We start from the raw sequence: 50,822 nt of genomic DNA, 5'->3' as shown, positions 1-50,822 counted from the left end.
ACCGGCCTGGCTGCAGTCCCTCGCGGCGTTCCTGCCCACGGACGCCGCGTTGAGCACGTTCCGCAACGCGGTTGCCGGGCAGGTCACCGAGACCTTCGTGAGCATGGTTCCCCTGGTCTTCTGGACGTTCGTGGCGTTCGCCGCGACCGCCTACCTCACCGAGCGCGCCCGCGTCGTCCCCGTGCGTGAGTTCCGCACGGAACCGGGGGAACCGGTGCTCCGGCTCCACCCGAGGAGTGCCTGAGGAGGTCTCCCCGCGGCGGCTCAGACCTGATCGGAAGCCCGCCCCGCAGCCCCGGCCGGCTGAAGGCACGGACGCGGGCCCTCGTCGGCCGCGGCGGTCTCGCGCTCGCCGCGACGCACGAAGCCGTAGCGGCGGTACAGCGCATGGGCGGCGGTCATCTGCGGGCTGGAACGGATCTCGACCGCCTCGTACCCCCAGCGCCGGGCGAGTTCGACGCTGTGATGGACGAGTTGCCAGTCGAGGTCGAGACCGCGCCCGGCCTCACCGACCCCCAAGGCGTCGAAGGTGAAGTACGGGCCGTGGTGGTGCTGGGGCTTGGGAGTCAGGACCGCGCCGAGGACGCGCCCTGGCTCGGCGGCCACCCACACGTGATGGGTGGCCGACCTGGCCTCGATCTCACCGGGTCCGGCGAGATCGCCGGTCCTCGCCCCACCTCCGGCGGCAAACGCCTCCCGCAGCACCCGTGCGACCTCGTCGAACTCGTCCGTGTCCGCCAGGCGTAGCACCCGGCGGGATCCCAGGTCCCAGCGCAGCAGGTCGTCGGGGATGTATCGGGCGTCCTGGTCGCTCGCTGTCGTGGTCTTCGTCCTCACAAGGGCCTCACAACAGGTGCCACAACTCGTAGGAGCCACCACCGCCAGGGCCGGAGTACAGCGGCGAACCGGTCAGCGTCTCCCTGCCGTGGGGCCGGCGCCAGGCGGCGAGGTCGTCCGCGGGATCAGGCAGGGGGTAGCCGTCGGGGACGAAACCTCCGGCGAGGTGGTCACCCGACGGCCCCGGCACGAGCCCCAGGAAGTACTGCTCGTGCTCGTCGGCGAACCCGTTCGCGAACAAGTCGCGGGCGTAGGCCCACAGGTTCGGGTAGTCCTGCAGGTGGGCGGTCTCCTCCTCACCGAGAATGGTGGCGATCCGGGGCCGGTAGCTGCGCTCGTAGGACGACAGGGTCTGGAACAGGCGCACGTCCGAGTCGGTCAGCCGGTCGCCGAACAGGTAGCGCCGGGATGCCAACCGGAAGTCGTAGTCGGCCAGACGGGCCTCGAAGATTCCCTTCGCCGCAGCCGCCGCTCCCGGGTTCGTGGCGAAGATCACCTTGTAGGTGCCGTTGTTGATGTCGTCGAAGAGTTGCTGGTTGAGCAGGTCGATCTCGGGACGCAGGTCTTCCGGGTACAGGTCGGGCGCTCCCGGCGCATGGAAGGGCTTCCAGGCGGTTTCGAGGTCGAGCCCCAGGAGGTGGTAGTTGTTCGTGACCACCAGGCCGGTCTCGCGGTCGATGACCGTCGGGGACGTGCCACGGCCTCGGTAGCCGGGATCGGTCCGCTCGTAGAAGCTGTTGAGCTGGTCACTGCCGAACCTGTCGATCAGGTCGTGGCCGTGGGCGGCCAGCCGCCAGCCCTGCTCGTCACGGCCCGTGAGCAGCACGTAGGGCAGGGCCTCGGTGAGCCCGAGCAGCCGCCGGATGATGAGCTGGCGGCGGTTCCAGCCGCACCCCGTCGACCCCAGCAGGTAGTACCGGCCCGGCTCGGGACGCACCTGCCCCGGCCCGTCGCCGAACCTCTTGGTGAACCAGTTGCGCTGACGCCGGAACGCACCGTCCGGGGTCTGCTCGGTGTTGACCTCCGGGAACGTGCCCGTGGCGACGGGCGCGGGGCGCTCCTTGAGGTCCGCTTCGATCTGGGCCGTGATGCTTGTCATGTTTGTCTCCTCGGGGGTTTTGGTCGACCGGGTCGAGACGACGGAGAATTGTCAGCCGTCCCGCCGGCCCGTTCGGGTATCGCAGGTCGCATGTCATAACCGCAGGAGATTCGGATGGAGAAGGCGGAAGAACTGCTCTTCGCGCGTCCCCTCATCACGACGCTCCGCACCGTGGGAAACCACACCCGTATGCCCTTCTGCCCGGTCGAACAGGTGCACTCGCAGAGCAGCGCAGCCGGTGTCGGGGGTTTCAGCGAGCCAGGGAAATGCCTCGGGCGAGCGGAGAATCGTGCCGGATCAGCAACAACACCTGGAGGAGAGCGCGGCCACGGAAACGCCCCTGACAGCAGGGAACCGCGCGGTGCCGGTCATGTCGATCCTCCGAATCGGTGTATTGGCAAGAAACGTAACCGCACCTTGCGCACGGATCAACGCCGTCACGGCATTCTTGGGAATTTCGTCCGCCTGCGCTCACGCGGCGATCGCGGACCGCTGCCGGGCGTGATAGGCCACGTAGTACAGCGGAATCCCCACCAGGACCACGACCGCCAGCAGATCGAAAAGGCGGCGGTAGCCGAGGGTGGGGATGACCAGGCCGAGCAGATAGGGGCCGACGCCCAGCGTCAGGTCGAAGAAGATGAAGTAGGTGGAGTTGGCCTGCCCCAGCCGACGCAGCGGCGTGGTGCGGGCAATGGCGGTCTGGAAGGCGGACTGGATGTTGCCGAAGCCCAGCCCGCACAGGGCCGCCGCGACGAGCAGTACCGCCCCGGTGGCCGCCTGGCCGATGAGGACGAGCCCGCAGGCGAAGACGGCCATGGCGGGATAGACGATGTGGTGCTCGGTGCGTGCGTCCATCAGCCTGCCCGCCCACGGCCGCGAGGCCAGGACGATGATCGCGTAGACGAGGAAGAAGACGCTGGAGTACGCGTTCAGGCCACGTTCGGCGGTCATCAGGGCGAGGTCGACGTTGATGGCGGCGTAGCCGAACGACACCCACATCATGACGAACGACAGCGGCAGGGTGGCCGGCTCGATCATGGTGGTCAGCCAGCCTTCGGGCTGAACGGGTTCCTGCGCGGACGGGCCCGGGATCGAGCCCGGGCGCACGGACCACACCGCGAGCAGGCCGGCCACCGCGACGAAGACCTCGATCCAGAAGAGTGGCCGATAACCCAGCGTGTGGACGATCAGCAAGGCCCCGAACGGCCCGATGGCGGTGGCGACGATGTTGCTGAGGGTGAAATACCCGATGCCCTCGCCCCGTCGCGCGGGCGGCAGGGTGAAGACGACAGCCGTGTTCGAGACCGTGCCGATCAGGCCCACCCCCAGGCCGTGCACGAGCCGCAGGACGAGGATGAGGCCGATCCCTCCGTCGATGCCGTAGCACGCCACCACCGGGACGATGGCGATGACACCGGCGGCCAGCAACTGCCGCGAGGTGAACCTCGTCCACAGATAGCCCGAGAACGCCCGCGCGACGAGGATGCCGATGACGGTCACCCCGGCCACAAGACCGGCCGTGGCGGGGGAAGCCCCGTACCGTTCGGTGACGTATGGGCCGATGCTGACCATCAGGCTGTAGTACGTCAGCATCGCCGTGACGTTGATGATCCACAGTTGGACGAATTGGCGGTTGAACAGCCGGGCCTGTGGCTTTGCGATGCTGGACGTGGTCCCAGACTTCCCTCCCGGACCTGTTCACCGACGGCCCTGCGATGCCAATAGCGTAGTCCCACCGTTTTGGTGGGCCGGCTTCGGCGATCACGATTCGGACGCCGCCTCGACGACCCGGGCCTCGTGATCGCGCGGGCGAGGGGCATCGCCGAGCGGTGCGACACCGACATCGAGTACGTCGTCACGAACGTCTACGACGCCCGCAACAGGCTCATCGTGGGCTTCCGCTACTTCGAGGAGCCCGAGCAGGGTCAAGCCGTCCCGCCCAAGTCATCGGTTGGGGAGTCAGCAGGCATGACGCGTTCAGGGGCGCGCTGGGACAGGGCGGGTCGGCGGGCTCGCTCGCGTATCGAACCTGGTGCTGGCCAGGCGTCGTTCTGCCCAAGTCACGAGGTCGAGCACCTCACGAGCCTGATAGAACCTCGTGCCCCGACGGTCACGGACATGCAGAATGCGCGCTGCGACGAGTTCGTCGAGAGCACGTCCCGCAGCTACATGGGATACGCCGTGAATTCGCTGAACAGTCGCGCTGGTCAACACCGGCGACCCGGGAAGGTCTCGCAGAATCTGCGCGGTGGCAGAATCTCCGCGCACGGCCCGCGCGTGACCGCGTTCCGCCCTAGTATCGGCCAATCTCTCCGCCCATTCACGACGGAGTTCGGCAAGCTGAGCTCCGAGATGCCCGGCCTGTTCACTGGCGGTGATGACAGCGCGGGCGAACACGCGCAGCCATTCGGCACGCGCCTGGTGAGACGCGGCCGACCCAGTGGTGTGCGAATGCCGATAGGCGGTCAGACCCGCGACGTAGTCCGAACGCAGCGTTGACAGGACGAGGCTCACAGGGAGCACCGCTTGAGTCGTGAGACCACGCCGGGTGAGGACGGTGTGGATCAGCGCCCGCCCCACACGTCCGTTGCCGTCCGTGAACGGATGGATGGTCTCGAACTGAGCGTGGACCAGCCCGGCCTGAACGATGGGCGAGTGCCCAGCGCCGTTGAGATACGCGACGAGATCATCCAGCAGCAAGGGAACGCGTGAGGCCACTGGCGGGACAAAATCCGCGTCAAGTGGGTGATGATCGGACCCGCCGATCCAGTTCTGCACCGTACGGATCCCGTAGTGCTGCGGTTCCCCTGGCAGCAGGGCGGCGTGCAGATCCACCAAGTGCTGGACTGCAACACGGTCGGCGTCGACCAGAGCGGTCCTGGCGTCCTGCACGATCGTCATATTGTTCGCTACCAGGCGCGCCTGGGCGCTGACATCCGGAACCGCCTCTTGCGCACCGAGTTCGGCCAGAGCGACCTGGCCGACCGACGGAGCGATGCCTTCGATCCGTGAGGAAGCGATCGCTTCAGATCGGAGCAGAAACCGCGACACGCCTGCTAAGTCGTGGGCGTCGCCATTCAGACCACGGACACTCCGTTCGGCCTGGCTGATCAAGTCGTCCACATCACGGGGCAACACGAGCGGACTCGCGACAAGCTCGTCCGGTACGTAGGTTCGAAATTGCCCTGAGCGCCGATCTCTACGTGGCAGGCCCGATTCGATAGACGACTCCCATCGATTCTCGTCCCACGATGCCATGGCTCTCCGCTTTCGTTTCGCGCAGAAGGATCATATGTAACCTTAGGAACTTAAGATTACACAGCTAGCGGGGGTGTGGCTCGCATCCCCGCCCGGAGCCTGTCAGCGCACGAGTTCCGAGGTCACCTCGTCCGGCTCCTCGGGCTTGCGGACGAAGAACGACAGGGCAGCGGCCAGGAGCGAGACGAAGGCCGCAGCGAGGAACGCCGTCCGCGCACCCGACGCGCCGGCGATCGCGGTGGTCACACCGTCGCGCGCCCCGTCGTGGAGTGCGGTCGAGTAGATCGCGATGAGGATAGCCACCCCCGCGGCACCCGCCACCTGCTGCAGCGTGCTGAGCACGGCAGAGCCATGGGAGTACAGGCGGCGCTGCAGTGAACCGAGCGACGCGGAGAACAACGGGGTGAACGACATGGCCATGCCGACCGACATGCCGGTCTGCACGAGCATGAGCACCCACCACACCGTGGTCTCGGTGACCGTCGCGTAGTAGAACAAGGAGGCCGCGACGAGGATCGAGCCGGGGATGAGCAGCGGCCTCGGGCCTCGGGCGTCGTACCCACGGCCCATCACCGGGCCGAGGAGCCCCATGAGCACGGAGCCGGGCAGCAGGATGACCCCTGCCTGCAGCGGATCCAGCCCCACGACGTTCTGCAGGTACTGCGGCAGCAACGTGAGTGTCCCGAACATCGACAACGCGAGCGCCGACATCATGATCACCGAGAGGGTGAAGATCCCCGACCGGAACACGCGCAGGTCGAGCAGCGCCCGGTCGTGGCGCTGAAGCGACAGCTGCCGCCACGCGAACAAGCCGAGCATCACACCGCCCGCGACAAGGGCGATCGTCGCGACGGTGGACGCCGAAACCCCCTGGCCACTCGCGTCGGCACCCGTACCGGCGCCCTCGCCGCCACCGAGTTGGCTGAGCCCGTACACGATCCCCCCGAACGCGAACGCCGACGCCACGATCGAGAGCACGTCGATCGGCGCCCGCACGGTGTCGCCGAGGTTGGTCATCCACCGTGCGCCCGCGAGGAGCGCGAGGAGCGCGATCGGCAGGATGATGCGGAACAGCCACCGCCACCCCAACGAGTCGAGCACCGCGCCGGACAGGGTCGGACCGATCGCCGGTGCGAGCGAGATGACCAGGCTCGCACGTCCCATGATCCGCCCCCGCGAGTGGAGCGGGGCCACGTCCATGATCGTCGTCATCAGCAGCGGCATCATGACGCCGGTTCCGGCGGCCTGGACGACCCGGCCGAACAGCAGGAACGCGAACCCGGGCGCGACGACACACAGCAGCGTCCCCAGCGAGAACGCGGACATCGCGGCGAGGAACACCTGACGCGTCGTGAACCGTCGGAGCAGGAAGCCGGTCGTGGGAATCACGATCGCCATAGTGAGCATGAAAGCGCTTGTCAACCACTGTCCGAGCTCGGGCGGCAAGCCGAGGTCCTCGTTGAGGACGGGGATGGCGATCCCCATCGTCGTCTCGTTGAGGATCGCGACGAACGCCGCGACGAGCAGCAGCCAGATGACCCGCATGCCCGCCGGATCGATCTGCTCGCCATGGGCACGAGGGGTGCCGGTGGGGGTCATGGGGCTCCTGATGATTGGAGGGGAGGAGATCACCCCTCGGATGTCGCATGGTGAACGGCGTGACGTGCACGCCACCGATCCAACGGGATGGACCCGCATTCGATTCCCGCGAAGCGAAAAGTTCACGCGAGCGTCATGTCGAGGCGTTCATCCCCAGTTGATCCCACGTTGGTCGTAGAGGCTGGTCAGCTCACCGGCGAGCCGATCGTACTCGTCGGCGGCCGCGTTGTAGGCACCGATCGCCTCTCCGAGAGCCGCGTAGCGTTGCTGATCCGCTGCCATGTCGGCTTTGAACTGACCGACACGACTGTTGTACGCGTCGACGGCATCGGCGTCCCGCACATCGAGCTGGGTGAACTGGGCGTTGAGTTCCTCGGCCTCCGCCTGCCGTACCTGGTCGAGCTGTTGCAGTGCCTCGCTCTCGGCCTGAGTCTGATCACCCTGCGCCTCCAGCTGCGCGTACCGGGCCTCCAGATCGGCCTCCCGCGCCTGGACCGACCGGTTCGACTGCTCCCAGAGCCCGACGACCACCTGCCGGTCCGCGAAGACGCCGGCGTAGTGCTCCTCCAGTTCCGGTGGCAGCACCCGCACCTCGGTGCCGATGTGGCTGTGCAGCTCGGTGAGGTAGCGCTCCCGGTCGGTGTCACGGTAGGCGGTGAGCAACTCGACCCGTTCCACGGGCTCACCCTGCGCGAACACCGCCTCGAGCGGGGCCTCCAGCGCGGCCCGCTGTTCGGCGTTCATCCGGTCCCAGACCGCATGCAGGAGTTCGTGGGCGAGGGTCACCTCGCTCGTGCCCGCCAGCTCGGGATTGTCGACCCGTTGAGCGTAAATCCGGCCCTCGGGCACGCCAGGGGCGAAGCAACCACTCAACCGGCTGCCCGGCAGGGGAAAACGCGCCCCCTTGCAGCCCTCGCGCAGCACGGCCTCATCGGTGGTGAGCGTCGGCTGCGTCGCCGCGAACAGCCGCGACGCAGGATCGGTCAGGGTGGTCGCGGCCGCGACGCCCGCTATGTCGGGGCTGAACTCGGCGACTCCGAGATCGCCGACCACCGGCCAGTCCGTCGCGGGGGCGACAAGCGCCGGAGGCCTCTGGTCGGGGACGTCGAGCAGCTTTCCCACGAGGTACGCCAGCGGACCCGGTCCTCCCTGCACCCACGCGATGGTGTAGGCCACCAGCAGGACGACACCGATCACCACGAACACGCCGCGGAACAGTCGCTTCACGACACGCCCCTTTCCAGGGCTTGGCTGGACACTTGCAGGTGGAGCACAGCTGCTCGCCAGCCTAGGACCTTCCAGTCGCCCGATGCTCGCCCGGGCCCGGGTCACCGTCGATCGGACGGATGGGCGACAGCGACGCCGCGTCCTCCACTTCGGTCAGCCGACCAGGGTGCCGCCCCGATACACCTGCTCAACCCGCAGGTCGGCGTCGGTGACCACGACGTCGGCGCGCATCCCGGTGCGCAGTGCTCCGACGTCGGTTCGGCCCAGCACCCGGGCCGGGGTGACGGACGCGGACCGCACGGCCTCGACCAGCCCCACGCCTCCGGCGACGGTCGACCGCACGACATCGATCAGATGGGCCGTGCCACCGGCGATCGCGCCGCCGTTGCCATTCCCGTCGTCCAACCGGGCCACGCCGTCGCGGACGACGACCGCCATCGACCCGAGACGGTAGGCCCCGTCGGCCATGCCGGCCGCGGCCATCGCGTCCGTGACGAGGACGATGCCGTCGGCTCCCACCATCCCGAAGACCTCGCGCACCACCGCGGGGTGAAGATGCACCCCGTCACCGATCAGTTCGACGACGACCTGCCCGCCGGACGCGGCCGACAGCGCGTCCAGCACTGGCCCCTCCTCGCGGTGGGCGAGCGGGCGCATGCCGTTGAACAGGTGGGTGATCGTCGGCCGGGTCGACCGGGCGCTGGGGTCGGCGGCGAGGCGCTGGCACGCCCGCGCGATGCCACGGGCGGTCTCGCCATGACCGGCATCGGTGTGGCCGTACGAGGGCAGCGCACCACCGTCGATCAGGGTGTCGACGACGCCCCCGTCGTCCAGGGCGCCGGGTGCCTCGGGGGCGACGGTCATCGTCACCAGATGACCTCGACCCAGTTCGATGAGTTCGCGGGTGAGGTCCGCGTCCGGACACTGGATGAGCGCCGGATCCTGAGCACCGCACCGCGCGGTGGACAGGAACGGGCCCTCACAGTGGATGCCCGCCAGTTCACCCGCCTCGGCCAGCCCGGACAGCAGGGCGACGCGAGTGCGCAGGGTCTCCGGCGCGGCGGTGACCAGCGAGGCGACCAGTGATGTCGTGCCGTGGCGCCGGTGCTCACGCACCGCCGTCATCGCCTGTTCGGCGGTCGTCGCGTCGGGGAAGCCCTCGCCGCCCCCGCCGTGGCAGTGCACGTCGACCAGCCCGGGCAGGATCGTCACGGGACGACCAGCGGGTATCGTCCCGGCAGTCGTCGCCCCGGCCGCGGGCCCGACGTAGCCGATCAGTCCGCCGCGAAGCTCGACCACTCCGTCGTCGATCACCTCCTCGGGTGTGACCACGCGTCCGCGCAGCACAATCGTCCCGGCGGGCTCCTCCTGCCTGGGAACCGCGATTGTCTCGACTCCGGTCATTCCCGGGAACCTTCCTGTGTGGTGGTGATGACGTGTATAGGGGACGCGCGGTCGTCGGCATCCGGGCTTCCGCGTTTCAGATCACTCCGATCCGTTCCCGGAGGACGGCCGCACTCTCGCCGGCCAGCACGATGTCCTCGCCGAGATGCGATCGCCGCACGACGATCCGGCTGCGGAGCCCCGACCGGAGCCGGAGGTTGACAGCGGCCTCCGCGGCGCTCAGGAAATCGTCGTTGACGATGGCCGGCGGCCCCAGGACGACCACTTCGGGCAGGTCCAGCACTCCTACCGCCATCGCGAGCGCGCCGCCCAGCCGCTCCGCTGCCGCACGAATGATCTCGGCGCGACGGCCGGGCTCGCGCCGGATCGCCTCTGACAGGGCTGGAACAGACACCTCGGTCTCCAGGCAGCCGCGTTTGCCGCAACTACAGGCAGGCCCCTGCGGGTCGATCACCACGTGCCCGATCTCGCCAGCCGCGTGGGCGGCCCCCGTGATGATCCGGTCGTCCACCATGACTCCGGCCCCGACACCGCGGGCGATCTGGACGAAGAGCATGTCCGCCGATCCCTGGCCGAACTGCCTCTCGGCCAGGGCCGCGCTGTTCGCATCGTTGTGGACGCCGGTCGGCACCCCGGTGGCGCCGGTGACGAGACCCGCCAGGTCGACATGGTCCCAACCGAAGTTGGACGCGGCCAGCACCACCCCGTCGGCGTCGACCGTTCCGGGGCTGGCTATGCCGATGCCGAGCAGGGGAGCGTCCGCACGAGCCACCAGCCGTCGGCACAGTTCCACGACCAGGGCCGGGTCGAGCCCTGCGGGGCCGACCTCGGCGGTCAGTTCGTCGCGATGGACCGTCTGGCCCAGCAGATTGGTGATCGCCCCGCGGAGCACCGCCGGCTGGGACAGGTCGACGGCGACGATCTGCCGGGCCTCGGCGTCGAGCCTCAGCAGTGTGCCGGGCTTGCCGGGACGCGATTCGCGCGTCCGGCCCGTCTCCACGACCAGCCCCTCGTCCAGCAGACCGGAGACCACGTCGGACACGACGACCCTGGTCAGGCCCGTCGCCCGGGCCAGGTCGGCTCGCGACAGCCGCTCCCGCGGGAACAGGACCTGCAGGATCAGGCTCCGATTGTGCCGACGCACATCAGCCGGGTTGGCTTTCCGCCGGGGGACGAACGGGGAGCGCTCTCCCGAAAGGGAGGCCATCGGTGCCGGGACGCCAGGGTGCGGGGTCAGGTCGTGGCCGGCCCCGACCTGCCTGTCGTCCCCGGTCATCCGACCGATCCCCTCTTCAACCGGCCATGACAGCCGGCTGAGTATTTAGTTCGTCTGGTTAACATCCCCGGACTAGCCTTATCACCCAAACGATAACCACAAGACAGGTGCTTGGCAATGCCTTTTCCCTTGTTTCCACATGTCGTGACAAGGGAGTACCTTCTCATTTGGTTGATATGTTAGGAACACGTATGAAAGCACGAACGGTTGCGGTGAGCCCATGGAAAGCGTGAGATGACCCTTCTCGAAGGCGTGACCCCTCGCATCGGCGTCGACGTCGGCGGCACGAAGATCGAGGTCGTCCGCCTGGATGCCGACGGTGCCGTGGCGGACCGGTTCCGGCGCGACACCCAGCAGGGGACCGTCGCCGTGGTCGACGGCATCTGCTCGGCGGTCGCCGCCGTGCTGCCCGATGCGCCCGGCCCGGCCACGGTCGGAGTGGGCATCCCCGGAACGGTGGACTCCGCGGGCCGGGTGCGCCAGGCGGTCAACCTCGGCGTCGTCGATCTCGATCTCGCGACCATCCTGACCGAGCGCCTCCACCTGCCGGTGCGCGTCGAGAACGACGTCAACGCGGCCGCCCTGGCGGCGGCAGCCATGACCGATTCCGACGGACAGCCGGACGAGGTCATCGCCTTGCTCAACCTCGGCACCGGTCTCGCGGCCGGATGGGTCGTCGGCGGACGACTGGTTCGCGGGCTGTCCGGCGCGTCCGGCGAGATCGGCCACATACCTGTGGACCCCGACGGCGTGCTGTGCGGATGCGGGCAGGTCGGGTGCCTGGAGACGATCGCCTCCGGATCGGCCGTCGCCCGGCTGTGGCCCACCCCCGACCCCGTGCCCGCACGTGACCTGTTCGCACGAGCCGCAGCCGGTGACCCCGCCGCCCGCGACGTGCGTTCCGTGGTGATCTCGGGTATCGCACGCGCGGTGCAGATCGTCGCACTGACGATGGACCCGTCCCGGATCATCCTCGGCGGAGGCCTCAGCCAGGTCGGGGACGATCTGTTCGGCCTGGTCTCCGCTCAGTTGGACGCCGTCACCTCCCCTTTCCTGGCCTCGCTGCGTCTTTCCGAGCGCCTGCGGCGAATCCCGTCCGACGTCCCAGTCGGGGCGATCGGCGCGGCCCTGGCCGGAGCGACCACTCCCACCCGGACGGCGCCCGCCGTCGGCGCGTCCGCTCAGTTCACTCGAACCCCTCTCATCGCGGAAGGTTGATCCTCATGGAAATCGTCATCGTCCCTGACTCGGCTGCCGGAGCTCGCGTGGCAGCGCGACTCATCGCGCGGGTCGTCACCGCCAAGCCCACGGCCGTGCTCGGTCTGGCCACCGGGTCGTCACCGCTCGGCACCTACGCCGAACTGGCCGAGCAGGCCACGTCGGGCACGACCGACTTCTCCGCCGCCAGTGGATTCGCCCTGGACGAGTACGTCGGCATTCCCGCCGAACACCCCCAGAGTTACGCGGCCGTGATAGATCGGGAAGTCACCCGCCGACTGGGGATGGACCCGGCTCGCGTCCACGTTCCTGATGGACGCGCCACGGAAATCCCGGCGGCCTGCGACGCCTATGAGGCCGCCATCCGGGCATCGGGTGGGGTGGACATCCAGATCCTGGGGATCGGCGCCAACGGTCACATCGGGTTCAACGAGCCGAGTTCTTCCTTGTCGTCGCGCACACGGATCAAGACGCTGACCCCTCGCACCCGCGCCGACAACGCCCGGTTCTTCGACTCGCTCGACGATGTGCCGACGCACTGCCTGACGCAGGGCCTCGGCACGATCATGGACGCTCGCCGGATCGTTCTGGTCGCCCAGGGAAGCGCGAAGGCCGCCGCGGTCGCCGCCGCGGTCGAGGGCCCCGTGAGCGCGATGTGTCCGGCGTCGGTCCTGCAGTTCCACCCCCACGCGACGGTCGTCGTGGACGAGGCGGCCGCCGCCGATCTCACCCTGACCGACTACTACCGCCACACCTACGACAACAAGCCCGACTGGCAGATCTGAGGGCGTGGGCCGGTCCGCATGCCCAAGGCGGTCTCCAAAACCGATCACAAAACGCGAAGACGTAGGAGTGGGCGCACAGCCTAGGCGAGACCATCGGTTCCCTGCTCAAGGGTCGGCCTGACCGTCCTCGACTACCAAGAGCACAGGACCCTGCTGCGGCAGTTACTGCCCTGGATGAGCAGGATACGCCGCGACAGCGGGAGCACCGAACCGCGTTCCTCGACGCCCTCACACCCGACGAGAATGACTAAGCATGAGAGAGATCGAGGTGAAGGCCACCCGCTGGTCCGGCGGGTGGGAACTGGAGATCGACGAGGACCATCACACCCAGGCAGCGACGCTCGCTCTGGCGCGTCAGGAGGTGGTCGACTATATGGACACGACGTGGCCTGACGTGGACCACTCCGAATGGACTATCGACATCGTCCCCGACAGGCATCGGCTCGGCCGCTCCGGTCGATAAGGGTGAGAGCGGAGGCCATGGCGCGGCACCGGGTAGCAGTTCATCCACCGCGTCGCTCGTGATGTTCGCACCGAGCAAGAGGGGAGACCGACCAGACGGCAGGTGCGGCTCACCGACTATCGCAATACCGGCGCCTGATATAGCATCGCCGTCATGGACGCAGACCAGGCACTCGTATCCTCCATCGGAGAGAATGCCGTCAACGCGATCGGACGCGACGTTCTAAATGGCCTGTCTGTCACACTAGATCCAAACAGCGGATCGGTCATCTTCGACATCACGCTTCACAATCCAGACCGGGCCATGCGGCATCGAGCCATCGCGCGAGTCATGGACCGTGTCTACCCCATCTTCGAGGATGACGACGTCTCGTTCTCATTCCTGTTCTCAGATCACGTTGACAAAAACGGCGCGTCTGCCGAACAGGGCGCCTACGCCTACGCGTACGTATGAACCGAGGCACACTCTCGTGTGCTGAGCATGTCGAGCGCGCCAGCCAGCACCAGCAGGTAGGCGAAGCGCTGAGAACTGCGGCCAACAACGAGTGGGCTGGTGTCTGCTACTTCTACTCTGCGTATCACCTCGTCGTCGGTTCGATCTACTCGGATCCGATCTTCGGCGATCTCAAGACGCTGAAGGCAATCCACCACAACCTGACCCCGGAGGACCGCTACACGACGCAACATCAGGCTCGGCGGGGAAGCGAGAAGCCATTTGGGGTGAACGAACTCGTCGGCCTGCTGTACCGGCCGATCCGCGAGCCGTACCTAGAGCTCCACGGCCAAAGCATCGACGTCCGCTACTACCGTTCATCGACGATCGATCTGACCGAGCTGCTCGAGGATCTCGCGAACATCGACCAGTACTTCCGGTCTGGGCAATGCGGTCGGCCGACGACGATGCGCGAACAACTCTTGGCGCACCCGACCGCTTAGGCTACTCACATTCGCCGTCTGGTCCCCACCCTTCACAGGGTGCATCGCTGCGTCTTGCCCCACATTTGCCCCACGAAACTGGGCGAGTAGCTGAAGCTGCAAAGGATTAGGTGCCACTTGGCTAAGAAGTTAACCGGTGGGCCTAACTGGACTTGAACCAGTGACCTCTTCCTTATCAGGGAAGCGCTCTAACCGACTGAGCTATAGGCCCAAACCGACAGCCGCGATCGCGGTGCCGAAGTTGTACGTTACCGCACGCGCCGCCCATGGCTCAACTTCGAGTCGTCCCGCGCACCCGGGGAGCCGACCTCATCAGACCCGGAACCGGCCCTGAGCGGTCCCCAGAACCCCTTCCCTACGGCACCGGATGCCCGCACACTGGCCTCATGACCAACTTCTCCACCCCGAGCGCCGGCGTCTCCCCTGACGAGGAGCGCACGGCTGCCGTCCTGTCGCACCTGGCGGGCCCCATCTCGTCGTTCGTGTCCGCCGGCTGGCTCGCCATCGTCGGGCCACTCGTCGCCTGGTTCATCTACCGCAACCGCTCCCCGTGGGTGCGGTCACAAGCCGCCGAAGCGTTCAACTTCCAAGTGACCATGTGGATCGCCGCGGTCGTCGGCGGCCTGCTGTGCCTCACCATCATCCTGATCCCCGTCGGCGTCGTCCTCGTGATCGCCGCCGTCATCTGCTCGATCGTCATGGGCATCCTCGCCGCGGTGAAGACCGCCAACGGCGAGAACTACCGCTACCCGTGGCGCCTCGAGTTCCTCAAGTGACTCGCTGAGCGGACCCGCTCCCACACATAAGAACGCGGCCCTCCCCGGATCGGGGAGTGGCCGCGTTCCTGCGTTCCGGATGGGACGATCAGTCCTCCGCCAAGGTCACCTCGAGGCCACCGAGCACCGAGCTGGACAGGTTGTAGAGGAACGAGCCGAGCGTCGCCAGAGCGGTGAGCAGAATCACGTTGATGCCGCAGACGATCGCCGTGAAGCCGAGCACACGCCACCGGTCGATGTAGGCGCTCACCTCCACACGCCCCGACCCGTCGGGGTTGCCGAACAGCGCGTTCAGTGTCTCCTGCAGCTGGTCGAGAGCACCGGACCCCTCGACGACCGTCCACAACAGAGCCACCGCGACGAACAGGATGATGGCTGCGGCCACCGAGAACATCAGCGCGGTCTTCATGACCGACCACGGATCGAGCCGTGCGATGCGCAGCCGCGCCTTCCTGGCGGGACGAAGCTGCCCCCCGCTCACCTTCACCCTGCCGGTACGCGGACGGGGCGTCCCGACGCCCGCTCCCGGAATCTGTGCCGCGGCCTGCCGATCACGCGGCCTGGCTACGGTTGACGCACCTCCGGGCCCACCGGGCACGGTCCGTCGCTGCACCATCGTGGAGATACTGCGTTCCTGGTCACTCATCGGTCGCCTCCGGGTCAGCGGTCGGGTCGAGTTCAAGAGTAGTGGCTGCCGTTGCATCGTCCGCAGCGAACTCTTCCTCGGTCGGCGCCTGCTCCCCGTCGTCCGGCTCGTCCCCGTCCTCCAGGTCAACGGCCTGACGCTCGGGGTTCACGGTCACGGCGACCACCTGATCGTCCCCACGGATACCCACGAACTTCACACCCATGGTGTCACGCCCGGTCGGCGACACATCCGCCACGGCGCTGCGAATCACCTGTCCCGAGCTCTTGATGGAGATCACCTCGTCGTCATCGTTCACGACGAGAGCGGAGATGAGAGCGCCCCGCTCGTTGTTCAGCCTCATCGCACGGACGCCCAGGCCACCCCGGCCCTGCACCTTGAAATCGCTGACCGGCGTGCGCTTGGCGTAACCCTCGTCGGTCACCGTGAACACGAACTGGCTCTGATCGTCCACGTCGGCCGGGATGACCGCCATGCTGAGCAGCTCGTCGTCCTCGCGGAACCGCATGCCCGTGACCCCCGAGGTCGTCCGGCCCATCGGGCGCACCTGCTCGTCGTCGGCGTGGAAACGGATGCCCTGCCCCTTGCGGCTGATCAGCAGCAGGTCGTCGGACGAGTTCACCAGCGCCGCACCGATCAGTTCGTCGTCCTCGTCGCGGAAGTTGACCGCGATGAGCCCGGCGGCCCGCGGCGAGTCGTAGGACGACAGCGCCGTCTTCTTGATCAGTCCCTTTCGGGTGGCCAGCACCAGGTATTCGGCGTCCTCATAACTGCGCAGGACGATGTCCTGGGCGATCTGTTCGTCGGGCAGGAAACTCAGCAGCCCGGCGACGTGGCCCCCGCGGGCATCCCGGCCCGCCTCGGGAAGCTGCCACACCTTCGCCCGGTAGGCACGCCCCATCGTGGTGAAGAAGACCACCCAGTCGTGGCTCATGGCGGTGAACACGTCGGCCACCTCGTCCTCGGCCCGCAGGGTGGTGCCGCGGACACCCCTGCCGCCGCGGCGCTGCACCCGGTACTGGTCGATCCCGGTGCGCTTGATGTACCCGCCACGAGTCAGGGTGACGACGACCTCCTCGTCGGGGATGAGGTCCTCGTCGCTCATGTCACCCTCGCCCGAGATGATCTGCGTGCGCCGGTCGTCGCCGTAGCGGTCGACGATCTCCTGCAGTTCGGTCGAGACGATCTGACGCCGCCGCGACTCGTTGGCCAGGATGTCCTTGAGGTCGGCGATGATCCGTTCCAACTCAGCCAGCCGGTCGATGATCTTCTGGCGTTCCATGGCCGCCAGGCGGCGCAACTGGGTGTCGAGGATGTACGTGGCCTGCACGTCGTCCACGTCGAGCAGTTCCTTGAGGCCCTCGCGGGCCACGTCGACATCGCGAGACGCCCGGATGAGCGCGATCACCTCGTCGAGCATGTCGAGCGCCTTGACCAGGCCGCGATAGATGTGGGCCTGCTTCTCGGCCTCGTCCAACCGGTACTGCGTGCGCCTGCGGATGACGTCGAGTTGATGGTCGACCCAGTACTTCACGAACTGGTCGAGCCGCAATGTGCGCGGCACGTCCTCCACCAGCGCCAGCATGTTGCAGCCGAAGGTGTCCTGCAGCTGGGTGTGCTTGTACAGGTTGTTCATCACCACGCGCGGCTGCGCGTCCCGCTTCAGGACGATGACCAGCCGCTGCCCGGTGCGGGCCGAGGTGTCGTCCCGGATGTCGGCGATGCCCGTGAGGCGTCCTGAGTTCACCAGGTCGGCGATCTTCTGCGCGAGGTTGTCCGGGTTGCACATGTAGGGCAGCTCGGTGACGACCAGCGAGGTGCGGCCGTTCTTCTCCTCCTCGACGTTGATCACCGCGCGCATGGTGACCGAGCCGCGACCGGTGCGGTAGGCGTCCTCGATGCCCCGGCGTCCGACGATCAGCGCGCCGGTGGGGAAGTCCGGTCCCTTGATGCGCGCCATGCAGGCGTCGAGCAATTCCTCCTGGGACGCCTCGGGGTTCTGCAACGCCCACTGGACGGCGTCGTTCACCTCGCGCAGGTTGTGTGTCGGGATGTTGGTGGCCATGCCGACCGCGATGCCGGACGAGCCGTTGACCAGCAGGTTCGGGAAGCGTGCGGGCAGGACGACCGGCTCGGTCTCGCGGTTGTCGTAGTTCGGCTGGAAGTTGACGGTGTTCTGCTCGATGTCGCGGACCATCTCCATGGCCAGCGGTGCCATCCGGCACTCGGTGTACCGCATGGCCGCCGCCGGGTCGTTGCCCGCCGAGCCGAAGTTGCCCTGACCGGCCACCAGCGGTGCCCGCATCACCCACGGCTGCGCCAGGCGCACCAGGGTGTCGTAGATCGCCGAGTCGCCGTGGGGGTGATACAGACCCATGACCTCGCCGACCACGCGGGAGCACTTGTTCCACCCGCGGTCGGGGCGGTAGCCGCCGTCGTACATGGCGTAGATGACGCGCCGGTGCACCGGCTTGAGGCCGTCACGCACATCGGGCAACGCGCGTCCGACGATGACGCTCATCGCGTATTCGAGATAGCTCGACTGCACCTCGGACTGGAGGTCGACCTGCTCGACTATGCCCTTGCGGGGCTCGGCGATGACGTCCGCCCCGGAGGCGTCTTCCTGGCCGGCCGGGTTGCCCCTGGGACGCTGGGTGCCCTGACCACCCAGGATGTCGTCCGGCAGGTTGGTGGAGTCGTCACCGGGACGCTCGCCCGGCTGCCCGGAATCGCCGGGGCCCTGTGGGATGTCGGTCATCTACTCATTCCTTCTGGACGTTCGTCGCGACTGGTGGCCTGCGCCGGGTCAGATGTCGAGGAAGCGGACGTCCTTGGCGTTGCGCTGGATGAAATGGCGGCGCTCCTCGACGTCCTCGCCCATCAGGATCGAGAACATCTGGTCGGCGCGCGCGGCGTCGTCGAGTGTCACCTGCAGCAGGATGCGGCCGTCAGGATCCATGGTCGTCTCCCACAGATCTTCGGCGTTCATCTCGCCCAGACCCTTGTAGCGCTGGATCGGGTTGACCTGCGGGAGTTTCTTGCCGGACGCCACGCCCTGGTCGCGCAGGGCATCGCGCTCGGCGTCGGTGTAGGCGAGCTCGTGCGGGGCGTTCGTCCACCGGATGCGGAACAGCGGCGGCTGGGCGAGGTACACGTGACCTTCGTCGATCAGGGGCTTCATGAAGCGGAACAGCAGCGTCAGCAGCAGCGTGCGGATGTGACTGCCGTCGACGTCGGCGTCCGCCATGAGGACGATCTTGTGGTAGCGGAGCTTGTTGATGTCGAAGTCGTCATGGACGCCGGTGCCCAGCGCGTTGATGATCGCCTCGACCTCCTTGTTGGCCCAGATGCGATCGATGCGCGCCTTCTCGACGTTCAGGATCTTCCCGCGCAGCGGCAGGATCGCCTGCACGCGAGGGTTGCGTCCGCCCTTGGCCGAGCCACCGGCCGAGTCACCCTCGACGATGAAGACCTCGCACTCCTCGGGGTTCGTGGACGAGCAGTCCGCGAGCTTGCCGGGCAGGCCTCCACCACCGAGCAGCCCCTTGCGGTTGCGGGCCGCCTCACGGGCCTTGCGCGCGGCGATCCGGGCCGACGCGGCGGAGATGGCCTTGCGGACGATGTCCTTGCCCTCGGCCGGATTCCGCTCCATCCAGTCACCCAGCCGATCGTTGACGACCTTCTGGACGAACCCACGCGCCTCGGTGTTGCCCAGCTTCGTCTTCGTCTGACCCTCGAACTGCGGCTCGGCGATCTTGATGGACAGGATCGCGGTCAGGCCCTCGCGGATGTCCTCGTTGCCGACGCGGTCCTCGCGCTTGCGGATGAGGCCCCACGTCTCGCCCCACTTGTTGATCGTGGTGGTGAGCGCCGCTCGGAAGCCCTCCTCGTGCGTGCCGCCCTCGTGGGTGTTGATCGTGTTGGCGAAGGTGTGCAGCGAGGTGCCGTAGCTGGTGTTCCACTGAACGGCCAGCTCCACGCCCATGCCGAGGTCGACCGAGTGGGCCTCCACGTCGATGATGCTGGTCAGCACCTCGCGGCTGCCGTTGAGGTACTTCACGAAGTCGACGAGCCCGTTCTCGTAGAGGAACGAGTCACCGATGCTGGTGCCCTCCTCGTCGACGTGGTCCTTGCGCAGGTCGACGATCTCGATGCGCAGGCCCTTGTTGAGGAACGCCATCTCGCGGAAACGTGTGGCCAGGGTCTCGTAGTTGAAGTTGGTGGTCTCGAAGATCTCGGACGACGGGAAGAACGTGATGGTCGTCCCGGTCTCCTCGGTGTCCTCCAGCTGCTCGACCGGCCCGTCGGGGGTGCCCAGGGTGTAGGTCTGCCGCCAATGGGATCCGTCACGACGGATGTCGGCGATCATGCGGGACGACAACGCGTTCACCACCGAGCTGCCGACGCCGTGCAGGCCTCCGGACACCTTGTAGCCGCCGTTGCCGAACTTGCCGCCGGCGTGGAGCACGGTCAGCACGAGCTGCAGCGTCGAGATGTGCTCGGTCGGGTGCTCCGCCACCGGGATGCCGCGGCCGTTGTCGACCACCCGGCATCCGCCGCCGTCGAGAAGCTCGACCTTGATCTCGTCGCAGTAGCCGGCCAGCGCCTCGTCGACAGCGTTGTCCACGATCTCGTAGACGAGATGATGGAGCCCGCGTTCGCCGGTCGATCCGATGTACATGCCGGGTCGCTTGCGCACAGCCTCCAGGCCCTCCAGCACCTGGATCTGCGAAGCGTCGTATTCGCCCTCGGCGCGCAAGTCCTCCGCGTCGTCCGAGAACTCGATGTCAAGGTCGTCTGTGGCGCCGGAGTCGGCGTCCCCGATAGGCTCGTCGTCAGGATCCCGCGCCTGATCGGTCTGGGTGGCCAGATCACTCACCGAGAGTTTGCTCCTTCATCCCACGGACCCGCCAGGGCGGGGGCCCCGACAAGCCCACGAGAGGACCTGTCCCAAGTCCCCAATACTACCATCAGGAGTGGCATTACCCCCTGATCGCGTGGCCGTTCGTCCCCATGAATGCCCCTGGACGGCCCCAGACGGTACCTTCCGCGCCTTCGGAAGCCCTCGCGTTGGTCCCATACTCGGGCGGGGGGCGCCGAGCGGCCTGTGAGCCGCCCTGGCGTGCCGGCGAGGGATGGGTGACCGGGTGCGTCCCTAGGATTGCGCCATGAGTCATGCCGGATCCCACCGGTCGTTCGACGGCACCGCGCACGCCGCCGGTGAATCCGGCCCTGCCGGGGTCCCACGACGCGCGTGGGAAGCGCCCCAGAGCTGGGCGCCGCCCGTCGATCCCCGGCCCCCGGCGCAGTGGGCTCCGCCGCAGGGCTGGGCGCCGGCAACCACCACCCCCCAGCGCGTCCGGCGCCGCGTGCCGACCGCCGTCAAGGCACTCGTCGTCGGAGCTGTCGTGCTCGTCCTGGCGATCGCGACCGTCTACATCGTGGGGGGCTTCGAGCAAAGGCAGACATACGCGGACAGGGCGGTGGGCGAGGTGCTCTCCCTCGGGCCGATGGACGTCACACTCGACGAGGCCGTCACCTTCGACGACTACGGCTCCCCCGCGATAGAGGTACGGGCGACATGCGTCTCGACGCTGGACACGACCTCGTCCGGGGTGGAATACGCCCTCACCAACGGGGGAGCGCTCGCCGGAGTGTCCACGGCGAGCGGCCTGGCGATCAGCGAAGGCGTCCGGCTGCAGTTCGGCGTGCACACCATCGTGACCACCGCGGTGCGAGAGGTGCTCGCCCCCGGCCTGCAGCCGATGCCGTGCGTGCTGCGCTTCGACATGCCCGCGGGAACGGTCGTCCCGGACGAGGTCACGGTGGTCCTGGCGATCCTGGAGTGGACCGAGGAGAACAACGTCAAGAACGGCGAGGACGTCTCCCGCACCTGGAACCCGAGCCACGACGGCGTACGCGTCCACCTTCCGGTGGAGCACCTGACCGAGCGGCCCTGAACCGCCGAGAGGTGATTCCATCCCGCGGGAGGTGGTCGTTCGGGCTCAGTCGGGCTCGCTGAGCAGTGGTGCACCGAACCGCTCGGCGTTCGTCGGCAGGAGCCCGACCAGGCCGCCGACCATCGACTCGGGCACCTCGAACACCGGGTAGACCTGCTGACTGGGCGCCGATTCGCCGTCGTCGGAGTCGTCCGTCCGGCAGGTGCCGGGACGAAGCTCGTCGTACACGTCGCTCGATCGCTCCCAGGTGAGGTGATCGGCATCGACGAGGGAGAACAAGCAGACCGTGGCCCCGGATTCGCCCTCCAGGTAGACGTAGCCGTCGACCTGCACCGTGTAGCGCAGGAACACCGCCCCCTCGTCGGCGGGAACCGGCGCGGTGCCGATTCCCGGAACCTCGTCGAGTTGCTCCCGGGCCAGCACCGTGTACGAGATGCCGTAACGGTCGGTCCACGTCGCCCCGGGACGCTGGGTCACATAGCGCATCGGGAACAGGTCGCGGGCGGTGAACAGGCAGAAGGCGACGGCCAGCGCGACCACCAGGCAGGCCGGTACCCACCACACCCCTGCTCCCGGGGGCGGCGTCGTCCGCCGCGCCCGCGGCACGGCTGTGGCCACCGGCATGCTCACGCGATCACCTCCGTCTCCTGATCGATCACCTGGATGATGCCGCCGGCGGCGGCCAATTCGGCCGCCCGTGCTTCGTCGAGGCCGAGATCGAAGTCGAGAACGGGCTCGTAGGCCAGGTAGAAGCTTCGGGGCTTGCAGCGCAGATGCAGGCCAGCCAGCCCGTCGGCGGACCGCTCGAAGACGAGGGTCTGGGTGGTGCGGAACCCCACCTGCGGGGTCAGGACGCCGTCGTTGAGCACCGCATCCACCGCACTTCCGCCGCCCTCGGGCGCCCACAACGAGCAGGTGATCGAGTTCACCGAGCGATCCCGGCTCTGGGTCTGGAGATCGATCGCGACGAACACGTCGGACGAGACCATGCTCGGCTGCGCCGTGCCGTTGCGCACAAGACTCCGACCCCCATGGACGGCGGCGATCCACACGTCCTGACCCTTGGCGATCGCGCCGACCCCTCCGGAGACGACCGGAATCAGGTCCTCGTCGGACGAGGACGCGGTGAACTGGCTGATTCCGCCGGACACGAGGAGGCTCACCGCGGTCAGGACGACGGTCGGCAGGAGGCGGCGCACCCGTCGTCCCCCGCCCGCGGGAACGACGGCACGGATCGCGCCGGGGGAGTTCGCGGCGATGCGGGTCTCGTCCTCATCCCGTTCGGCGTTCGCACGCAGCGTCCAGGTCATGGCCACCGCCAGCAGGCACAGCCGGACGGGTTCACCGATCATGCCGCCCACCAGGTCGACCGGCGGCATGATCCGGAACCAGACGTTGAACTGCTGTCCGCCGATCACCGCGCGAGCCAGCATCAGCGTCGCCGGCTGGATCGCCTGCGCGACGGCGTAGAGCACGACGTAGGAACCGAGGAACGGCAGTCCCACGCGCAGCACATGCCGGAGCGACTGGACGAAGGGGACGATGCGGTCCTCGAGATCGCCCACGAACACCTCGAAGAACTCCAGGACCACCGCCCGGCTGCCCTCGCTGGCGTGCAGGCCACGGCTCTCCAGGGCCGTGATCCGTCGGTTCATACGCGCCAGCGGCCCGGTACTCACGCGCACCTGTGGCCCGGCGGACCCCCGCTCGCGTCCCTGCTCCCACAGGTCTGCGACCGACAGCGTGTACGTGCCGAACACCAGGCCCGCCACCGCCAGCCACAGCAAGGGGGCCATGATGCCGTCCATCACCAGGGGCCACACCGACCCGCTGAAGAACTCCCACGCCGACGCGATGATCCGCGGCACCGCCAGATGCCAGGACGCCAGCCACGCCATGATCGCCGCCCCGGCGGTCATGATCCAGCCGTAGAACTCCCGGGCGCGAAGCCAGTCACCGAGATCGCCGATGATGACGGACCCGCCGAACACCAGCGTGACCGAGAAGAAACCCTCGACCAGGGCCCCGACGATCCCGAAGACGGCCCGCCCAGTGCGATCCGCGAGGGTCTCCAACCCCCGCCTGGCCAGGAAGGCGATGATCAGCACCCCGCCCATCACGAGCCGCTCCTGTGGGGTGTCCGGCTCGAGGATTCCCGTGGCCGCCTGCGGATCGAGCAAGGCGGAGCTGTGGAGCGCCCCGTAGATGAACAGGTCGTAGGTCGCCGAGTCGATGCCGCCGAACACCGAGTAGACCCCGACAAAGGGCAGCAACGAGACACTGACGACGCGGAGCAGCGGTTCGTCACGGCCGATACGTGCGGCAGCCGGTGGGAGCCGCTCCCACAGACCGGCCGGTTCACCGGCGACCCGGATGCCAACGATGATCCCGGCCAGGTGCGCGACCAGGCCCGAACTGAAGATCATCACCGACAGCCAGGGATGGCTCTCCTGCAGCGGGCCGGTGACGACCAGGGCCACCTGGTAGAGCAGCCATCCACCGACCCACGCGGCGAGGATCTGGGGGACGGCGACCCGCCACGTGTGCCAGGTCTGGCCGATCAGCACGGTGGTGTACCGCCACCAGCCGTATGCGCCGTACATCAGGACGCCACCATCATGAGGGCCCGGTCACCGCTGCTCGAGCCCGGCGACCGTGCGCGCCAGCATCTGCTCGGCCATGTCGAGGGCGGTGAGCGTCGTCTCCTCGGACAGGTGAGAGGTCCCCACCCGGACGAGCTGGGTGTAGGTGATGCCGTCGGTTGTGCGGACGACGACGTCGAGCCGGTAGCGCTGCGGACCGTCCGAGCTGTCGACCGGCTCGGCCCGGCAGGTGAACGCCTCCACGAGTTGCGCCTCCAGGGCCGGGTCACCGACAGGTATGGGTTCGACGGAAGCGGGGCTTCCCGCCTGTGTGAGGGCTTCCTGCAGTGCCGAGGCGCACAACGCCGCGGCGCCGACACCGGGGACGACGGTGAGCGACTGCACCACCATGTGCACCGAGGCCGCGGTGTTCTCGAGCCTCAGGTACGGCCCACCTGCCGGTGACGTGCCCTGACCGGTGAGGGCCCAGCCATCCGTGGTGGGCACCCACGCGACCACGTGGCTGCCCAGTTCGACCGCCTGCCATCCCTCGTCGCCGCTCGCCGGGGTCGAACTCGCGCCCGGACGGATGATGTTGGGCGCCGAGGCATCCACCGACGGGACCACCTCGCCGATCGCCCCCGGGCTGGCCTCGAGACCGCACGCACTCAGCAGGGACATGGCGGCCACGGCACACGCGAGCCCGGCGACCGGGCGGGTGCGGCGAGCACCCGTGTTCGTGGCTGCCATGCAGCAATTGTGGCCGGTGGCGGGGTCAGGGACGCACGGTGCCCATCCGCCGCCTTGTCGATCACCCGTAGGTGTCGCGCGGCCCGCGACCGTCCCGCACCGACAGGCGGCCGTGTTTCCAGCTCGGGGCGGCCGGCCCGTGCACCTCGACACGGGTCACCGACCCGTCACCCAGCTCGTGGTTGAGCTTGGCGAGCAGTTGAGGAGCCATGTGCCGCAGGGCCGTTGCCCAGGCCGTCGACTCGGCACGGACGAGCAGCACGCCGTCCCTGAACGCCTCGGGCTGGGTGTGTTCGGCGATCGTTGGGCCGACCAGCGTCGACCACGCGGTGAGCAGCTGACGCAGGCCGAGCTGTGTCTGCCAGCCCTTGCGTTCGACGAGCCTGCCGAACGCCCTGCCCAGGGGCTGCGGGTCGCGGCTGTCGGGTCCCGACCCCGAACGCTGCTCGGTGTCGTCCCAACTTCGGCGCCTGCGCCGTGGGCGGACGCCGCGCGGGGCGGGCAGGATGCCCGCGACGTCGTGGGCGATACGAGTGGCCACATCGAGTCCGAGGGGATCGTGATCGGACGGTTCGACGATCGGCGGGAACTGTTCGGCCTCGACCCCGTCCGATGGCTCCCGGGGGGCTGCGCTTTCCCGTGGTACGCCCTCTTCGAAGCCGGGGGCGGGTTCCGGCCCCCGCCCGGTCATGCCGCGTCCCCCTGTTCGGAACTGATCGTCCCGGCATGGACGACGAAGCGTGCCCCCGAGAGCTCGGCCGGCACGTCGGTGGGCACGGCGGCGGTCACCAGCACCTGCTCGGCCCGTGCCACGGCCTGGGCGAGACGATCGCGGCGGGTGGCGTCCAACTCGGCGAACACGTCGTCCAGGATGAGCACGGCCTCGATCCCGTCGGCGTGCAACAGCTCGAAGGCGCCGAGCCGCAACGCGAGAGCCAGCGACCATGATTCCCCGTGGCTCGCGTAGCCCCGGGCGGGTAGGTCGCCGATCGTGAGCTCGACGTCGTCGCGGTGAGGGCCGACCAGCGTGAGCCCACGGGCGAGCTCCTCACGCCTGCGGTCACCGAGCGCGGAGGTGAATGCCTCCCCCAGCTCGCCGGCGTCGTCCGGCAGGGGGAAGGACGAGCGGTAGGACGCGTCGGCGCGATTGTTGACCGGTGCGATGGCCGCGTACGCCTCGCGCGCCGGCTCGCGAAGATCGGTGAGTGTGTCGAGCCGGGCCGCGAGCAATTCTGACCCGAACGCGACCAGCTGCGCGTCCCAGACCTCGAGGGTGAACAGGTCGTCGGTGCCCGGACGACTCCCGACGAGCGACTTCAGCAACGCGTTGCGCTGCTTCAGCACCTTGTCGTAGTCCTGTTTGACGCCGAGCATGCGCGGCCATCGGCTGATCACCAGCTCGTCGAGGAACGTGCGGCGAGCCATCGGGTCGCCCTTGACGACCGAAAGATCCTCCGGCGAGAACACGACGGTACGAAGGGCTCCCAGCAGGTCGTGGGTGCGTGGCAGGACACCGCGGTTGATCCGCGCACGGTTGGCGCGCCCCGGATTGATCTCCAGTTCCAGCAGCAGCCGACGCGGGTCGTGCGCCCCGGCCATGATCTCGGCACGGACGACGGCCTGCTGCGTCCCGACCTGCACGAGCGGCGCATCGGAGGCCACCCGATGCGAACCGAGCGTGGAGATGTACTCGACGGCCTCGACGAGGTTGGTCTTGCCCTGCCCGTTCGCCCCCTGGAAGATCGTCACGCCCGGTTCGAGCGCAATGTCGACCGCCGAGTAGTTGCGGAACTGGTGCAGCTCCAGGCGGGTGACGAACATGGCGCCAGCCTACCGACGGGGCCGGGAGACGGCGCCTCCGAGCGACTGTCGATCCCTCCGCCGCACTGTGTCGGCAGGTGTCTGAGCGGATCGGAGATGACGACATCTTCGCGACCGCCGGGCAGGCGGGCAGGCGGGCATCAAATTGTTCAGGTTCGATGAAGATCCTGCTAGCGTTCCCGATCCGAATGCTCTCGACACTGCCAACCGCAAACTTGTCAACGCGTCGGACCGACCATGCCGGGAAGTCACTGCAAAGAAACGATTGGGGAGGGGGATGAAGAGGTTCCGCCGGTCACGATGATAGCGAGGTGGTTGTATTCCGAGGAAGCTGAGGCGTCATGCCACCGGCTGACGAATTCATCACGAGGGATGCGTCCGATGGATGCCAACAAAGCGGGATCCTCGAAGTAGATGTTCTCGTTGTCGTACCCAATTGCCACGACATAGTGCCCGTCGTCGGCGTCGTCCTCCCATTGGGCGGTATTCGTTGCATCCCTCCACGCCTGAATGTCAACGATGACGGGCTCGGTCTGGTCAATGTGACTCTCAAGGTCAGTGAGGGTTTCATTGTTCTTCACCTCGACAGACAGAGAGGTGTTCTTCTCGTTGTTGACCTTCATAACGGCTTTTTCTATTCCTTCGGGCGATGTGCCCAAATCAGGATCGGATTCGGCATAGCTGGCGAGTGTACCTTCGCGATATTCCAAGCCGTAGTAGAATAGGACCGCCTGCAGAGACGCAACCCCGCACGTGTAGTCGGTGGACTGTCGCACGTCGGGCACATTGAGAACTTTAACGTTACCGATCCCGGGCTGGTTGATTGTGCGCCAGGAACCCTAATATGCCACACTCTCTCCGGATTGCGAACAGCTGGATACGCTCAAGGTCAGGCCCACGCAACCGAGGAGAGCCGCACCTGTAACAATGTGACGACGCATTATGATCCTGTCTCGTTAGTTTGAAACGGTGGATCAGGGCTCAGTTGGGCAGCCTCATCAGCATGATGACGTGCTTGTAGTCGCTGATCGGGTCACCGTCGATCTCGGCCAGGCCCTGAACCAGACAGGGCTTGCCCGCGGCGGTGAAGGAGAAGTGCACATAAGGAGCGTCGACCGCCGCGAGCGCGTCCGACAGGTAGTGCGGGTTGAACCCCGCCGCTGTCAACGCCAGCTCGCCACCGGCCACGTTCTCGACCTCGGCCGCCACGGCCTCGGACGCCTGCGCCTGGTCGCCGGTGGCCGCCTCCAGCGCGATCTGATCGTCCTGGATGAGCATGCGCAGCGGCGTGTTGCGCTCGGCGACCAGCGCGACGCGCTTCACCGACGCGACGATGTCCTCGGTCTTGCAGCGCACGACGACCGTCGCCTTGATGTCCATGAGATGCCGTACCCGCGGGAACTCCCCGCTGAGCAGGCGAGTGGTCAGTTGTCGGACCCCACCGGGCCCCTCACCCTCGAGGCCGATGAGACCCTCACTGGTATCGGTGTTCGACAGGGCCAGGGTCACGGTCTCGCCCGCAGCCATCGACCGCGCCGCCTCCGACAGGACGCGGGCCGGCACCAACGCCGCGCCGGCCGCGTTGTTCTCGGCCGGACGCCACGGCAGTTCCTTGAGGGCCATGCGGTAGCGGTCGGTGGCCAGCAGCGAGAGGGTCTCGCCGTCGATCTCCAACCGGACGCCTGTGAAGACGGGCAGCAACTCGTCGCGTCCGGCCGCGACCACGACCTGGTTGACCGCCAGGGAGAATTCCTCGGAGCCCACCTGCCCGGTCGACTGGGGCATGTCGGGCAGGGTCGGGTAATCGGCGACCGGCAGCATCTGCAACGTGAACCGTGCCGAACCACAGACGAGCTCGGCGCGGGTCGAGTCGCTGGTGAGGTCGACGGGACGGTTCGGCAGACTGCGCGCGATCTCGGCGAGCAGCCGCCCCGACACCAGGGCCTCGCCCTCGTCGATGACCTGCGCCTGCACGGAGACCTGGGCGCTGGTCTCGTAGTCGAAGCTGCTCATCGTCACGCCTCCGGCGTCGGCCCTGATCAGCAGGCCGGCCAGAATCGGGACGCTGGGTCGGCTCGGTAGGCTGCGGGCCGCCCAGGCCACGGCTTCGGCCATCACATCGCGTTCCATGCGAATCTTCACGGTGCATTCCTCACGTCGTCCCAGGTGCTGGGCCGACCCACCACGGCTCCGTCACCTTGTCAGCACATCATGGCTCTGGCACTGACATCGCGACGAACCGACCGCACGGGCCGGACCCTACAGTCCTGAGCGCATCATATCCACAAGCCAGTGGCGCGAGGCCAGCAACGCCCCGACGCCACCGGCCAGTGATCATTCGTGGGCTATGGCGTCCAGGATCTTCAGACCGGCCGCGCGTTGGGCCGGCCACACTGCCGCGAGGATGCCGACCACGACGGAAGCCGCCAGGAACGCCACCAATCGTGACATCGGTATGACCAGGGAAGTCAGACCGGAATCCGCCAACACCCGCTGCAGAGCCGTGCCGAAGATCAGCCCGAGGATCATGCCGAGTGTGGCACCGAGCACGGCTATCGAGACCGACTCGAGTGTCACCATCAACCGGATCTGGCCTCGCTTCATGCCGACCGCGCGCAACAGGCCGAGCTCCCGGGTCCGCTCGATGGTCGACAGCACCAGCGTGTTGATGATGCCGAGCACCGCGATGACGATGGCCAGGGCGAGCAGGGCGTAGACCATGTTCAGCATGGAGTCGATCTGCGCCGTCTGCTGGTCGACGTATTCCTCCTTGTCGAGCACCGTCACGGTCGGGAACTCGGCGACGGCGTCGTCCAGGCCTTCGTGAACCGTGGCTCGATCGGCACCGGGGTCCATCTCGATCGCCATGTCCGAGATGGTGTCGGCCATGCCGAGACTCTCCATGGTCTGGACGTTGGTGTTGATGCTCCCGAACCCGATTCCGTCCGGGGTGGAGAAGACACCGACGATGTCGAACGTCACGGACTGGCCGGTGGCGAGGTTCGGTATCTCCAGGGAGTCCCCGACGCCCAGGGAGTCCTCGTCGGCCATGTCCTGGGTGATGATCGCCTCGTCGACTGCCGTGGTGAACATGCGGCCGTCCACGATCTCTTGCGCGGCCAGCCGATTGAAGTCCTCGGGCGCGTACCCCAGGATCGACACATAGCCGCCGTCCTCGGTCTGGGTGTACCCCTCCCGGACCACTGTCACATGGCTCACACCCGGCACATCGGCCGCAAGATCGGCGACCTTGCTCGGGATGCCGTCGTAACCCACCGACGAGATCTGGAAGTCGGAGCGCACGCCGTCACGGACGACGCGTTCCATCGACTCGGACGCCGAGGAGCCGAGCACCGACAGCGCGGTGACCAGCGCCAGCCCGATCATCAGGGCCGACGCCGTCGCCGCCGTGCGGCGGGGCTGCCGGACGGTGTTCAGGTCGGCCAGCTTCCCGGTCTGATGGAACAGGACGCGGAACAGGCGTCCCAGCAGCCACGTCAGGGGGCGTCCGATCAGGGGCGCGAGGCCTGCGACCCCGACGAGCATGAGCACGGCCCCCACGCCGACGACGTAGGCCTGGTTCTCCTCCAGCACCTCGGTGCCGACGACGATCGCACCCAGCCCGATCACCGTGAGGACGACCGCGACCACCTCGGCCTTGCCGAACCGTGTGGTCTGCTGCTGCAGCTGGCCCGTCATCGCCGCGACCGGGGGAATGCGGCCCGCCCGCCGGCTTGGCAGCCAGGCGGAGACCATCGTGACGCTGACGCCGACCACCATGGCCGCGACGACCGCCGCGATGCTGGGAATCGGGCGGGTGCCCGACATGTCCATCCCGTAGGCACTCATCGCCGCGGAGATACCCCACGCGAGCAGGGCACCCACCACGATCCCGAGAAGCGAGCCGGCCAGCCCGATGACGAACGCCTCGAAGAGCACCGATCGTCCCACCTGACGCCTGCTCGCCCCCAGAGCCCGGAAGAGTGCGAGCTCACGCCCCCGCTGGGCCACGAGGATCGAGAAGGTGTTCGCGATCAGGAAGACGGCGACGACCAACCCGATCCCCGCGAAGACGAGGAGGAAGGTGTTGATGAAGCCCATGGCGGTCTGGATGTACCCGGCGACCTGGTCGGCCACCACCTGACCGTCCGTGGCTGCGTATCCGTCCGGCAGGACGGCATCGACGGCCTCGGCGACCGCGGCGCGATCGGCTCCCTCGTCGACGGTCACCCAACCCTGCTGGAAGCCGTCCTGACCGTCCAGGAACAGCCGCTGCGCCTCTGCGGTCGTGAAGAACGTGTACTGGGCACCGATCGTTCCCCCGGAGCCCCAGGTGGCCGTCCCGACGACCGTCTTGGTGATGATCCCCTGCTCGGTGGCCAGCTCGACCTCGTCGCCGAGGCTCAGCCCCAGACCGTCGAAGGTCACCGGATCGATCGCGACCTCGTCGTCCGCCGAAGGTGCGCTGCCCGATTTCAGGACGATACCGGGCTGGTGCCCGAACGCGGGGGCGTCCAACCACGTGGACCCGATGCTCGGAGCCCCGCCGGTCGTGGTGACGTGCCCACTGGCGTCCAGGGGGTAGACGCCCATGGTCGAGATGACGCCCTCGGCCGACTCGACCCCGTCGACGGCGCGGACGGCATCGAGATCTGCCTCCGTCAACGGCGCGGGCTGCGCCGTGGTGCCCACCGTCGTCTCCGTGTCGTAGGTGCCCTCCGGCGAGATGTCGACGTCAGCGATCGTCCCACGCGTGATCGAGTCGAAGGACTGCTGGATCATCCCGGTGAACGTGAGCGCCCCGACCATGAAGGCGATACCGAGGACGACGGCCAGGATGCTGAGGATGAACCTCGCCGGATGACCGAGTACCGATTTCCATGCGGCCTTCCACATGTCAGGCCTCACTCCCGGCCGCGCGCTGGGCGTGGTGGGTGTGGGAGTCGAGGCGCGCGATCTGCTGCAGGACCGCGTCGCGGGTGGGGTTCGCGATCTCGTCGACGATGCGCCCGTCGGCGAGGAACAGCGCGCGGTCGGCATAGCTCGCGGCGACCGGGTCGTGAGTGACCATCACGATGGTCTGGCCCAGTTCGTCGACACTGCGGCGCAGGAATCCCAGGACCTCCGTGCCGGAAGCCGAGTCCAGGTTGCCCGTGGGCTCGTCGGCGAAGATGATCTCGGGACGGCTGAGCAACGCCCGGGCGCAGGCGACCCGCTGCTGCTGCCCGCCCGAGAGCTGGTTCGGCTTGTGGGCCAGCCTGTCGACCAGTCCGACCGTGCGGATGATCGTGTCGAACCACTCCGGATCGGGCTTGCGTCCGGCGATGGCCAGCGGCAGCTCGATGTTCTCCCGCGCCGTAAGAGTGGGGACGAGGTTGAACGCCTGGAAGATGAATCCGATGCGGTCGCGCCGCAACTGCGTGAGGTTGTTGTCGTTGAGGCGCCCGATCTCCGTGTCGCCGATGAAGACGCGTCCCGCGGTCGGGGAGTCGAGACCGGCGGTGCAGTGCATGAGGGTGGACTTGCCCGAACCCGACGGGCCCATGACAGCGGTGAACTGCCCCTTGCGGAAGTCGACGCTCACCTGGTCCAGCGCGACCACCTGCGCGTCCCCGCGGCCGTAGACCTTGGTGAGCTGCTCAGTGTGCGCTGCGGAGATCGTCGAGTCGGGTGCTGGAGCGGGTGGAGTGGTGGTCGACATCGCGGCCCTTTCTGTTGTCGTTCGTCCGAACGTCATACGCCTCAATCAAACTAGGTGCCCCGTGGTCGTACCAGACCTGTGTTGTCCCCCTGTTACACCCTGAACGTGGTGCCGGGGTCGCTCAGGGATTCCGGGACGAGCTTTCCCCAGGTCCTACTTCGACGAATCTGGATGTATGTCTCCTCAGTAGTCGTAGTAACTGCTGTGGATCCTGTTGAAGACCACGATATTCCCTTGTGAAATCGGCGATTCGTGGTATGGACGACGTGTGGACGGACTGTGGGAACCGACCGGTCGCCTGTGGATCGGCCCGGGTGTGTGGATGCCTGCCCACATGTCGTCCCAAGGCCGGCGGCGTGTCGTCAACAGAAGGGAGCCTGTCGTCCACAGACGGTCCCCATGGTCGGCGGCGGCTCGTCCACAGGGCTGTGGATCGTCCCGGCGGGGTCTGCGGCGAATTTTAGGCACGCAAAAAGCCCGGACGTCCGTCGGGCGTCCGAGCCATCGGATGGTGGTTGTGTCAGCCGCGGGTGTTCTTGATGCGGTTGGTGAGCTCGGTGACCTGGTTGTAGACGCTGCGCCGTTCGCGCATCAACTGGCGGATCTTCCGGTCGGCGTGCATGACCGTGGTGTGGTCCTTGCCGCCGAACTCGTGCCCGATCTTCGGCAGCGAGAGGTCCGTGAGCTCGCGGCACAGATACATGGCGATCTGGCGGGCCGTGACCAGCGTCTGGGTCCGGGAGGTGCCGATGAGGTCGTCCACCTCGATGCCGAAGTACGCCGCGGTCTCCGAGATGATCATCGTCACGTTGACCTCGGCCTCGCCGTCGACGGGGATGAGGTCCTTGAGAACGACCTCGGCCAGGCTCATGTCGACGTCCTGCCTGTTGAGCGAGGCGAACGCCGTCACCCGCAGCAGCGCACCCTCGAGCTCCCGGATGTTCTTCTGGATGCGCGAGGCGATGAACTCGAGCACGTCGGGTGGGACGAGCAGTCGCTCGGCCGATGCCTTCCGCTTGAGGATCGCGATGCGCGTCTCGAGGTCGGGGGGCTGGATGTCGGTGATCAGGCCCCACTCGAACCGGCTGCGCAGACGGGGCTCCAGTGCCTCCAGTGCCTTCGGCGGACGATCAGAGGTCATCACGATCTGTTTCTGGGCGTTGTGCAGCGTGTTGAACGTGTGGAAGAACTCCTCCTGCGTCTGGATCTTCGACTCCAGGAACTGGATGTCGTCGATGAGCAGGACGTCCACGTCGCGATACGTACGGCGGAACTCGTTCGTCCGGTTCTCGGAGATCGCGTTGATGAAGTCGTTCGTGAGTTCTTCGGTGCTCACATACTTGACCTTGACGTTCTGGTAGTAGTCGCGCACGTAGTGGCCCAGGGCATGCAACAGGTGGGTCTTGCCCAGCCCCGACTCCCCGTAGATCATCAGCGGGTTGTAGGCCTTGCCCGGGGCCTCGGCGACCGCGACCGCCGCGGCATGGGCGAACCTGTTGGAACTGCCGATGACGAAGTTGTCGAACGTGTACTTCGGGTTGAGGCGGTCCTCGAGCGTCCTGTCACCCGGTGTGGGTGCCTGCGGGGGCTGGACCACCGGCGTCGTGCCGTCGGGACGCAACGGGCTCACGGGAGCGTCCGGACGGCGGATCAGTTCGGTGGGGGCGACCTCCGGCTCGGCCGGCTGCTCCGCCGGGCCCAGACTCAACTCAGGGTTGTTCAGTTCGAGGTCGGGCTCGATGGTGATGGCGAGCCTCATGGATCTGTGGAAGAAGTCGGAGAGGACCGACTCGATGTCGCTGCGCAGGCGGGTCTCGATGCGTTCGCGGGTGAACTCGTTGGGGACCGCGATCATGACCGTCGACTCGTGCACGGTCAGCGGATGACTCGACCTCAGCCACGCACGCCCACCGGCGTCGGCCCTCGAGAGCACGTGCCGCCACGCCTGTGCCAGAGCGTCGGGGCTCGCCTGGTCTGGATGGTTAGACACCGCAGTCACTCACTCTCTTCGGCTCGCGAGGTTCATCGCATGCGTAGATCCCAGCATGGCCGGGTTTTCCACGACGCATGGCACTTTTACACACGTTTGTCCACAGAGTGAGGGGGACAGACCGGCGTGTTGGGGGTTCACCAGCCTGTGGATAACTCATGGGTACAAGCCGTAGACGCTAGACCTCGCCGCTGCGGGGACGCAACATGGGCGTGTCGGTTCCGAGCCCGGTCCGGCGTGTCGACTGGACGGGGACCTCCGGGCCTGTCGAGCGGGACTTTTGCTGTACCAAATGGCGTGAAGTACTATTGATGAGCCGTTGCCCGCAGGCGCTGGACGACGCGCAGGCGTCCGTGATCGGTGCAGGGCCACGGGTCGGCTGCGACTTCCCGTGTGGACGACGGCCCACGGATCTGCTTCCACCCGAAGCATGCCACATCTACAAGCGACGGAGTCCTCCCTTGAGCAAGCGCACGTACCAGCCGAGCAACCGTCGGCGTTCCCGCACCCACGGCTTCCGCGCCCGCATGAGCTCCCGCGCCGGCCGCGCCATTCTGTCGGCCCGTCGGCGCAAGGGCCGCGCGGAGCTGTCGGCCTGAGCGTGCTGCCTGCCTCTGCGCGGATGCGGTCGTCGGCTGCCTTCGATCAGGCTGTCCGGGGTGGTGTGCGCTGCGGTCGTCCGACGGTGGTTGTGCATGCTCGCGTGACAGCCGGTGAGAACGGGGCGAAGGCCCCGGCACAGGTGGGTTTCATCGTCTCGAAGAAGGTAGGCAACGCTGTGACCCGCAACCGCGTGAAGCGCAGGCTGCGTCACCTCGTCCGGGCCGAGTTGCCCGGCACCGCCGACGGGGCACTCGTGGTCGTCAGGGCCTTGCCCGCGTCCGCGACCGAGCCCACACGCCTGGCAGCCGATCTGTCGGCGGCATGGCACTCATGTCTGGGTCGCTTGGCGGTGGGCCGGTGAAGTACCTGCTGATCGGTTTCGTCAAGGCGTGGCGGGCAGTCATCTCGCCGTTGTACGGCGACGTGTGCAAGTACTATCCGAGTTGTTCGGCCTACGGGCTGGAGGCGCTGAGGCTGCACGGTGCGGTTCGTGGCTCATGGCTGACCGTGCGGCGCATCCTGAGGTGCCATCCCTGGGCCGACGGAGGTTTCGACCCGGTGCCCGGGTCGGCGATGGCGGCAGCGATGGCCGCCGATCCCGAGTGGTTCCGGCATGGCGAGGACGCCGGGCCGGACGACGACCGTTCGACCACGCGGCAGGCCGTACTGGCCGCGCATGACACCAGTGAGGTGACCCCTTGATGGAAGTGGATCCGTTCTGGCTCCTCAACATCTGGCAAGACTTCGGCAATATCGGCAACGCCATCATGCAGCCGCTGTACTGGGCTGTGTCGGGCATCATCGTGTTGGCCCACCGGCTGTGGTCGCCGCTGTTCGGCGCGGCCTCGGGGGTCACATGGAGCCTGTCCATCGTCACGCTGACGATCGCGATCAGGCTGGTCATGATGCCGCTGTACGCCAAGCAGCTGAACTCCTCCCGGGCGATGCAGGCACTCCAGCCGAAGATCGCGGCCCTGCAGGAGAAGTACGGCGCCGACCGTGAGCGTCTCGGCCAGGAGACGATGAAGCTCTACAAGGACGAGGGCGTGAGCCCGACCGCGAGCTGTCTTCCCCTGCTGATCCAGTTGCCGATCTTCTGGTCGCTGTTCCAGGTGCTGAACGCCGCGGCCCGGGGGACCGCGAAGGGCACCTTCTTCATCAACAACCCCGACCTGGTTCAGTCGCTGAGCCACGCGACCGCGTTCGGGGCACAGTTGTCGGGCACCTTCCTCCCGCTGACCAGCGGTTTCGGAGCGACCCAGATCCTCGCGCTGGTGCTGATCATCCTGATGACCGTACTGCTGTTCTTCCAGCAGTTGCACATGATGCGGCGCAACATGCCTCCGACGGCTCTCGAGGGCCCGATGGGCCAGCAGCAGAAGATGATGCTGTACATGATGCCGCTGATGTACGTGTTCGGCGGCTTGGGGATGCCGATCGGCGTGCTCGTCTACTGGATGGCGAGCAACCTGTGGTCGCTCGCGCAGCAGTACTTCATCATCCGCAGTTACCCGACGCCCGGCACCCCCGCCTACGTCGAGTGGGAGGACCGGATGGTTGCCAGGGGCAAGGACCCGCACGCGATCGAGAGGGCCCGTGCCGACAAGGCTCGCAAGCGTCCCGCCGGGTCGAGCGCGACTCGAACGCCCGTGAAGGTGGACGAGAACGGCCGGCCGGCGGTCGCCCGCCAGGGTGTGAACCGGCAGACCGTGCGCACCAACGGCAGCGAACGACCGGTCGTTCAGCGCCAGCAGGTGCAGCGGGAGTCGCGCGCGTCCCGCAAGAAGGGCAAGTAAGGCCGAGGCGGCCGCGTCGCGAGCGGTGACGGGCGCCCGCGGTGTGCATACTTTGGACGTGGCCCGCGTCCATGACCCAGGAGAACATGCAATGGACACTGACGAGCGGACTCCGGACGCGCAGAACGCGCCCGAGCAGGCCGGGACGAGCGCCCTCGACACCGAGGGTGACATCGCCGCGGACTACCTCGAGGAGCTTCTCGAGATCGCGGATCTGGACGGCGACATCGACATCTACACCGAGGGGGATCGTCCCCACGTGTCGATCGTCACCGACAGCGACGTCCTCGTCGGCCGCGACGGCGAGGTGCTCGAGGCCCTGCAGGAGCTCGCCCGGCTCGCCGTCATGACCGAGACCGGAAAACGGAGCCGGCTCATGCTCGACGTGGCTGGTTTCCGTGAGAAGCGTCGTGTCGAGTTGCAGGGGCTGGCGACCGACGCGATCCTCGAGGTGCAGCAGACCGGGGAGCCCGCGCGGCTGACCCCGATGAACCCCTTCGAGCGCAAGATCGTCCACGACATCGTGGCCGCGTCCGGCCTGACCAGTGAGTCGGAGGGCGAGGAACCGAACCGGCGTGTGGTGATCCGGAAAGCGGATTGAGTGAAAGCTCCGGCCGTCGGTGCCGAGGTCTTCGGCACCTCAGTGGATGTGGTCTCCCGCTACGTCGCGATCCTGGGGACGCGGGGGATCGAGTGTGGTCTGCTCGGCCCCAGGGAGGGCGAACGGCTGTGGGAACGGCACGTCCTGAACTCGGCGGTGCTGGCCACGATGGTGCCTCAGGGGGTCAGTGTCGTGGACGTCGGCAGCGGCGCTGGACTGCCGGGCATCCCGCTGGCGATCCTGCGGCCCGACCTGCGAATCGTCCTGCTCGAACCGCTTCTCCGCCGGTACACGTTCCTCGTCGACGTCGTGGGGGAACTGGGGCTGGCTGATCGGGTGAGCGTCGTGCGGGGACGGGCCGAAGACCTGGACGATCGCTTCGACGTCGTGGTGGCCAGGGCGGTCGCGCCGCTCGACCGCTTGGTGGGCTGGACGAAGGACCTGTTCGGCCCCGACGGCTGCCTGCTCGCGTTGAAAGGCGGGTCGGCCCACGACGAGGTGGAGCAAGCACGCCCCAAGCTCAAGAAACTCGGCCTGGTCGCCGAGGTCCACGAGGCCTCGGCCGCGCCCGGGCTCGAACCGACGACCGTCGTGCGTGTGAGCCGCGGTTAGCAGGTGGCGGTCGCCGCGGCCCGGTCGTGTGTCGATGCCGTCAGTACCGGCCGGTGAGCTCGCCCCACGAGGTGGAGGCTCCGGCGGGGGAACGCCGCTGTGGCACGCCCCATGGGTTGTCGTCGCGAACCGCCGGCGGGAGCAGGCTCGCGGGCACGCTCTGGTAGCAGACCCCGCGCAGGAACCGGCCTATCGCCGCGGTGCCCACCGACGTGGAGTCGATGGTCGTGGCGGGGGACGGCCCACCGTGCTGCATGGCCGGGCTCACCGAGACCCCGGTCGGCCAGCCGTTCACCAGCACGCGGCCGGCGATCCGTGACATCGCCTCGATCAGCGGCGCGACCGTGGGTGTCTCGGACTCGGCGAGGTGGATGCTCGCCGTCAGGTTCCCAGGGAACAGGACGGGCAGTGCCGAGGTGACGTCGGCGAGCGAGTCGTAGCGGACGAGGACGCTGAACGGGCCGAACACCTCGTCCAACACATCGGGACCGGCCGCGACCAGCTCGGACAGGGTCGTCTCGACCAGCGTCGGGCGTGCCCAGACGAACCCGTCCTCGTCGGTTCGCACGCCGCCGTCGGCGATCACGTGGGCTCCGGCGGCCAGCACCGCGCCGCGGCGATCGACGTAGCCCGCGGAGGTGCCCCGGGTGAGCAGGCGATGTTCGGGGACGACGTCCGCCGCCGCGCGGATCACGTCGTCGGTCGACGCCGCGTCAGGGACGAAGAGGAAGCCCGGCTTGGTGCACAGCTGGCCCGCGGAACCCGCGACGCTCGTGACGAATCCCTCGAGGATCGCGGCGCCGCGTTCCGCGACGGCCGCGGGGGTCACGACCACGGGGTTGACGCTGCCGAGCTCGCCGTAGAACTGGATGGGTGAGGGACGCTCGGCCGCCGTCCTGGCGAGCATCGCGCCGATCCTCGTCGAACCGGTGAAGCTCGCGGCCTTGATCCGTTCGTCCTGGAGAGCTTCGATGCCCGCCTGCTGACCCGTGATGAGGCCGATGACCCCGTCGGGCATGCCGGTGCGTCGAGCGGCCGTGACGAGTGCCTCGGCGGTGCGCGCCGAGAGCCCGGGATGCCCCGAATGTCCCTTGACCACGACCGGGCACCCGGCCGCGAGCGCGGCGGCGGTATCGCCGCCGGCGACCGAGAAGGCCAACGGGAAGTTCGACGCCGCGTACACCAGCACCGGGCCCACGGGCACGTTCATCCGGCGCAGATCGGGGCGCGGCCCGATGGCGAACCCGGGATCCGCCTCGTCGATCCTGACGTCGAGGTAGGCACCCTCGACGACGACCTCCGCGAACAGCCTCAGTTGATAGGCCGTGCGGCGCAGTTCGCCGGTCAGGCGGGCCTCGCCCAGCCCGGTCTCGGCCATGCCGAGACCTACCAGCTCCGGCGCGCAGGCCTCCAGTTCCTCGGCGGCGGCGACCAGGAAACGCGCGCGTTCCCCGGGGTCGGTGGCCGCGTAGCCCGGCGCCGCGGCAGCGGCGGCAGCGATGGTGTCTTGCCAGGTCATGAGTTCCTCGATGTCAGAAGACGAAACCGCGGGGGTAGGGGTCGTTCGGGTCGAGCAGGTACTGCGCGGTGCCGGTGACCCAGGCCCGCCCGGTGATCTGTGGGGTGACCGCCGGGATCCCCGCCACCTCGGTGGTGCCGGTGAGTCGTCCGACGAAGGTGGAACCGATGAACGACTCGTTGACGAAGTCGGTCCGGAGCGGAAGCTGCCCGCGCGTGTACAACTCGGCCATTCGTGCGGACGTCCCGGTGCCGCACGGTGAGCGGTCGAACCAGCCGGGATGGATCGCCATCGCATGCCGCGAGTGCTGCGCGGTCGACCCGGGGGCGATGAACTCGACGTGGTGGCAGTAGTCGACGCCCTGGATCTCGGGGTGGGACGGCGGGGCCTGTGTGTTGATGGCATCCATGATTCGCAGGCCGGTCTTCAGGATGTCGGTCTGCCGCGTCCGGTCGAAAGGCAGTCCGACGTCGTCGAGATTCACCATCGCGTAGAAGTTGCCGCCGAACGCCAGGGAGTAGGGAACCGTGCCGACCCCGGGCACCTCGATCGTCTCGTCCAGCCGCTCGGTGAAGGCCGGCACGTTGTCGAGGGTGACCGAGACGGCGCGACCGTCGGTGACCGCGACGGAGGCGACGACCAGCCCCGCGGGTGTGTCGAGCCGGATCGTGGTGACCGGTTCGACGACCTCGACCATTCCGGTCTCCACGAGGACGGTGGCGACACCGATCGTGCCGTGCCCGCACATCGGCAGGCAGCCGGAGGCCTCGATGAAGACGATCCCCCAGTCACAGTCGGGTCGTGCCGGCGGCTGGAGGATCGCCCCCGACATCGACGCGTGTCCCCGGGGCTCGTTGACGAGCAGTTGGCGGATGTGGTCGAGGTGCTGGATGAAGTACAGACGCCGGTCGTTCATCGTGTCACCGGGTATCGGCCCGACGCCCCCGGTGATGACCCGGGTGGGCATGCCCTCGGTGTGGGAGTCGACGGCGTGGAAGACCTTTGACGACCGCATGGCTCTACTGTGCCGCGCGGGCTGCCAGGGCCCTCAGGGCGTACTCGGTGTCGGCGCGCACCTGGGCCTCGTGCGCCGGGGTGAGCGGTCCGCGCGGCGGGCGGGTCACCCCGCCGTAGGAGTTGCCGCAGATGTCCATGGCGAGCTTGATCGCCTGGACGAACTCGACGCGGGAGTCCCAGCGGAAGATCGGCACCAGCCCGCGGTAGAGCTGCTTGGCCTCCTCCACACGCCCTTGCCGCATCAACTCGTACAGTTCCACCGACTCGGCGGGGAAGACGTTCGGGAATCCGGCGAACCAGCCGACCGCCCCGTCCACCATGAGTTCGAACAGGACGTCGTCGGCGCCGGCGATGACGTCGATGTCGCACAGTTCCTTGATCTCGAAGACGCGCCGGACGTCCCCGGAGAACTCCTTGACCGCGATCACCTCGGGGATCTCGGCCAACCGTGAGACCAACTGGGGCGTCAGGTCGACCTTGGTGTCGAACGGGTTGTTGTAGGCCATGATCGGCAGACCGACCTCGGCGACCCTGCGGTAGTGCTCGACGACCTCGTCGTCGTTGCAGTGGTAGATGATCGGCGGCAGCAGGAGGACGGCGTCGGCCCCGTCGGCCTGCGCGTAGCGCGCCCACTGCTGGGCCTGGTGCCAGCCGACCCCGTGGCTACCGGCGATGACGATGCCGCGGCCCGCAACGGCGTCCACGGCCACCTTGATCACCTGGCGGCGTTCCTCGTCGGTCAACGAGGAGTACTCACCGAGGGAGCCGTTGGGCCCGACGCCGCGGCAGCCGTTGCTCATGAGGAAGTCGACGTGCTCCCCGAACTTGTCGTAGTCGACGGCGAGCCCGGCGGGAGCGGAAGAATCCGGCTTGAAGGCCAGGGCGGTCGCGACGACGACTCCCCCCAGGTCGATGGTGCTGCTCATGAACGTCCTTTCGGTTCGGTACGTACCGGTGCCGGCACGTGGGATTCGGCGGAGCGGGCGAGGTCGGACAGCGCGATCGGTGCGGCGATGGGCCGCCGGTCGATGAGTGCGCCGTCGGCGGGCTGGTCGACGCCGCTGTGAGCGGCCAGCAGGGTTTCGACGGTGCGGCCGCAGATGCGTCCCTGGCACAGGCCGAGCCCGGCACGGGTCGTGAGCTTGGCCGACCGCAGGCCGTTCGTCCCGGATTGGTCGAGCATCGAGCGGATCCGGTCGTAGGAGACTTCCTCGCAGCGGCAGACGAGGGTGTCCGGGCGCAGCCAGTCGATCCAGCCAGGGCGGATGCCGTGAGCCGCCTCGATCCGGTCGGCGAACGCCGCGAACCGGTTCCTGGCCCGGACGGCACCGGCGACCTCGGGGTCGCCCGCGGAGCCGCCGGCTGCGCACCAACCCGCGATCCGGCCGGTGGCCAGGGCATGGTCGACGCCGCCGAGCGTGGTGATCTCACCGGCGGCCCAGACCTCGGTGGCCGACGTGTGCTGCTCCGGGTCGACACGGATGTGGCGGCTCGGCGTCAGATCGCATCCGGCGGCGACCGCGAGCTCGACCCTGGGCACGAAGCCATGCCCGAGGCACACGGTGTCGCAGGGAATGCGGCGCTCGGTGCCGGCGAGCGGGTGCCAGTCGGCGTCGAGCCTGGCGACGGTGACGGCCTCGACCTTCGAGGTCCCGTGGATGGCGATGACCTGGCTGCCCAGGTGGTAGGGCACGCGCGCCCGCAGGTGGTGACCGAGGTAGCCGGCCATCTCGGCGAGCTTGCCCCCCGCGGCGAGCAGCTCCCAGGGGCGGGCCCCCCATCCGCGCAGCATCGCCTTGGCTCCGGACGCCTCGAACACGCCGAGCACGTGGGCACCCGCCTGTCCCAGCGACCGGGTCACAGGGAAGAGGAACGGTCCCGCTCCGGAGACCACCACCTCGCTGCCGAGGGCGATGCGCTCTCCCTTCGCCATGGCCTGGGCGGCACCCGCGGTGTAGACGCCCGGAAGCGTCCACCCGGGAACCGGCAGGGCACGGTCGTGGGCACCGGTGGCGAGCACGAGCGCGTCGGGACGTAGAGCGCGTTGCTCACGGCCCTCGGCGTCGGCTGCACCGACGGCGACGCGGAGGACCAGACCGTGGTCGTCGCGCTCGACGGCCCACACCTGGGCCGAGCCGACGATGTCGGCCCGCTCGGTCGCGGCGCGCAGACGCTGGAACTCCGTCCAGTGGTGGTGGAGCGCCGGTTCCGCCGCGGACGGGCGGGTCGGGGGAAGATGCCGCCAGTACTGGCCGCCGGGCAGGTCGGAGGCCTCGAGGATCGTCACGTCGGCTCCGCGACCCAGGGCGGCCTCGGCGGCTGCCAGGCCCGCGGGGCCGGCGCCGATGATCACAACGTTCATGAGTGGTCGTCCTGGGTTCGTATGTCGTCGCCCTCACATGCGCGACGCTGGCAGAGTCGTACGTCGCGGCGTCCGTTGACCTCGGCGACGCAGTCGAAACACACGCCGATGCCGCAGAACACCCCCCGGTGGTTCCCGTCGCGGGTGACGCGCCATGAGGTGATGCCGTTGGCGAGCAGCACCGCCGCGATGCTGTTGCCCGGGACGCCGTGCAGCTCCACGCCGTCGAAGCGGACGGTGATCGGATCGACTCGTTCCGGGCGGATCGGGTCGGCGGCCGGATCGACCGCTCGACTGGTCATCGGGGTTCTCCGTTCAGGTGCTCGGACAGGGAGGGTCGCGTGACCTGGAACGCGTCCGTCCCGATGGCGGGGGCGCGGCCGGCGACCTGGTCGGCGAGCAGTTCGGCGGATATCACCGACAGCCCGATGCCGGCGCCCTCGTGGCCGGTGACATGCGCGAGGCCGGGCAGCCGGGGGTCGAGGCCGATCACCGGCAGATGATCCGGCAGGTACGGGCGGAAGCCGCCGTAGCTTCTCAGCAGGCTCATGCCGGCCAGCACGGGAAACAGCTCGATGGCCTTGCGTGCGAGCTCGGCCAGCACGTCGACCTCGAACGACTCGGTGAACCCGATCCGCTGGCGGGACGAGCCGATGAGCACCGTACCGGCCGGTGTCGACTCGACGACTGTCGAGGTCTGGAGGCCGCTGTCGGCGGACTGGGTGGTTCCGAAGTAGTCGCCGTCGTAGACCTTGTGGAAAACCTTCTGCGGCATCCGCGACGTGACCAGCACCATGCCGCGGCGGGGCAGGACCGGCAGCGGGACGCCCATCCGCCGTGCGACGTCGCCCGACCACGGCCCGGCCGCGTTGACCACCAGATCGGCGGGAAAGGTGCCGCCCGGGGTGAGGACGCCGGTGAGGGCGCCTCCGGAGTCGAGCACCGGGCCCAGCACCTCGGTTCCGATGTGGACGCTCGCTCCCGCGAGGCGTGCCGAGGCGAGCAGAGCCTCGGCGGCGATGGTGGGCTGCAACTGCGCGTCCTGCGGGTACCACACCGCCGCGGTGCAGTCGGGCCTCAGGTACGGTTCGAGCCGGCGGGTGGAGGCGACATCGAGGGCCTCGGCATCGATGCCGGCGCCGCGCTGCTCGGCGGCGAAGCCGGTCAGGGCCGCACCACCGGCCTCCGTCGTCGCGACCACCAGGCCGCCCTTGGGCTCGAACTCGATGTCACCGAGGGGCTCGCCGAGTTCGGCCGCGAGTTCGGCCGCGACCTGGGGCCAGCGCGCCCGGGCGGCTTTGGCGAGCTCGAGTTCCATTCCCGGACCCTTGTCGGACACGAGCAGGTTGCCCTCGCAGTGGCTGGAGGTCTGGCCGGCGACCGCCCCGCGCTCGAGCACGGTCACCTGGTGGCCGTCCTGGGCCAGCGCTCGTGCGCAGGCCGCACCCATGATCCCGGCGCCGATCACGACGACGCGACGCAAGCCGGTCATGGGAGCTCCGGTCGTCCGGACCACCAGCCCAGGACGTGCCCGATGTGGCTGTGCAGAAGGTCGGCGGCGTCCTCGGCGGCCCCGTCGACGAGCAGGTCGACGAGGTGCTGGTGCTCCTCCGCGGAGCGCAGGAGCGTGGGAGTGCCGACGATGTTGCGCAGGCCGACCATCCTGCTCTGCTGGCGGAGCTCCCGGACGGTGCTCACGAGGCGGTGGTTTCCGGTCAGCTCCAGCAGTGCGCGGTGAAAGCGCCAGTCAGCGGCCAGATAGTTGGACAGATCGCCCTGCGCGGCGTAGCCGACGATGGCGGTTGCCAGGGTGGCGAACCGCTCGGCCTCGGCGACGGGAAAAACCACGGCTGCCTCGCGGATCGCGGCGACCTCCAGCCAGCGCCGCAGTTGGACGACCTCGATGAGGTCCTGCTCGCTCACCTCGGTCACCCGGTAACCCTTGTTCCGGATGGCCTCGACGAAACCGCGGTGCTCCAGGTCGAGCAGCGCCTCACGGACGGGGGTGGCCGAGACGCTGAACCGTTCGGCGAGGCTGGGGACGCTCACCATCTCTCCCGGGGCGAGCTGGCCCGTCGTGATGGCTGAGGACAACTCGTGGAGGACTTGCTCTCGAAGGGTGCGCCGAGTGCCCAGCCGTGTGATGGCTGGTGGCTCGACGGGCACGGGCAGGCTCATGAGTGAAATATTACAGGACTCGTCTGCCGATCTGTCCAGAAGCCACGAAAATGGTCGTGGCGACGGCGTGAGGAAGAGTTGCGTCCGATGATATTACCTAGTCAGAGCGGATTAGAACGGTAGTTTGAGTCGATCTTGTGACACTTACGTATCAGTCATGTTTCCGACGTTCAAGCTCAGTGAAATGTCGTCTATAACATATTACTGATCCATTCGTTTCCCGGAGGGAACCCACATGATCCACCCGAACAAGGCACGGTGGCTCGGCGCTGCGACGCTGTCGGCCATCCTGCTGCTCACCGGCTGTACCGGTTCGTCCGATTCGGGCGACTCCGCGTCCGAAGCCGCCACCACCGGCGGTGTCCTCAAGATCGTCGGCACGGCGGACGTCGACCATGTCGACCCGACCAGTGCCGCCCTGGTGTCGACGAACAACCTGCTCCGCGCCACCACCCGGCAGTTGATCAGCTACGCGGCCTCCACCGACGAGTCGGAGCGGATCGTGGCCCAGGGCGACCTGGCCACCGAGGTGCCGACCCCGACCGACGACGGGCTGGTCTACACCTTCACCATCCGTGAGGGCGCACAGTTCGACGCTCCCTCCGGCGCCCGGCAGATCACCTCGGCCGATATCGCCCGTGGCTTCGAGAAACTGTGCAATCCTTCGATTCCTGCGGCGTCACTGGGCTACTTCCAGACGCTCATCGAGGGCATGGACGAGTACTGCGAGGCCTTCCAGGAGGTGTCCCCCGAGGCCGCGCCGATGAAGGAGTACATGGAGTCCCACGACATCTCCGGCATCGACAGCTCCGACCCGACCAAGCTCGTGATCACGCTCACGGAACCGGCCAGCGACTTCATCTACATGGTGTCGCTGCCGGCTGTGAGCCCGGTCGCGGTGGAGTCGCTCGACTACGTGCCCGATTCGCCGGAGTGGCGGGAGAACTTCATCTCGTCGGGTCCCTACACGATCTCCGAGCACGTGGCCGATCAGTCGATGACCCTGGTCCGCAACGAGGCGTGGAAGCCCGAGTCCGACCCGCTGCGCTCGGCCAATGTGGACAGCATCGAGATCACCTTCGGGGTGAGCGCCGATGCCGCGATGCAGCAACTGCAGTCCGGCGATGCCGACATGACCTTCGACATCACGATCCCCTCGGCGATCCTGCAGCAGCTCACGGCCGTGAACGACCCGAACCTGTTCACCCTGACGTCGGGACAGGTCAACCCCTTCATCTGGATCAACACCAAGACCGACAACAACAACGGGGCCTTGAAGGACCTCAAGGTTCGTCAGGCTCTGAACTACGCCGTGGACAAGGCAGCGGTCGTGCAGCAGCTCGGTGGCCCGGACGTGGCGGCGGTCAACAACGGCATCTTCGGCCCCGGCGTCCTCGGCTACGAGGAGTTCGACCCGTACCCCTCGACCGACTCCGCGGGCGACCCGGAGAAGGCCAAGGAACTGCTCGCCGAGGCGGGCTACCCCGACGGTCTGACCCTCAAGATGCCGTATCGCACGCAGAACGCCGAACCGGCCATCGCCCAGACGATCCAGGCGAGCCTGGCCAAGGCGGGCATCACGGTCGAACTGATCCCGGTGACGCCGGCCGACTACTACTCGAAGTTCATGACCAACCGTGAGAACACGGCATCCGGCGCTTGGGACATCGCCCCGGTCGGCTGGACGCCCGACTGGGCGGGTGGTTCGGCGCGCTCGGTCTTCCAGCCGCAGTTCACCTTCACCGGGACTGCCCAGACCTACAACTACGTCGACTACAACAACGAACAGGCCAACGCGCTGGCCGCTCAGGCGCTGCAGGAGACCGATCCTGACAAGGTCGCAGACCTGTGGCACCAGGTTGACGAGGCGGTCATGGCCGATGCCCCGATCATCTCGGTCGCGGCCCCCAAGGTGATTCTGTATCACTCGACCGCGGTGGAGAACTTCAAGCCGTGGGCGCTGGGCGTCCAGGGTGACTGGACGAACGTCAGCATCTCCCGCTGATCGATCCCGGCCGGCGGGGAGCATCGCGCTCCCCGCCGGCGACCCACGAACTCAGGAGGTCGTCAATGGCGTTGCTGGACGTCGAGCATCTCAGCATCCAGATCCCGACGGAGGATGGGATCATCCACGCCGCTCAGGACATCAGTTTCTCGGTCGAGGCGGGCACGCTGTTCGGGATCGTCGGTGAGTCGGGCTCGGGCAAGTCGGTGCTGACGCAGGCCATCACCGGTCTGCTGCCGGGGGCGTCGGTCACCGGGCGTGCCCTGCTCGACGGCGAGGACCTTCTCGCCCTCAGTCCCGAGGAGCTGCGCCGCAAGCGTGGTTCCCAGATCGGGATGATCTTCCAGGACCCGCTGTCGACGCTCCACCCCTTCTACAAGGTCGGCGCCCAGATCGTCGAGGCCATCCAGGCGCACGAGAAGGTGCCGGCCCGCGAGGCCCAGCGGCGTACCGCCGAGATGCTGACGCGCGTCGGCATCCAACCCGACCAGGCGTTCTCCGCCTACCCCCACCAGTTCTCCGGTGGCATGAGACAACGGGTGATGATCGCGATGGCGCTGATCTGTCACCCCCAGCTGGTGATCGCCGACGAGCCGACCACCGCACTGGACGTCACCGTCCAGCACCAGATCATCGAGCTGCTCGACGAGATGCGTCACGAACTCGGAACGACGATCGTGATGATCAGCCACGACCTCGGGCTGATGGCGACGGTGGCCGACGACCTCATGGTTCTCTACGCGGGCAACCGCATGGAGACCGGCCGCAGCGAGGCACTCTTCCGCCAGCCGGCCCACCCGTACACCGCCGGGTTGCTCGCGTCCTCCCCCTCGCGGGGAGTGCCCGGAGAGCCGCTGGTGGCCATCCCGGGACGCCCGCCCAGCCTGCTGGACGTGGCGGAGGGATGCGTGTTCGCGGACCGTTGCCGGATGGTGATGGAGCGGTGCCGGTTCGAGCGTCCGCCCGTGCGCGTGTACGACGACGGTGGCGAGGCGACCTGCTGGTTGGAGCGCCCGGCGGTGCTGTCCGAGGAGCCCGCACCGCTGCCGAGCCGGACGGGCGAGCAGGTGCCGACGCCGGGGCTCACCCGTCCCGTGGCCGACGATCTGCTGCGCAACACACCGATCGTGGAGGTCAGCGGGGTCCGCGTCAGCTTCGCGCAGCGCGGGACGCTGCGGCGTCAGCCCCCCAGGGAGGTGCTCAAGGGGATCGACCTGGTCGTCCACACCGGGGAGACCGTCGGGCTGGTGGGGGAGTCGGGTTGCGGGAAGTCCACCCTCGCACGAGTGATCGCCGGGCTCCAGCCGATGGACGCGGGCACAGTGCGGCTCGCGGGGCACGACCTGTCGACCCTTGGCGCGCGGCAGTGGCATCAGCTGCGCAAGGAGGTGCAGATCGTGTTCCAGGACCCGATCGGCTCGCTCAATCCCCGCCGGCGCGTGGGAGCGATCATCGGCGACCCGTTCCGGATCCACCATCTGGCGTTCGGGGACGAGCGGCGCCGCCTCGTGCAGCACCTGATGGAGGTGGTCGGGCTCAAGCCCGAGCACTACAACCGCTTTCCCGGGGAGTTCTCGGGCGGGGAGCGCCAGCGCATCGGCATCGCCCGGGCACTGGCACTGAATCCGTCCCTCATCATCTGTGACGAGCCCGTGTCCGCGCTCGACGTCTCGGTCCAGGCGCAGGTGCTCAACCTGATGAAGGAACTTCAGGCTGAGTTCGGGCTGTCCTACCTGTTCATCTCGCACGATCTGGCGGTGGTCCGGCACATCTCCGACCGGATCGCCGTGATGGACGCGGGCCAGATCGTCGAGCTCGGCGACGCCGCGCAGGTCCACGACCATCCACACCATCCGTTCACTCGACGACTCCTGGAGGCGAGCATGCATGCCACACTCCGCGACCCCGGCACACCGAGGAAACTGCTCGTGCAGGCGGGAGAGCGGGCATGAGCGCGATCGAGGTGACGGGACGCGGCGCGCTGGCGCTCACGTGGCGACGCCTGCGCCGCGATCCCGCCAGCGTGGTGGCGAGCTTGTTCATCCTCGCGCTGATCGCGTTCGCGCTCGCCGCACCGCTCGTCGCGCAGTGGACCGGCCACGGCGAGGCCGAGCAGTTCCGCGACACGGGGCTCACCCCGGCGGGGCTGCCGGTCGGCCCGTCCCGTGAGTTCCTGCTCGGCACCGACCACCTCGGGCGGGACGTCCTGGTGCGCCTCGCCTACGGAGCGCGGGTGTCCCTCCTGGTCGGCGTGTTGGCCTCGTTGGCCGCCTCGGTAATCGCCGTGATCGTCGGCACGGTCGCAGGCTTCGTCGGCGGATGGGTGGACACCGTGCTGTCCCGGCTCATCGACCTGGTGATGAGCGTCCCCTTCCTGCTGTGCGCCCTGGCGATCGTGTCCGTGTTCGGAGCGTCGCTGACGCTGAGCGTGAGCGTCATCATCTTCTTCAGCTGGGCGAGTCTCGCGCGCATCATCCGTGGTCAGGTGCTGTCGCTGAGGCAGCGGGAGTTCATCGAGGCGTCCCGCTCGCTCGGTGCGGGGCTCCTGTCGATGATGGTGGTCGACGTGCTGCCCAACCTCGCGGTGACGATCACGATCTACACCACGATGATGATCCCCTCGGCGATCGTGTTCGAGGCGACCCTGTCGTTCCTCGGCCTGGGCATCGTGCCCCCGGCGGCCAGCTGGGGAGGCATGCTCGCCGACGCCTCGGCGTCCTCGGTGTATCTGGCGGCCCCGTGGCTCGTGCTGTTCCCGGGGCTCGCGCTGCTGTTCAGCACATTGAGTTTCAACGTCCTGGGCGACTCCCTTCGGGATGCCCTCGACCCGAAGGCCTCGCGGGTCTCGAGCAGGGCGGCGGCACGACGGTTCGCCAAGATGGCCGCCGCGGGGAAGAAGGTCTCGGCATGATCCGGTTCGTCATGAAGCGCCTGGGCTTCGGAGTGCTGGTGTTGCTCGCGCTGAGCGTGTTCGTGTTCGCCCTGTTCTACGTCGCGCCCGGCGACCCGGCCCGCATGATCGCCGGCGACAAGGCGACCGAGGAGACCCTGGAGCTCATCCGCCGCAACCTCGGACTCGACCTGCCCATCTGGCAGCAGTACCTGAAGTTCCTCGGCAACGCACTGCAGGGCAACCTGGGCTTCTCCTACCGCAACCAGCTACCGGTCGCCCAACTGATAGCCGCGCGTCTGCCCGCGACGATCTCGTTGATCATCGGGGGCGTCGTGATGTGGCTGGCGATGGGTGTGCCGATCGGGGTCTTCTCCGCCCGGCGCCCGGGCAGCATCGGGGACCGCCTCGGCCAGATGGTCACGCTGGTGGGCCTGAGCTTCCCGACGTTCGTGCTCGGCATGGTGCTGTTGTACACGCTGTACTTCCTCCCCCGGAAGAACGGGTTCACGCTGTTCCCGCCCGGCGGATACGTACCGTTCTCCGACGACCCGGTGCAGTGGGCGTGGCACCTCGTCCTGCCGTGGTTCACCCTCGCTCTGGTCACGGCGGCGGTGTACGCGAGGCTGACCCGCGGGCAGCTGCTCGACGTGCTCGGCGAGGACTACATACGCACGGCCAGGGCCAAGGGGCTGACCGAACGCCAGGTGATCTACAAGCACGCGATGCGCTCGACGCTGACGCCGCTGACGACGCAACTCGGCAACGACATCGCGGTGCTCCTGGGCGGGGCGATCGTCATCGAGCAGGTGTTCGGCCTCCAGGGCATCGGCCAGCTCGCGGTCCAGTCGGTGGCCTCCAACGACCGCCCCATCATCATCGGGGTCGTCCTGCTCGGCGGGGTGTCATCGT

The 50,822-nt window shown here is 68.0% G+C and carries 46 protein-coding genes and 1 tRNA gene; 18 read left to right on the top strand and 29 right to left on the bottom strand.

All coding sequences use genetic code 11. The features are described from left to right. Window positions 1–244: hypothetical protein (locus FB473_RS17565; protein ID WP_167172200.1), on the top strand; the 244-nt coding region annotated here is incomplete at its 5' end. A 20-nt stretch (window positions 245–264) separates the two neighbouring features. Here FB473_RS17565 and FB473_RS18140 read toward each other — a convergent pair. The 8 genes from FB473_RS18140 to FB473_RS17525 form a co-directional block, all read right to left on the bottom strand. Further along, complete coding sequence (locus FB473_RS18140; protein WP_167172196.1) at window positions 265–837, bottom strand: GNAT family N-acetyltransferase; 573 nt, start codon at window positions 835–837, stop codon at window positions 265–267. A 7-nt stretch (window positions 838–844) separates the two neighbouring features. After that, window positions 845–1,936, bottom strand: a complete 1,092-nt coding sequence (locus FB473_RS17555) for a glutathione S-transferase family protein (protein WP_167172193.1) — start codon at window positions 1,934–1,936, stop codon at window positions 845–847. A 471-nt stretch (window positions 1,937–2,407) separates the two neighbouring features. Further along, window positions 2,408–3,544, bottom strand: coding sequence for an MFS transporter (locus FB473_RS17550; RefSeq protein WP_341770164.1), 1,137 nt, complete (start codon window positions 3,542–3,544; stop codon window positions 2,408–2,410). Window positions 3,545–3,913: 369 nt separating this feature from the next. Continuing rightward, window positions 3,914–5,050, bottom strand: coding sequence for a Fic family protein (locus FB473_RS17545; protein ID WP_208390914.1), 1,137 nt, complete (start codon window positions 5,048–5,050; stop codon window positions 3,914–3,916). 246 nt (window positions 5,051–5,296) lie between these two features. Beyond that, window positions 5,297–6,793: an MDR family MFS transporter gene (locus FB473_RS17540; protein WP_167172183.1), complete on the bottom strand. Its 1,497-nt coding sequence runs from the start codon at window positions 6,791–6,793 to the stop codon at window positions 5,297–5,299. A gap of 147 nt (window positions 6,794–6,940) precedes the next feature. Next, complete coding sequence (locus FB473_RS17535; RefSeq protein WP_167172179.1) at window positions 6,941–8,020, bottom strand: hypothetical protein; 1,080 nt, start codon at window positions 8,018–8,020, stop codon at window positions 6,941–6,943. 153 nt (window positions 8,021–8,173) lie between these two features. Beyond that, the gene (locus FB473_RS17530) at window positions 8,174–9,424 is read right to left on the bottom strand and encodes an N-acetylglucosamine-6-phosphate deacetylase (protein ID WP_167172175.1); all 1,251 of its coding nucleotides are present in this window, start codon (window positions 9,422–9,424) and stop codon (window positions 8,174–8,176) included. A 76-nt stretch (window positions 9,425–9,500) separates the two neighbouring features. Continuing rightward, window positions 9,501–10,700: an ROK family transcriptional regulator gene (locus FB473_RS17525; RefSeq protein ID WP_167172172.1), complete on the bottom strand. Its 1,200-nt coding sequence runs from the start codon at window positions 10,698–10,700 to the stop codon at window positions 9,501–9,503. 234 nt (window positions 10,701–10,934) lie between these two features. On the opposite strand from FB473_RS17525, the gene FB473_RS17520 reads away from it, so the two are divergent. The 5 genes from FB473_RS17520 (at window position 10,935) to FB473_RS17500 (ending at window position 14,101) form a co-directional block, all read left to right on the top strand. Next, window positions 10,935–11,918: an ROK family protein gene (locus FB473_RS17520; protein ID WP_167172169.1), complete on the top strand. Its 984-nt coding sequence runs from the start codon at window positions 10,935–10,937 to the stop codon at window positions 11,916–11,918. A gap of 5 nt (window positions 11,919–11,923) precedes the next feature. Next, window positions 11,924–12,703 carry a glucosamine-6-phosphate deaminase gene (gene nagB / locus FB473_RS17515; RefSeq protein WP_167172166.1) on the top strand — a complete coding sequence of 260 codons (780 nt, stop codon included), beginning with the start codon at window positions 11,924–11,926 and terminating at the stop codon, window positions 12,701–12,703. Between the two features lie 253 nt (window positions 12,704–12,956). After that, the gene (locus FB473_RS17510) at window positions 12,957–13,166 is read left to right on the top strand and encodes a hypothetical protein (protein ID WP_167172162.1); all 210 of its coding nucleotides are present in this window, start codon (window positions 12,957–12,959) and stop codon (window positions 13,164–13,166) included. A gap of 153 nt (window positions 13,167–13,319) precedes the next feature. Next, window positions 13,320–13,619, top strand: coding sequence for a hypothetical protein (locus FB473_RS17505; RefSeq protein ID WP_167172159.1), 300 nt, complete (start codon window positions 13,320–13,322; stop codon window positions 13,617–13,619). Next, on the top strand, window positions 13,616–14,101 hold the full coding sequence (locus FB473_RS17500) for a hypothetical protein (protein WP_167172154.1): 486 nt from the start codon (window positions 13,616–13,618) through the stop codon (window positions 14,099–14,101). Before FB473_RS17505 ends, FB473_RS17500 begins: the two co-directional genes overlap by 4 nt. A 137-nt stretch (window positions 14,102–14,238) precedes the next feature. On the opposite strand, the gene FB473_RS17495 is transcribed toward FB473_RS17500, so the two are convergent. Next, a tRNA-Ile gene (locus FB473_RS17495) sits at window positions 14,239–14,312 on the bottom strand. A gap of 175 nt (window positions 14,313–14,487) precedes the next feature. Here FB473_RS17495 and FB473_RS17490 point away from each other — a divergent pair. Beyond that, on the top strand, window positions 14,488–14,877 hold the full coding sequence (locus tag FB473_RS17490) for a DUF4870 domain-containing protein (protein ID WP_167172151.1): 390 nt from the start codon (window positions 14,488–14,490) through the stop codon (window positions 14,875–14,877). 88 nt (window positions 14,878–14,965) lie between these two features. On the opposite strand, the gene FB473_RS17485 is transcribed toward FB473_RS17490, so the two are convergent. Genes FB473_RS17485 through gyrB form a run of 3 tightly spaced genes read right to left on the bottom strand, consistent with a single transcriptional unit; the run spans window position 14,966 to window position 20,402 of the window. After that, on the bottom strand, window positions 14,966–15,523 hold the full coding sequence (locus tag FB473_RS17485; protein WP_243864111.1) for a DUF3566 domain-containing protein: 558 nt from the start codon (window positions 15,521–15,523) through the stop codon (window positions 14,966–14,968). Further along, window positions 15,516–18,281, bottom strand: coding sequence for a DNA gyrase subunit A (gyrA, locus tag FB473_RS17480; RefSeq protein ID WP_167172148.1), 2,766 nt, complete (start codon window positions 18,279–18,281; stop codon window positions 15,516–15,518). Before gyrA ends, FB473_RS17485 begins: the two co-directional genes overlap by 8 nt. A 48-nt stretch (window positions 18,282–18,329) precedes the next feature. Beyond that, entirely contained in the window at window positions 18,330–20,402 is a 2,073-nt protein-coding gene (gene gyrB / locus FB473_RS17475) for a DNA topoisomerase (ATP-hydrolyzing) subunit B (RefSeq protein ID WP_376837165.1), read from the bottom strand. 289 nt (window positions 20,403–20,691) lie between these two features. Here gyrB and FB473_RS17470 point away from each other — a divergent pair, with 289 nt between their 5' ends. Continuing rightward, a complete protein-coding gene (locus tag FB473_RS17470; protein WP_167172144.1) occupies window positions 20,692–21,483 on the top strand; it encodes a hypothetical protein in 792 nt (263 codons plus the stop codon). A 45-nt stretch (window positions 21,484–21,528) separates the two neighbouring features. Here the strand turns inward: FB473_RS17470 and FB473_RS17465 are convergent, their stop codons facing one another. From FB473_RS17465 to dnaA, 10 genes are all read right to left on the bottom strand, one after another. Next, window positions 21,529–22,113, bottom strand: a complete 585-nt coding sequence (locus FB473_RS17465; RefSeq protein ID WP_167172141.1) for a hypothetical protein — start codon at window positions 22,111–22,113, stop codon at window positions 21,529–21,531. Continuing rightward, window positions 22,110–24,086 carry a hypothetical protein gene (locus FB473_RS17460; RefSeq protein ID WP_167172138.1) on the bottom strand — a complete coding sequence of 659 codons (1,977 nt, stop codon included), beginning with the start codon at window positions 24,084–24,086 and terminating at the stop codon, window positions 22,110–22,112. Before FB473_RS17460 ends, FB473_RS17465 begins: the two co-directional genes overlap by 4 nt. A 27-nt stretch (window positions 24,087–24,113) precedes the next feature. Continuing rightward, window positions 24,114–24,815: a hypothetical protein gene (locus tag FB473_RS17455; RefSeq protein ID WP_167172134.1), complete on the bottom strand. Its 702-nt coding sequence runs from the start codon at window positions 24,813–24,815 to the stop codon at window positions 24,114–24,116. 61 nt (window positions 24,816–24,876) lie between these two features. Beyond that, window positions 24,877–25,506: a DciA family protein gene (locus tag FB473_RS17450; protein ID WP_167172130.1), complete on the bottom strand. Its 630-nt coding sequence runs from the start codon at window positions 25,504–25,506 to the stop codon at window positions 24,877–24,879. Then, window positions 25,503–26,636, bottom strand: a complete 1,134-nt coding sequence (recF, locus tag FB473_RS17445) for a DNA replication/repair protein RecF (protein ID WP_167172126.1) — start codon at window positions 26,634–26,636, stop codon at window positions 25,503–25,505. Before recF ends, FB473_RS17450 begins: the two co-directional genes overlap by 4 nt. Window positions 26,637–26,884: 248 nt before the next feature. Beyond that, complete coding sequence (locus FB473_RS17440) at window positions 26,885–27,421, bottom strand: C39 family peptidase (RefSeq protein ID WP_167172123.1); 537 nt, start codon at window positions 27,419–27,421, stop codon at window positions 26,885–26,887. Window positions 27,422–27,617: 196 nt separating this feature from the next. After that, the gene (gene dnaN, locus FB473_RS17435; RefSeq protein ID WP_167172120.1) at window positions 27,618–28,778 is read right to left on the bottom strand and encodes a DNA polymerase III subunit beta; all 1,161 of its coding nucleotides are present in this window, start codon (window positions 28,776–28,778) and stop codon (window positions 27,618–27,620) included. A gap of 192 nt (window positions 28,779–28,970) precedes the next feature. After that, window positions 28,971–31,532: an ABC transporter permease gene (locus FB473_RS17430; protein WP_167172117.1), complete on the bottom strand. Its 2,562-nt coding sequence runs from the start codon at window positions 31,530–31,532 to the stop codon at window positions 28,971–28,973. Window position 31,533: 1 nt separating this feature from the next. Then, window positions 31,534–32,337 (bottom strand): ABC transporter ATP-binding protein, encoded by an 804-nt coding sequence (locus FB473_RS17425; RefSeq protein ID WP_208390913.1) that lies wholly within the window; start codon window positions 32,335–32,337, stop codon window positions 31,534–31,536. A 520-nt stretch (window positions 32,338–32,857) separates the two neighbouring features. Further along, complete coding sequence (dnaA, locus tag FB473_RS17420; RefSeq protein WP_376837164.1) at window positions 32,858–34,336, bottom strand: chromosomal replication initiator protein DnaA; 1,479 nt, start codon at window positions 34,334–34,336, stop codon at window positions 32,858–32,860. A 452-nt stretch (window positions 34,337–34,788) separates the two neighbouring features. On the opposite strand from dnaA, the gene rpmH reads away from it, so the two are divergent. The 6 genes from rpmH to rsmG all read left to right on the top strand — a co-directional run bounded on the left by rpmH (window position 34,789) and on the right by rsmG (window position 37,939). Beyond that, window positions 34,789–34,926 carry a 50S ribosomal protein L34 gene (gene rpmH, locus FB473_RS17415; protein WP_167172108.1) on the top strand — a complete coding sequence of 46 codons (138 nt, stop codon included), beginning with the start codon at window positions 34,789–34,791 and terminating at the stop codon, window positions 34,924–34,926. Window positions 34,927–34,928: 2 nt separating this feature from the next. After that, the gene (rnpA, locus tag FB473_RS17410; protein ID WP_167172105.1) at window positions 34,929–35,291 is read left to right on the top strand and encodes a ribonuclease P protein component; all 363 of its coding nucleotides are present in this window, start codon (window positions 34,929–34,931) and stop codon (window positions 35,289–35,291) included. After that, window positions 35,261–35,632 carry a membrane protein insertion efficiency factor YidD gene (gene yidD, locus FB473_RS17405; protein ID WP_167172102.1) on the top strand — a complete coding sequence of 124 codons (372 nt, stop codon included), beginning with the start codon at window positions 35,261–35,263 and terminating at the stop codon, window positions 35,630–35,632. The genes rnpA and yidD overlap by 31 nt, the downstream gene beginning before the upstream one ends. Continuing rightward, on the top strand, window positions 35,632–36,726 hold the full coding sequence (gene yidC / locus FB473_RS17400) for a membrane protein insertase YidC (protein WP_167172098.1): 1,095 nt from the start codon (window positions 35,632–35,634) through the stop codon (window positions 36,724–36,726). Before yidD ends, yidC begins: the two co-directional genes overlap by 1 nt. 91 nt (window positions 36,727–36,817) lie before the next feature. Beyond that, a complete protein-coding gene (locus tag FB473_RS17395; protein WP_167172095.1) occupies window positions 36,818–37,327 on the top strand; it encodes a Jag family protein in 510 nt (169 codons plus the stop codon). Next, window positions 37,328–37,939, top strand: a complete 612-nt coding sequence (rsmG, locus tag FB473_RS17390) for a 16S rRNA (guanine(527)-N(7))-methyltransferase RsmG (RefSeq protein ID WP_167172092.1) — start codon at window positions 37,328–37,330, stop codon at window positions 37,937–37,939. A gap of 40 nt (window positions 37,940–37,979) precedes the next feature. Here the strand turns inward: rsmG and FB473_RS17385 are convergent, their stop codons facing one another. Genes FB473_RS17385 through FB473_RS17355 form a run of 7 tightly spaced genes read right to left on the bottom strand, consistent with a single transcriptional unit; the run spans window position 37,980 to window position 45,015 of the window. Beyond that, window positions 37,980–39,458 (bottom strand): aldehyde dehydrogenase (NADP(+)), encoded by a 1,479-nt coding sequence (locus FB473_RS17385; protein ID WP_167172089.1) that lies wholly within the window; start codon window positions 39,456–39,458, stop codon window positions 37,980–37,982. Window positions 39,459–39,471: 13 nt separating this feature from the next. After that, window positions 39,472–40,473 carry a proline racemase family protein gene (locus FB473_RS17380; protein ID WP_167172085.1) on the bottom strand — a complete coding sequence of 334 codons (1,002 nt, stop codon included), beginning with the start codon at window positions 40,471–40,473 and terminating at the stop codon, window positions 39,472–39,474. A 4-nt stretch (window positions 40,474–40,477) separates the two neighbouring features. Continuing rightward, window positions 40,478–41,401 carry a dihydrodipicolinate synthase family protein gene (locus FB473_RS17375; RefSeq protein ID WP_167172082.1) on the bottom strand — a complete coding sequence of 308 codons (924 nt, stop codon included), beginning with the start codon at window positions 41,399–41,401 and terminating at the stop codon, window positions 40,478–40,480. Continuing rightward, on the bottom strand, window positions 41,398–42,837 hold the full coding sequence (locus tag FB473_RS17370; protein WP_167172079.1) for an NAD(P)/FAD-dependent oxidoreductase: 1,440 nt from the start codon (window positions 42,835–42,837) through the stop codon (window positions 41,398–41,400). The genes FB473_RS17375 and FB473_RS17370 overlap by 4 nt, the downstream gene beginning before the upstream one ends. Next, window positions 42,834–43,139 (bottom strand): (2Fe-2S)-binding protein, encoded by a 306-nt coding sequence (locus tag FB473_RS17365; RefSeq protein WP_167172076.1) that lies wholly within the window; start codon window positions 43,137–43,139, stop codon window positions 42,834–42,836. Before FB473_RS17365 ends, FB473_RS17370 begins: the two co-directional genes overlap by 4 nt. Beyond that, window positions 43,136–44,329 carry an NAD(P)/FAD-dependent oxidoreductase gene (locus FB473_RS17360; RefSeq protein WP_167172073.1) on the bottom strand — a complete coding sequence of 398 codons (1,194 nt, stop codon included), beginning with the start codon at window positions 44,327–44,329 and terminating at the stop codon, window positions 43,136–43,138. The genes FB473_RS17365 and FB473_RS17360 overlap by 4 nt, the downstream gene beginning before the upstream one ends. Beyond that, on the bottom strand, window positions 44,326–45,015 hold the full coding sequence (locus FB473_RS17355; protein WP_167171666.1) for a GntR family transcriptional regulator: 690 nt from the start codon (window positions 45,013–45,015) through the stop codon (window positions 44,326–44,328). Before FB473_RS17355 ends, FB473_RS17360 begins: the two co-directional genes overlap by 4 nt. A 235-nt stretch (window positions 45,016–45,250) precedes the next feature. Between FB473_RS17355 and FB473_RS17350 the strand changes: the two genes are divergently transcribed. The 4 genes from FB473_RS17350 to FB473_RS17335 form a co-directional block, all read left to right on the top strand. Further along, the gene (locus FB473_RS17350) at window positions 45,251–47,020 is read left to right on the top strand and encodes an ABC transporter substrate-binding protein (RefSeq protein WP_167171663.1); all 1,770 of its coding nucleotides are present in this window, start codon (window positions 45,251–45,253) and stop codon (window positions 47,018–47,020) included. Window positions 47,021–47,085: 65 nt separating this feature from the next. Continuing rightward, window positions 47,086–48,972 carry a dipeptide ABC transporter ATP-binding protein gene (locus FB473_RS17345; protein ID WP_167171662.1) on the top strand — a complete coding sequence of 629 codons (1,887 nt, stop codon included), beginning with the start codon at window positions 47,086–47,088 and terminating at the stop codon, window positions 48,970–48,972. Then, on the top strand, window positions 48,969–49,931 hold the full coding sequence (locus FB473_RS17340; RefSeq protein ID WP_167171660.1) for an ABC transporter permease: 963 nt from the start codon (window positions 48,969–48,971) through the stop codon (window positions 49,929–49,931). The genes FB473_RS17345 and FB473_RS17340 overlap by 4 nt, the downstream gene beginning before the upstream one ends. Further along, window positions 49,928–50,822 (top strand): ABC transporter permease (locus tag FB473_RS17335; RefSeq protein ID WP_167172070.1); only part of this gene is annotated, 895 nt, incomplete at its 3' end. The genes FB473_RS17340 and FB473_RS17335, both read left to right, overlap by 4 nt.

This window comes from Brooklawnia cerclae (assembly GCF_011758645.1).
GTDB lineage: Bacteria > Actinomycetota > Actinomycetes > Propionibacteriales > Propionibacteriaceae > Brooklawnia > Brooklawnia cerclae.
The sequence above is the reverse complement of the archived record's forward strand: the minus strand, read 5'-3'. Positions and strand labels throughout refer to the sequence as shown.

Excerpts from the sequence above, each read along its gene's own strand:
- FB473_RS17555 (WP_167172193.1), bottom strand. The coding sequence starts at position 1,936 with ATGACAAGCATCACGGCCCAGATCGAAGCGGACCTCAAGGAGCGCCCC.
- FB473_RS17540 (WP_167172183.1), bottom strand. The coding sequence starts at position 6,793 with ATGACCCCCACCGGCACCCCTCGTGCCCATGGCGAGCAGATCGATCCG.
- FB473_RS17530 (WP_167172175.1), bottom strand. The coding sequence starts at position 9,424 with ATGACCGGAGTCGAGACAATCGCGGTTCCCAGGCAGGAGGAGCCCGCC.
- FB473_RS17525 (WP_167172172.1), bottom strand. The coding sequence starts at position 10,700 with ATGACCGGGGACGACAGGCAGGTCGGGGCCGGCCACGACCTGACCCCG.
- FB473_RS17520 (WP_167172169.1), top strand. The coding sequence starts at position 10,935 with ATGACCCTTCTCGAAGGCGTGACCCCTCGCATCGGCGTCGACGTCGGC.
- nagB (WP_167172166.1), top strand. The coding sequence starts at position 11,924 with ATGGAAATCGTCATCGTCCCTGACTCGGCTGCCGGAGCTCGCGTGGCA.
- FB473_RS17510 (WP_167172162.1), top strand. The coding sequence starts at position 12,957 with ATGAGAGAGATCGAGGTGAAGGCCACCCGCTGGTCCGGCGGGTGGGAA.
- FB473_RS17505 (WP_167172159.1), top strand. The coding sequence starts at position 13,320 with ATGGACGCAGACCAGGCACTCGTATCCTCCATCGGAGAGAATGCCGTC.
- FB473_RS17500 (WP_167172154.1), top strand. The coding sequence starts at position 13,616 with ATGAACCGAGGCACACTCTCGTGTGCTGAGCATGTCGAGCGCGCCAGC.
- FB473_RS17490 (WP_167172151.1), top strand. The coding sequence starts at position 14,488 with ATGACCAACTTCTCCACCCCGAGCGCCGGCGTCTCCCCTGACGAGGAG.
- FB473_RS17485 (WP_243864111.1), bottom strand. The coding sequence starts at position 15,523 with ATGAGTGACCAGGAACGCAGTATCTCCACGATGGTGCAGCGACGGACC.
- gyrA (WP_167172148.1), bottom strand. The coding sequence starts at position 18,281 with ATGACCGACATCCCACAGGGCCCCGGCGATTCCGGGCAGCCGGGCGAG.
- FB473_RS17470 (WP_167172144.1), top strand. The coding sequence starts at position 20,692 with ATGAGTCATGCCGGATCCCACCGGTCGTTCGACGGCACCGCGCACGCC.
- FB473_RS17460 (WP_167172138.1), bottom strand. The coding sequence starts at position 24,086 with ATGTACGGCGCATACGGCTGGTGGCGGTACACCACCGTGCTGATCGGC.
- FB473_RS17455 (WP_167172134.1), bottom strand. The coding sequence starts at position 24,815 with ATGGCAGCCACGAACACGGGTGCTCGCCGCACCCGCCCGGTCGCCGGG.
- FB473_RS17450 (WP_167172130.1), bottom strand. The coding sequence starts at position 25,506 with ATGACCGGGCGGGGGCCGGAACCCGCCCCCGGCTTCGAAGAGGGCGTA.
- recF (WP_167172126.1), bottom strand. The coding sequence starts at position 26,636 with ATGTTCGTCACCCGCCTGGAGCTGCACCAGTTCCGCAACTACTCGGCG.
- FB473_RS17430 (WP_167172117.1), bottom strand. The coding sequence starts at position 31,532 with ATGTGGAAGGCCGCATGGAAATCGGTACTCGGTCATCCGGCGAGGTTC.
- FB473_RS17425 (WP_208390913.1), bottom strand. The coding sequence starts at position 32,337 with ATGTCGACCACCACTCCACCCGCTCCAGCACCCGACTCGACGATCTCC.
- yidD (WP_167172102.1), top strand. The coding sequence starts at position 35,261 with ATGTCTGGGTCGCTTGGCGGTGGGCCGGTGAAGTACCTGCTGATCGGT.
- yidC (WP_167172098.1), top strand. The coding sequence starts at position 35,632 with ATGGAAGTGGATCCGTTCTGGCTCCTCAACATCTGGCAAGACTTCGGC.
- FB473_RS17395 (WP_167172095.1), top strand. The coding sequence starts at position 36,818 with ATGGACACTGACGAGCGGACTCCGGACGCGCAGAACGCGCCCGAGCAG.
- FB473_RS17385 (WP_167172089.1), bottom strand. The coding sequence starts at position 39,458 with ATGACCTGGCAAGACACCATCGCTGCCGCCGCTGCCGCGGCGCCGGGC.
- FB473_RS17380 (WP_167172085.1), bottom strand. The coding sequence starts at position 40,473 with ATGCGGTCGTCAAAGGTCTTCCACGCCGTCGACTCCCACACCGAGGGC.
- FB473_RS17375 (WP_167172082.1), bottom strand. The coding sequence starts at position 41,401 with ATGAGCAGCACCATCGACCTGGGGGGAGTCGTCGTCGCGACCGCCCTG.
- FB473_RS17370 (WP_167172079.1), bottom strand. The coding sequence starts at position 42,837 with ATGAACGTTGTGATCATCGGCGCCGGCCCCGCGGGCCTGGCAGCCGCC.
- FB473_RS17365 (WP_167172076.1), bottom strand. The coding sequence starts at position 43,139 with ATGACCAGTCGAGCGGTCGATCCGGCCGCCGACCCGATCCGCCCGGAA.
- FB473_RS17360 (WP_167172073.1), bottom strand. The coding sequence starts at position 44,329 with ATGACCGGCTTGCGTCGCGTCGTCGTGATCGGCGCCGGGATCATGGGT.
- FB473_RS17355 (WP_167171666.1), bottom strand. The coding sequence starts at position 45,015 with ATGAGCCTGCCCGTGCCCGTCGAGCCACCAGCCATCACACGGCTGGGC.
- FB473_RS17350 (WP_167171663.1), top strand. The coding sequence starts at position 45,251 with ATGATCCACCCGAACAAGGCACGGTGGCTCGGCGCTGCGACGCTGTCG.
- FB473_RS17345 (WP_167171662.1), top strand. The coding sequence starts at position 47,086 with ATGGCGTTGCTGGACGTCGAGCATCTCAGCATCCAGATCCCGACGGAG.
- FB473_RS17340 (WP_167171660.1), top strand. The coding sequence starts at position 48,969 with ATGAGCGCGATCGAGGTGACGGGACGCGGCGCGCTGGCGCTCACGTGG.